Source organism: Nocardia sp. A7 (assembly GCF_046549215.1).
Taxonomy (GTDB): domain Bacteria; phylum Actinomycetota; class Actinomycetes; order Mycobacteriales; family Mycobacteriaceae; genus Nocardia.
Genome location: NZ_JAJPWE010000005.1, coordinates 512,296 through 567,637, shown reverse-complemented (window position 1 = coordinate 567,637; position 55,342 = coordinate 512,296). Strand labels below are relative to the sequence as shown.

General features: G+C 65.9%; 60 protein-coding genes and 2 pseudogenes (2 of these 62 running past the window's edge). 39 read left to right on the top strand and 23 right to left on the bottom strand.

All coding sequences use genetic code 11. The annotated features are described in order from the left end of the window. The 3 genes and pseudogenes from ACLJPD_RS28210 to msrB form a co-directional block, all read right to left on the bottom strand. Nucleotides 1-259, bottom strand: the 5' end (the start) of a protein-coding gene (locus ACLJPD_RS28210) for a TetR/AcrR family transcriptional regulator (protein ID WP_410876179.1). It extends 413 nt beyond the left edge of the window; the window shows 259 of its 672 coding nt (coding positions 1-259); the start codon lies at nt 257-259; the stop codon falls past the left edge of the window. A gap of 234 nt (nt 260-493) precedes the next feature. After that, nucleotides 494-869: pseudogene (locus tag ACLJPD_RS28205) on the bottom strand (peptide-methionine (S)-S-oxide reductase). Continuing rightward, nucleotides 850-1,383, bottom strand: a complete 534-nt coding sequence (msrB, locus tag ACLJPD_RS28200; RefSeq protein ID WP_410876178.1) for a peptide-methionine (R)-S-oxide reductase MsrB — start codon at nt 1,381-1,383, stop codon at nt 850-852. The pseudogene ACLJPD_RS28205 and the gene msrB overlap by 20 nt, the downstream one beginning before the upstream one ends. A gap of 618 nt (nt 1,384-2,001) precedes the next feature. Between msrB and ACLJPD_RS28195 the strand changes: the two genes are divergently transcribed. The 3 genes from ACLJPD_RS28195 to ACLJPD_RS28185 are packed head-to-tail and all read left to right on the top strand — an operon-like array spanning nt 2,002 to nt 3,580. Continuing rightward, nucleotides 2,002-2,595 carry a molybdopterin-dependent oxidoreductase gene (locus tag ACLJPD_RS28195; RefSeq protein WP_410876331.1) on the top strand — a complete coding sequence of 198 codons (594 nt, stop codon included), beginning with the start codon at nt 2,002-2,004 and terminating at the stop codon, nt 2,593-2,595. Beyond that, nucleotides 2,592-3,326 (top strand): FAD-binding oxidoreductase, encoded by a 735-nt coding sequence (locus tag ACLJPD_RS28190; RefSeq protein ID WP_410876177.1) that lies wholly within the window; start codon nt 2,592-2,594, stop codon nt 3,324-3,326. Before ACLJPD_RS28195 ends, ACLJPD_RS28190 begins: the two co-directional genes overlap by 4 nt. Then, nucleotides 3,323-3,580 carry a DUF6510 family protein gene (locus tag ACLJPD_RS28185; RefSeq protein ID WP_410876176.1) on the top strand — a complete coding sequence of 86 codons (258 nt, stop codon included), beginning with the start codon at nt 3,323-3,325 and terminating at the stop codon, nt 3,578-3,580. The genes ACLJPD_RS28190 and ACLJPD_RS28185 overlap by 4 nt, the downstream gene beginning before the upstream one ends. Nucleotides 3,581-3,902: 322 nt before the next feature. On the opposite strand, the gene ACLJPD_RS28180 is transcribed toward ACLJPD_RS28185, so the two are convergent. Together ACLJPD_RS28180 and ACLJPD_RS28175 are read right to left on the bottom strand one after the other, a co-directional pair. Then, nucleotides 3,903-4,238, bottom strand: coding sequence for a hypothetical protein (locus tag ACLJPD_RS28180; RefSeq protein WP_410876175.1), 336 nt, complete (start codon nt 4,236-4,238; stop codon nt 3,903-3,905). Then, nucleotides 4,239-6,002, bottom strand: a complete 1,764-nt coding sequence (locus tag ACLJPD_RS28175; RefSeq protein WP_410876174.1) for an N-acyl-D-amino-acid deacylase family protein — start codon at nt 6,000-6,002, stop codon at nt 4,239-4,241. Nucleotides 6,003-6,064: 62 nt separating this feature from the next. Here ACLJPD_RS28175 and ACLJPD_RS28170 point away from each other — a divergent pair, with 62 nt between their 5' ends. Together ACLJPD_RS28170 and ACLJPD_RS28165 are read left to right on the top strand one after the other, a co-directional pair. Further along, complete coding sequence (locus tag ACLJPD_RS28170) at nt 6,065-6,652, top strand: TetR/AcrR family transcriptional regulator (protein ID WP_410876173.1); 588 nt, start codon at nt 6,065-6,067, stop codon at nt 6,650-6,652. Continuing rightward, nucleotides 6,649-7,542, top strand: coding sequence for an alpha/beta fold hydrolase (locus ACLJPD_RS28165; protein ID WP_410876172.1), 894 nt, complete (start codon nt 6,649-6,651; stop codon nt 7,540-7,542). Before ACLJPD_RS28170 ends, ACLJPD_RS28165 begins: the two co-directional genes overlap by 4 nt. Nucleotides 7,543-7,647: 105 nt before the next feature. Here ACLJPD_RS28165 and ACLJPD_RS28160 read toward each other — a convergent pair whose 3' ends face one another. From ACLJPD_RS28160 to ACLJPD_RS28140, 5 genes are all read right to left on the bottom strand, one after another. Beyond that, entirely contained in the window at nt 7,648-7,968 is a 321-nt protein-coding gene (locus ACLJPD_RS28160; protein ID WP_410876330.1) for a DMT family transporter, read from the bottom strand. Further along, nucleotides 7,968-8,315, bottom strand: coding sequence for a DMT family transporter (locus ACLJPD_RS28155; protein ID WP_410876171.1), 348 nt, complete (start codon nt 8,313-8,315; stop codon nt 7,968-7,970). Before ACLJPD_RS28155 ends, ACLJPD_RS28160 begins: the two co-directional genes overlap by 1 nt. Next, the gene (locus ACLJPD_RS28150; protein WP_410876170.1) at nt 8,312-8,872 is read right to left on the bottom strand and encodes a TetR/AcrR family transcriptional regulator; all 561 of its coding nucleotides are present in this window, start codon (nt 8,870-8,872) and stop codon (nt 8,312-8,314) included. Before ACLJPD_RS28150 ends, ACLJPD_RS28155 begins: the two co-directional genes overlap by 4 nt. Nucleotides 8,873-8,952: 80 nt before the next feature. Then, entirely contained in the window at nt 8,953-9,336 is a 384-nt protein-coding gene (locus tag ACLJPD_RS28145) for a PPOX class F420-dependent oxidoreductase (RefSeq protein WP_410876169.1), read from the bottom strand. A 49-nt stretch (nt 9,337-9,385) separates the two neighbouring features. After that, entirely contained in the window at nt 9,386-10,048 is a 663-nt protein-coding gene (locus ACLJPD_RS28140; protein ID WP_410876168.1) for a GNAT family N-acetyltransferase, read from the bottom strand. A 51-nt stretch (nt 10,049-10,099) separates the two neighbouring features. Between ACLJPD_RS28140 and ACLJPD_RS28135 the strand changes: the two genes are divergently transcribed. Beyond that, on the top strand, nt 10,100-10,720 hold the full coding sequence (locus tag ACLJPD_RS28135; protein ID WP_410876167.1) for a helix-turn-helix domain-containing protein: 621 nt from the start codon (nt 10,100-10,102) through the stop codon (nt 10,718-10,720). Between the two features lie 299 nt (nt 10,721-11,019). Here the strand turns inward: ACLJPD_RS28135 and ACLJPD_RS28130 are convergent. Then, nucleotides 11,020-11,253 (bottom strand): annotated as a pseudogene (locus tag ACLJPD_RS28130) (IS481 family transposase); the annotation flags it as partial. A gap of 431 nt (nt 11,254-11,684) precedes the next feature. Then, nucleotides 11,685-13,097: an MFS transporter gene (locus tag ACLJPD_RS28125; protein WP_410876166.1), complete on the bottom strand. Its 1,413-nt coding sequence runs from the start codon at nt 13,095-13,097 to the stop codon at nt 11,685-11,687. A 187-nt stretch (nt 13,098-13,284) separates the two neighbouring features. On the opposite strand from ACLJPD_RS28125, the gene ACLJPD_RS28120 reads away from it, so the two are divergent. The 5 genes from ACLJPD_RS28120 to ACLJPD_RS28100 all read left to right on the top strand — a co-directional run bounded on the left by ACLJPD_RS28120 (nt 13,285) and on the right by ACLJPD_RS28100 (nt 17,011). Continuing rightward, on the top strand, nt 13,285-13,740 hold the full coding sequence (locus ACLJPD_RS28120) for a MarR family winged helix-turn-helix transcriptional regulator (RefSeq protein WP_410876165.1): 456 nt from the start codon (nt 13,285-13,287) through the stop codon (nt 13,738-13,740). Nucleotides 13,741-13,826: 86 nt separating this feature from the next. Next, nucleotides 13,827-14,252 (top strand): hypothetical protein, encoded by a 426-nt coding sequence (locus ACLJPD_RS28115; RefSeq protein WP_410876164.1) that lies wholly within the window; start codon nt 13,827-13,829, stop codon nt 14,250-14,252. A gap of 7 nt (nt 14,253-14,259) precedes the next feature. Then, nucleotides 14,260-15,477, top strand: coding sequence for an MFS transporter (locus ACLJPD_RS28110; RefSeq protein ID WP_410876163.1), 1,218 nt, complete (start codon nt 14,260-14,262; stop codon nt 15,475-15,477). Then, nucleotides 15,474-16,064, top strand: a complete 591-nt coding sequence (locus tag ACLJPD_RS28105; protein WP_410876162.1) for an NADPH-dependent FMN reductase — start codon at nt 15,474-15,476, stop codon at nt 16,062-16,064. Before ACLJPD_RS28110 ends, ACLJPD_RS28105 begins: the two co-directional genes overlap by 4 nt. A gap of 101 nt (nt 16,065-16,165) precedes the next feature. Continuing rightward, nucleotides 16,166-17,011 (top strand): TIGR03621 family F420-dependent LLM class oxidoreductase, encoded by an 846-nt coding sequence (locus ACLJPD_RS28100; RefSeq protein ID WP_410876161.1) that lies wholly within the window; start codon nt 16,166-16,168, stop codon nt 17,009-17,011. On the opposite strand, the gene ACLJPD_RS28095 is transcribed toward ACLJPD_RS28100, so the two are convergent. Continuing rightward, nucleotides 16,962-17,612, bottom strand: coding sequence for a DsbA family oxidoreductase (locus ACLJPD_RS28095; RefSeq protein ID WP_410876160.1), 651 nt, complete (start codon nt 17,610-17,612; stop codon nt 16,962-16,964). The genes ACLJPD_RS28100 and ACLJPD_RS28095 overlap by 50 nt on opposite strands. A gap of 62 nt (nt 17,613-17,674) precedes the next feature. On the opposite strand from ACLJPD_RS28095, the gene ACLJPD_RS28090 reads away from it, so the two are divergent. From ACLJPD_RS28090 to fabD, 17 genes are all read left to right on the top strand, one after another. Beyond that, nucleotides 17,675-18,118, top strand: coding sequence for a winged helix-turn-helix transcriptional regulator (locus tag ACLJPD_RS28090; protein ID WP_410876159.1), 444 nt, complete (start codon nt 17,675-17,677; stop codon nt 18,116-18,118). Nucleotides 18,119-18,518: 400 nt separating this feature from the next. Continuing rightward, entirely contained in the window at nt 18,519-21,308 is a 2,790-nt protein-coding gene (locus ACLJPD_RS28085; RefSeq protein WP_410876158.1) for an AAA family ATPase, read from the top strand. A 110-nt stretch (nt 21,309-21,418) separates the two neighbouring features. Next, nucleotides 21,419-22,180, top strand: a complete 762-nt coding sequence (locus tag ACLJPD_RS28080) for an AfsR/SARP family transcriptional regulator (RefSeq protein ID WP_410876157.1) — start codon at nt 21,419-21,421, stop codon at nt 22,178-22,180. 121 nt (nt 22,181-22,301) lie between these two features. Next, on the top strand, nt 22,302-24,062 hold the full coding sequence (locus ACLJPD_RS28075) for an acetyl/propionyl/methylcrotonyl-CoA carboxylase subunit alpha (RefSeq protein WP_410876156.1): 1,761 nt from the start codon (nt 22,302-22,304) through the stop codon (nt 24,060-24,062). Nucleotides 24,063-24,082: 20 nt separating this feature from the next. Further along, entirely contained in the window at nt 24,083-25,537 is a 1,455-nt protein-coding gene (locus ACLJPD_RS28070; protein WP_410876155.1) for an FAD-dependent monooxygenase, read from the top strand. Nucleotides 25,538-25,560: 23 nt separating this feature from the next. Continuing rightward, nucleotides 25,561-25,887 carry a TcmI family type II polyketide cyclase gene (locus ACLJPD_RS28065; RefSeq protein ID WP_067445797.1) on the top strand — a complete coding sequence of 109 codons (327 nt, stop codon included), beginning with the start codon at nt 25,561-25,563 and terminating at the stop codon, nt 25,885-25,887. Next, the gene (locus tag ACLJPD_RS28060) at nt 25,884-27,161 is read left to right on the top strand and encodes a beta-ketoacyl-[acyl-carrier-protein] synthase family protein (RefSeq protein WP_410876154.1); all 1,278 of its coding nucleotides are present in this window, start codon (nt 25,884-25,886) and stop codon (nt 27,159-27,161) included. Before ACLJPD_RS28065 ends, ACLJPD_RS28060 begins: the two co-directional genes overlap by 4 nt. Beyond that, the gene (locus ACLJPD_RS28055) at nt 27,158-28,381 is read left to right on the top strand and encodes a ketosynthase chain-length factor (protein ID WP_410876153.1); all 1,224 of its coding nucleotides are present in this window, start codon (nt 27,158-27,160) and stop codon (nt 28,379-28,381) included. Before ACLJPD_RS28060 ends, ACLJPD_RS28055 begins: the two co-directional genes overlap by 4 nt. A gap of 14 nt (nt 28,382-28,395) precedes the next feature. Next, entirely contained in the window at nt 28,396-28,659 is a 264-nt protein-coding gene (locus ACLJPD_RS28050) for an acyl carrier protein (protein ID WP_410876152.1), read from the top strand. Between the two features lie 33 nt (nt 28,660-28,692). Continuing rightward, on the top strand, nt 28,693-29,475 hold the full coding sequence (fabG, locus tag ACLJPD_RS28045; RefSeq protein WP_378629504.1) for a 3-oxoacyl-ACP reductase FabG: 783 nt from the start codon (nt 28,693-28,695) through the stop codon (nt 29,473-29,475). A 29-nt stretch (nt 29,476-29,504) separates the two neighbouring features. Beyond that, nucleotides 29,505-30,452 (top strand): aromatase/cyclase, encoded by a 948-nt coding sequence (locus ACLJPD_RS28040; protein ID WP_410876151.1) that lies wholly within the window; start codon nt 29,505-29,507, stop codon nt 30,450-30,452. Beyond that, the gene (locus ACLJPD_RS28035) at nt 30,433-32,388 is read left to right on the top strand and encodes an SDR family oxidoreductase (RefSeq protein WP_410876150.1); all 1,956 of its coding nucleotides are present in this window, start codon (nt 30,433-30,435) and stop codon (nt 32,386-32,388) included. Before ACLJPD_RS28040 ends, ACLJPD_RS28035 begins: the two co-directional genes overlap by 20 nt. A 39-nt stretch (nt 32,389-32,427) precedes the next feature. Continuing rightward, entirely contained in the window at nt 32,428-33,999 is a 1,572-nt protein-coding gene (locus ACLJPD_RS28030; RefSeq protein ID WP_410876149.1) for an acyl-CoA carboxylase subunit beta, read from the top strand. Further along, nucleotides 33,996-34,202: an acyl-CoA carboxylase epsilon subunit gene (locus tag ACLJPD_RS28025; RefSeq protein ID WP_410876148.1), complete on the top strand. Its 207-nt coding sequence runs from the start codon at nt 33,996-33,998 to the stop codon at nt 34,200-34,202. The genes ACLJPD_RS28030 and ACLJPD_RS28025 overlap by 4 nt, the downstream gene beginning before the upstream one ends. 14 nt (nt 34,203-34,216) lie before the next feature. Then, the gene (locus ACLJPD_RS28020) at nt 34,217-35,236 is read left to right on the top strand and encodes an LLM class flavin-dependent oxidoreductase (protein ID WP_410876147.1); all 1,020 of its coding nucleotides are present in this window, start codon (nt 34,217-34,219) and stop codon (nt 35,234-35,236) included. 167 nt (nt 35,237-35,403) lie between these two features. Then, nucleotides 35,404-35,676, top strand: coding sequence for a hypothetical protein (locus ACLJPD_RS28015; RefSeq protein ID WP_410876146.1), 273 nt, complete (start codon nt 35,404-35,406; stop codon nt 35,674-35,676). A gap of 120 nt (nt 35,677-35,796) precedes the next feature. Further along, nucleotides 35,797-36,741 carry an ACP S-malonyltransferase gene (fabD, locus tag ACLJPD_RS28010; RefSeq protein WP_410876145.1) on the top strand — a complete coding sequence of 315 codons (945 nt, stop codon included), beginning with the start codon at nt 35,797-35,799 and terminating at the stop codon, nt 36,739-36,741. 87 nt (nt 36,742-36,828) lie between these two features. Here the strand turns inward: fabD and ACLJPD_RS28005 are convergent, their stop codons facing one another. Next, on the bottom strand, nt 36,829-36,969 hold the full coding sequence (locus ACLJPD_RS28005; protein WP_410876144.1) for a hypothetical protein: 141 nt from the start codon (nt 36,967-36,969) through the stop codon (nt 36,829-36,831). A gap of 632 nt (nt 36,970-37,601) precedes the next feature. On the opposite strand from ACLJPD_RS28005, the gene ACLJPD_RS28000 reads away from it, so the two are divergent. The 6 genes from ACLJPD_RS28000 to ACLJPD_RS27975 all read left to right on the top strand — a co-directional run bounded on the left by ACLJPD_RS28000 (nt 37,602) and on the right by ACLJPD_RS27975 (nt 43,940). Continuing rightward, entirely contained in the window at nt 37,602-38,549 is a 948-nt protein-coding gene (locus tag ACLJPD_RS28000; RefSeq protein ID WP_410876143.1) for a hypothetical protein, read from the top strand. A gap of 150 nt (nt 38,550-38,699) precedes the next feature. Beyond that, complete coding sequence (locus ACLJPD_RS27995) at nt 38,700-39,167, top strand: aldolase/citrate lyase family protein (protein ID WP_410876329.1); 468 nt, start codon at nt 38,700-38,702, stop codon at nt 39,165-39,167. A 615-nt stretch (nt 39,168-39,782) separates the two neighbouring features. Continuing rightward, on the top strand, nt 39,783-41,879 hold the full coding sequence (locus ACLJPD_RS27990) for a nitrate- and nitrite sensing domain-containing protein (protein WP_410876142.1): 2,097 nt from the start codon (nt 39,783-39,785) through the stop codon (nt 41,877-41,879). Nucleotides 41,880-42,069: 190 nt separating this feature from the next. Then, on the top strand, nt 42,070-42,273 hold the full coding sequence (locus tag ACLJPD_RS27985; protein WP_410876141.1) for a hypothetical protein: 204 nt from the start codon (nt 42,070-42,072) through the stop codon (nt 42,271-42,273). After that, nucleotides 42,270-42,641 carry a DUF742 domain-containing protein gene (locus ACLJPD_RS27980; protein ID WP_410876140.1) on the top strand — a complete coding sequence of 124 codons (372 nt, stop codon included), beginning with the start codon at nt 42,270-42,272 and terminating at the stop codon, nt 42,639-42,641. Before ACLJPD_RS27985 ends, ACLJPD_RS27980 begins: the two co-directional genes overlap by 4 nt. Nucleotides 42,642-42,779: 138 nt before the next feature. Further along, nucleotides 42,780-43,940, top strand: a complete 1,161-nt coding sequence (locus tag ACLJPD_RS27975; protein ID WP_410876139.1) for a phosphotransferase family protein — start codon at nt 42,780-42,782, stop codon at nt 43,938-43,940. A gap of 88 nt (nt 43,941-44,028) precedes the next feature. Here the strand turns inward: ACLJPD_RS27975 and ACLJPD_RS27970 are convergent, their stop codons facing one another. After that, on the bottom strand, nt 44,029-44,277 hold the full coding sequence (locus tag ACLJPD_RS27970) for a hypothetical protein (protein WP_410876138.1): 249 nt from the start codon (nt 44,275-44,277) through the stop codon (nt 44,029-44,031). Between the two features lie 149 nt (nt 44,278-44,426). On the opposite strand from ACLJPD_RS27970, the gene ACLJPD_RS27965 reads away from it, so the two are divergent. From ACLJPD_RS27965 to ACLJPD_RS27955, 3 genes are read left to right on the top strand one after another with little or no spacing between them, the layout of a single operon-like run. After that, nucleotides 44,427-44,882 carry a helix-turn-helix domain-containing protein gene (locus tag ACLJPD_RS27965; protein WP_410876137.1) on the top strand — a complete coding sequence of 152 codons (456 nt, stop codon included), beginning with the start codon at nt 44,427-44,429 and terminating at the stop codon, nt 44,880-44,882. Continuing rightward, nucleotides 44,866-45,342 carry a DUF5753 domain-containing protein gene (locus ACLJPD_RS27960; protein WP_410876136.1) on the top strand — a complete coding sequence of 159 codons (477 nt, stop codon included), beginning with the start codon at nt 44,866-44,868 and terminating at the stop codon, nt 45,340-45,342. Before ACLJPD_RS27965 ends, ACLJPD_RS27960 begins: the two co-directional genes overlap by 17 nt. 26 nt (nt 45,343-45,368) lie before the next feature. After that, nucleotides 45,369-46,196 carry an SAM-dependent methyltransferase gene (locus tag ACLJPD_RS27955; RefSeq protein ID WP_410876135.1) on the top strand — a complete coding sequence of 276 codons (828 nt, stop codon included), beginning with the start codon at nt 45,369-45,371 and terminating at the stop codon, nt 46,194-46,196. 231 nt (nt 46,197-46,427) lie between these two features. On the opposite strand, the gene ACLJPD_RS27950 is transcribed toward ACLJPD_RS27955, so the two are convergent. Together ACLJPD_RS27950 and ACLJPD_RS27945 are read right to left on the bottom strand one after the other, a co-directional pair. Further along, nucleotides 46,428-47,042, bottom strand: a complete 615-nt coding sequence (locus ACLJPD_RS27950) for a hypothetical protein (RefSeq protein WP_410876134.1) — start codon at nt 47,040-47,042, stop codon at nt 46,428-46,430. 484 nt (nt 47,043-47,526) lie between these two features. Then, nucleotides 47,527-48,750 carry a hypothetical protein gene (locus ACLJPD_RS27945; RefSeq protein ID WP_410876133.1) on the bottom strand — a complete coding sequence of 408 codons (1,224 nt, stop codon included), beginning with the start codon at nt 48,748-48,750 and terminating at the stop codon, nt 47,527-47,529. Between the two features lie 286 nt (nt 48,751-49,036). On the opposite strand from ACLJPD_RS27945, the gene ACLJPD_RS27940 reads away from it, so the two are divergent. Beyond that, on the top strand, nt 49,037-49,246 hold the full coding sequence (locus ACLJPD_RS27940) for a bacterioferritin-associated ferredoxin (protein WP_410876132.1): 210 nt from the start codon (nt 49,037-49,039) through the stop codon (nt 49,244-49,246). Here the strand turns inward: ACLJPD_RS27940 and bfr are convergent. From bfr to ACLJPD_RS27925, 3 genes are all read right to left on the bottom strand, one after another. Beyond that, complete coding sequence (bfr, locus tag ACLJPD_RS27935) at nt 49,243-49,722, bottom strand: bacterioferritin (protein ID WP_410876131.1); 480 nt, start codon at nt 49,720-49,722, stop codon at nt 49,243-49,245. The genes ACLJPD_RS27940 and bfr overlap by 4 nt on opposite strands. Nucleotides 49,723-50,030: 308 nt before the next feature. Then, a complete protein-coding gene (locus ACLJPD_RS27930; RefSeq protein ID WP_410876130.1) occupies nt 50,031-50,396 on the bottom strand; it encodes a VOC family protein in 366 nt (121 codons plus the stop codon). 348 nt (nt 50,397-50,744) lie between these two features. Further along, the gene (locus ACLJPD_RS27925; protein WP_410876129.1) at nt 50,745-51,215 is read right to left on the bottom strand and encodes a VOC family protein; all 471 of its coding nucleotides are present in this window, start codon (nt 51,213-51,215) and stop codon (nt 50,745-50,747) included. A gap of 78 nt (nt 51,216-51,293) precedes the next feature. Between ACLJPD_RS27925 and ACLJPD_RS27920 the strand changes: the two genes are divergently transcribed. Then, the gene (locus ACLJPD_RS27920; RefSeq protein WP_410876128.1) at nt 51,294-52,310 is read left to right on the top strand and encodes a helix-turn-helix transcriptional regulator; all 1,017 of its coding nucleotides are present in this window, start codon (nt 51,294-51,296) and stop codon (nt 52,308-52,310) included. Nucleotides 52,311-52,325: 15 nt separating this feature from the next. Here ACLJPD_RS27920 and ACLJPD_RS27915 read toward each other — a convergent pair whose 3' ends face one another. The 3 genes from ACLJPD_RS27915 to ACLJPD_RS27905 all read right to left on the bottom strand — a co-directional run. Then, nucleotides 52,326-53,054, bottom strand: coding sequence for a dienelactone hydrolase family protein (locus ACLJPD_RS27915; RefSeq protein ID WP_410876127.1), 729 nt, complete (start codon nt 53,052-53,054; stop codon nt 52,326-52,328). Between the two features lie 299 nt (nt 53,055-53,353). Then, nucleotides 53,354-55,036, bottom strand: coding sequence for an alkaline phosphatase D family protein (locus ACLJPD_RS27910; protein ID WP_410876126.1), 1,683 nt, complete (start codon nt 55,034-55,036; stop codon nt 53,354-53,356). 232 nt (nt 55,037-55,268) lie between these two features. Next, on the bottom strand, nt 55,269-55,342 hold the end of the coding sequence (locus tag ACLJPD_RS27905) for a cytochrome P450 (protein ID WP_410876125.1). The gene runs 1,207 nt beyond the window's last position; only the last 74 of its 1,281 coding nucleotides appear in the window; its start codon lies off the right edge, out of view; the stop codon is at nt 55,269-55,271.

Sequence of the window (55,342 nt, the reverse complement as noted above, 5' to 3'; positions counted from 1 at the left end):
CAAGACGACGGCGCTGCTGTGACAGCAGCACTTCGGCGCGGGCCGCGATGACTTCTTTCACCAGTGCGTCCTTCTCAGCAAAGTGCTGATACAGCTGCGACTTCGACGTCGCACTCGCAGCACGGACGTCGGCCAGAGTCGTCGAGGCAACACCGCGCTCGTACATCAACTGATCGGCTGCCTCGATAATCCGTACCTTCGTTGCGGCACCGCGAGCCGTCAAGCGGCGCGGGCAGGGGCCGCTGGCGCTGTCAGTCATCCCCCCAGGTTAATGGCACCGGCTTGGATGGATTTTCTCATGGGCACCCGGCAACCAGCGATCACCCAGCGTGGGTCGCCCCTGGCAGGAGTCGACAAGCGGTTGATATCGCACCTCACGATCGGTGCCTCGCGGCTGGGCCGGGCTGCCAGCCGACATCTCGTCGCCCGATCCCTGGGGAGGGAGCGACAAGACGGATCTCGACTGCAGATGCCCACCCAACCGGAGGACCCGCTATGTTGCCGTGCCGGACGAGCGCCGCTCGGGCAACACCCAACTGTCGCGGGGGAAGTGGCAGGTGTAGCCGTTCGAGTCCTTTTCCAGATAATCCTGATGCTCGGGCTCCGCCTCCCAGAACGGGCCGGTCGGCTCGATCGTGGTGACCGCCTTACCCGGCCACAGACCCCGACGCGTCGACATCGGCGATCGTGTCGCGAGCGATCCGCTCCTGCTCCGGCGTGACACCGGTGTAACCGACCCGGGTTCCGAGTACGCCGGACCGACGACGGAGTGGATCCTGCATCCCCCAGAAGCACCCGCCGGCCAGGACAGCTGTCTCCGCTCCCGAGTCGCGCGTGATCTTCTCGGTGTTATTGATCTCGCTGGTCATGCGGTGTCTCCCTTGGAGGGAGATCCTGGTCGATGTCGAACAGTGCACTGAACTGGCCGTAACCCTCCTCGACGAGCTTGGAGGCGGGTACGAAGCGCATCGCGGCCGAGTTCATGCAGTACCTCTTGCCGCCGGCGGCGGGTCCGTCGTCGAACACGTGCCCGAGGTGGCTGTCGGCGCCCGTCGAGCGCACCTCTGTGCGGCTCATCCCGTGCGTCCGATCTGTTTCGGTCGTGACGGCGTCGGCGTCGACGGGGGCGGTGAAGCTGGGCCATCCTGTGCCGCTGTCGTACTTGTCGGCGGACGAGAACAGTGGCTGACCCGAGACGATGTCGACGTAGATGCCGGGCTCATGGTTGTCCCAGTCCTCGTTGCGGAACGGCGCCTCGGTACCGCGCTGCTGCGTCACTCGATGCTGCAGGTCGCTCAGGTGGCTGAGCGACTCGGGAGTCTTGCGGTAGTCGTTGGTGGTCACGTTGGCTCCTTCTTGCAGGCGACGCGGCGGCCGCGCCATCACATCCTATAGCGGACTCTATAGTCCAGTTATTCCATGACGCCTGCGGTAGGGTAGGGGTCTGACGAGACGTCAGCCACGAGAGGGACGCGGGTCCGCGCGATGACTGGGCGGCGATCAGAATATGCAGACTGCCACGCATTTTCACTCCCGAACGACACAAATCCGGTGACGAGCATGGAGAGGCAGGCGCATGACCCACCCTGACGGCCTGCAGCAGGTTACATCCCCCAAAGTGGACTCTACGGACCAATATGAAAGCAATCCGACCAGGGACTGCACCCGACAACTCGAGGCCGGGCCAGATCGACGGAACTCGAGAATGGGCCGTCGATCTCGATCGCGGTGGATACTCGAGCCAATGCCTTCGTCGCCACCGAGGACGGTGTCGAGTTCGGTCGCGTCACGTTCGCGGAGAAGAACGGCAGGGTGACGCTTAAGGCGACCTCGACCCTGCCGGACCGCCATGGACAGGGTTTGGCAACTGAGCTCACGCCGTTCCACATGGACCGTTTCCGTTATCGTCAGCAAGAAGGTTCGGACCCGCCTGAGACTCGCTCGGGGTGCGGTTTCGTCCGCGCAGGCCGCGGCGGCGAGTACCAAGAGAAAGGTGCAGTCGTGGAAGTGATCAACAGCAGTTTCGGAGGCCGGCGCGGTTCCAGCGACCCCCGACTGCCTCCTGGGCAGACCCTCGTCCACGACTGGCCGGTGCTCTCGACTGGACCCACTCCCAATGTCGACGAGAGCCGATGGAGCTTTACGATCACGACGGAGGACAAGGTCGCGCACCGGTGGAACTGGAATGAGCTTCAAAAGGTGGGCGTCGAGGACATCGTCACCGACATTCACTGCGTGACCCACTGGTCGAAGCTGGACATGGCCTGGCGTGGGGTGTCCTTGGACCGGCTGTTCGAGGATGTCGAGACCAGTTTCGACTACGTGATGGTCCGTAGCTCCGGCGGATACACCACCAACCTTCCTCTCGAAGATCTCCTCGATGGGCGGGCTTGGATAGCCACCGAGGCGGAGGGTGAACCCCTCACACCGGAGCACGGGGGTCCGGCCCGACTTCTCGTGCCCCACCTCTACTTCTGGAAGAGCGCGAAGTGGGTTCTCGGAATGGAGATGATGCCCTCGGACGACCCAGGGTTCTGGGAACAGAACGGCTACCACCTCCGTGGCGACCCGTGGCAAGAGGAGCGTTACTGGTGATAACCCCGAGCCGTGGCCGGTGGCACCTCGGGCGGGTGATCAGTCGGCGTTTCGAGACCGAGGCGGCCGTGCGCCTTGAACTGGATGTGCCGACGTGGCCTGGAAACGACGCCGGAGCTCATCTCGACATCCGGCTCACGGCACCGGATGGATACCAGGCGTCCCGGTCCTACTCGCTGGCGTCCTCGGGACAGGCGACTCGAGTCGTGCTGGTGGTCCAGGAGCAGCCCGCGGGCGAGGTGTCACCGTTTCTCGTACGTCAGCTCGCGGAGGGTGAAGAAGTCGAGGTGCAAGGACCTCTCGGACGCTTTTTCGTCTGGATCCGCACTGATCCCGACCGGTCACCGGTACAGCTCATCGCGGGCGGATCAGGAGTCGTGCCCTTGTTCTCGATGGCCTCTGCACGTGAACACGAGTCGGAAGGCGCCGACTTCCGGCTGCTGTACTCGGTCCGCAGTCCGCGCGACGAGTTCTTCGCTGACGAGCTTGCGGAACTCTCACGAACGACCGTCAACATCGTGCACACCCGCGAGTCGGTGCCCGGAGCGGGTCGACCACCGGGCCGACTGACACGGGAGGCAATCGCCGGGTCGACCTTCCCCGCATCACTGTCGCCACGCATCTTCGTCTGCGGACCGACACCGTTCGTGGAGGCCGTCGCCGGGTGGCTTGTCGAACTCGGCCACAACCCCGCACGGATTCGTACGGAACGATTCGGAGGCAGTTCATGACTCACGTTGACGGAAACGCGCTCGCCGGTGCGTTCGCGACGACTCTCGGTATCGACATCACAGCGACGATCGGCAGGTGCCGCGGCTGCGGCAACTCCTTCGACCTCGCCCGCACGCATGCCTTCATCACAGCCATGGGTGCAGTCATGCGGTGCAGCGATTGCCAGGCCGTGCTGGCCGTCATCGTCCAGAATCCCCGAGAGGCACTCGTGAACCTCTCGGGGCTGGCCTACATCACGGTGCCCAGCCTATGACCGCGCGCTTGCCGTGACGGAATTCTTCAAGCTGAATGAGACCATTGGGTGTGTTATGCCGCTTGCGTATCGGTCTCCTGGGGGTGGGTCGGGGTCGGCGGCTGCCGCGACGATGCGCCTCCGGGGCTGGACCGCGCCTCCCTGAACATGCTGAGCTGGTGCCCGCAGTGCGGACATGCGGACATCTCGCGGCCCTCGAAGTCGCCGGAGTGCCCGGCCGTCTCGAGCTCGGACCTGTCTCGGAAAGCGCGGCCGGAACCAGCGTCACTTCCGGTGCCGACGCCTGGTGATGCTTCTGTCTGCTCGTCGGGGCGCAGATCGCTCATCGCTCTCGCTTTCCCCGGGTGCTCTCCCCGGCACTGGAACGTTCTTGTGAGATTTGCTCGCGGAAGTCCGCGTCCTCCTGTTTCACTGCTGTCGCGCCGCGAAGGACCTCGTCGATCTCGGCACCGGGGATGATCACCGCCCCGGACTCGTCGGCGAAGACGTAGTCACCCGGCATGATGCCGACGCCTTGCAGGACCATTGGCACGTTTGCTCGGTGGGGAGTGATCAGGGCACCGCCGGCCTCCACCGCCTCGCCTGTGCAGTACGCCGTGAACCCATACGTTCGAAGCTCGGCAAAGTCCCGGATTCGCCACGGTCGAAACCAGCTCATTCAGAACAGAATTCGTAGTCGATCTTCTCGTACCCGCGATTGGTCAGCGGGCAGAAACTTTCCGGCATGCACGGTCGTGCCGAAGCCCTCGGCGAAAGCGCCGTTTTCGTAGAGGACGTGTCCGGCGACGACGGTGGCCGCGACAACACGGTCGTTGCGATTGACCATCCTGTCGATCCCGTCCAGACCCGGCATGGGTGCCTCAGCGTAGGCGCCGCTCGAGCCGTCGAAGCCTGTTGGATCGATGACGGCGAGGTCGGCGCGCGATCCGAGGGTGAGGTGTCCGGCGTCGATGCCGTACCAGTCGGCGAGCTCGCCGGTCAGGCGATGCACCGCGGTCTCGACAGGCATGAACTTGCGGGCGTGGACTCGCTCGAGCATCCGCACACCGAAGTTGTAGAAGGCCATATTGCGCAGGTGCGCACCAGAATCGGCGAATCCGACCTGCACGACCTCCGACTGCTGGAGCTCGTCGAGAACGTCGTCGCGGTCGTTGGCGATGGTGGTGCGCCAACGCAGGTCGGTGCCGTGGGCAACCGCCAGATCAAGCAGCGCGTCGACGGGTTCGATACCGCGTTCATCGGCGATCGCGCCGAAGGACCGCCCGACGACCGTGGTGTCGGGGCAGGAGACGATCTCGGCGTCGTGCAGGTCGCGATGCCACACCTTGAAGCCGAACTTCTTGGTCATGTCCTTACGGAAGCGGCGCCGAAAGGATTCATCGGCCAGCAGGTCACCGCGGGCGATGACATCGCGGATGTTCAAGGCGGCGGCACCGGAACCGAATTCTTCGAACACGACGACGTCGATGCCGTCGGCGTAGACCTCGAACGGGACCGGCAGATGCTGCCAGCGGAACCCGTCGCCACCGAGCTTGTTGACGATTCTCGCGGCAGCGATCGCGATGCGGACCACGCTGCGGTCGGCTTTGACGTCAGCGGCGCTGATGACGGTGGTCTTGAGCGGCTTTCGCTTGCGGCCCATGCTCTGCACGAAATAGCGCGCCATCTCTGAGCGTTTCGCGAGATTGGGTGTGCTCTGGTGGATGCGGCCCCGTGTGCGCAGCACCTCGTTGAGTGTGGCGTATTCGCGCCAGCTCGCGTAGGTCGAGGGCAGTAGTCGGGCCGGCCAGCGCGAGCCCTCCAGCTTGGAGAACGAGCTGCGGATCGTGGACAGTCCGAGGAAACCGGCATCGAGTGCCTCGGTGAGCATGCCTGTCATGCGGGCGAGCTCAGCGGTCGAGGGCTTCTGCTCGGCATCGGTCGCGCGACCCAGTCCCATCACCGCGGCACGGATGTCGGAGTGGCCGAGGAACGCCGCGACGTTGGCGCCGAGCGGTCGTGCGTTGATGGCGTCGACGTAGGACTGCGGCCCAGACCAGCTCTTGTGTTCCTTCACCGCGGAATGCACCGCGTCCCACGGCAGCGCTTCCACCCGGGCGAACAGGTCCGCGCAGTCCTCGGCGTCGGCGTAGACCGTCGACAGTGAGCAGTTGCCCAGAACCACCGAGGTGACGCCGTGGCGAACGCTCTCGCCCAGGCCCGGTGAGCCGAGGACCTCGGCGTCGTAGTGGGTGTGCACGTCGATCATGCCGGGGATCACCCACTTGCCGGTCGCGTCGATCTCGCGTTCTCCGCTGCCGGGCTCGATGCGTCCGATCGTGATGACTGCGCCCTCCCGGACGCCGACATCGGCCTGGACCGGTGAGGATCCGGTGCCGTCGAACACGGTTCCGTTGCGGATAACCAGTGAGTAGTGCGACATGAACATCCTTCGATACTGACGAGTATTGAAAAATTTCGATACCAGCGAGTATCCTGACTGGTGTGACCACAGTCAACCCCCGCATCCGCACCCCGCGCCGAGAAGTGCGCAAGGCAGTCCTGGCCGCGGCCATGTCGGAATTCGCGGGCAAAGGATTCGCGGGCACCACGATCGACGCGATCGCCGACGCGGCCGGATTCACCAAAGGCGCCGTCTATTCCAACTTCGGCTCCAAAGACGACCTGTTCTTCGCGCTGCTCGACCAGCAGATCGCTCACAGGATCGACGCGGTCACCGCGCTCGCCCGAGCAGCGGGCACACAGCCCACGATGAAAGCCCTCGGCGAGCTGCTGACGCGTGGACTCCTGGACAACCGCGATTGGCAGACCCTGTTCACCGAATATTGGCTGCGCGCCATGCGTGACGAGACGGTCCGAGAGCGGTTCGTCGAGCACCGCCGTGCGGTGCGAGTCGCGATCGAGGACGCGATCCGACACCTCGAGATCGAGTCCGACCTCGATCCCGCCGCGATGACGGTCCTGGTCCTTGCCCTCAACAGTGGTATGTCCATCGAGGAATTCACCGACCCCGGAATCGTCCCACCAGACCTGTTCGGCACCGTCCTTCAAGCGATCACCAGGCAACCATGACGCGCCGACCACACGCGCGCACCCCGGCACGCACGGCGATCGGTGAGTTGGTGGCTGTCGGCGAACACGAGCTCCACATTCGCCAGGACGGGCCCGCGGACGCCAAACCGCTGCTGCTCGTGCACGGCTTCATCGAATCCCTGCACTGGTGGGATCAGCTCACCCCGCTACTGAGCCAGACCTACCGGATCATCCGAGTAGACCTCGCCGGCTACGGGTGCACGCGCGCCGACACCGGTTTCGACGCGAATTCACAAGCGGCGATACTGGAATCGGTCTTGGATCACCTCGACCTCACCGGGGTCACCGCGGTCGGGCACTCCTGGGGCGCCGACCACGTCGTGGCCCTCGCCGAGCGATCCGACCGGGTCACCGAAATCGTCGTCATCGACCAGGCACCCGACTACAGCGACTACCCGATCCCCGCGATCGCCCGCCTGCTGGGCATCGAACGGCTCGACCCCGTCATCGCCCTGATCCATCGAATAGTTCCGGAAGCGGTGTTCCGCCGGATCATCGCGCAGGGGTTCGCCCGCGGTTTCGACCTCACGACCCTGGACAACCCGGCCCAGTTCTACGCCGACTACCGGGCCATGTCGCCGCGCATGTTTCGCGCGGTCGCCCTGGATCGGCCGAAGGCGCTCTCGCAGCGCCCCCTTGACGTGCAGGTGCGTGAGCTCGCGTTGCCTACGCTGGTGATTCACGGCGACGGTGACCGAATGTTCGACTGTGCGACCACCCTTGCTCGCTACGCCGCTGTCGGTGCACGCACCGAGGTGATACCAGGCGCCGGGCATTCCCCCCAGATCGAGCGGCCACACCAGGTGGCGGCACTCATTCGAGACTTCTCCCGCGAATGTGACCAACGCGCGGGTTCAAATTCTGCCTGAGGCACGCCGGCATCCGCGACTGTCGGTACCGGCGACAGGCACGGCGCCGAGGCGGAGCCTGTCCGATTGATGCTGACCGCTAGACGGTGATCGCAGTTGGTGATCTCAATGGCCGCCGCCGAGTTCGAGGAGCAGAACGCCGACGACGATCAGAGTGATGCCGCCGAGCATTCGACGTGTCAGCGGCTCGTTGAAAATATACTTCGAGGCGATAGCTGTGATGGCAACGCCGGAGGCCGCCCAAATGCCGTAGGCGATGCCCAGCGGCAGTCCTTGACGCAGGCCGGCGAGCAGGAACAGGAACGCGGCGATGTAGCCGATGGCGACCGCGGCGTAGAACTTCGTGCGCCCCATGGCGGCAACGCGCAGTGACAGGGTCGCGACGACTTCGAAGACGATCGCGCAGATCAAGAACAGGTACTGCATCATCGGCCCTTCTCGGTAGTGGCGGCCTGTGCGGGGCGTGATCCGGTTTCGACGAGCAGGACACCAGCGATGACCAGCACGAGCCCCGCACCCATCGCGAGGGTGAATGCTTCACCGAAGATGAACGAGGACAGGACCGCGGTCAACGCGACACCGCTCGCGCCCCAGATGCCGTAGGCGACTCCCAGTGCTAGACCGCGTTTGAGGACGGCGGCGAGGAACACGAACGCCGCCGCATAACCCACGACCACGACTGCGTACAGAGCAGGATTCGTCTCCGAGCCTTTCAACGACAGCGATGCCGCCACCTCGCTGAGAATGGCCGCGGCCAGCAGAAACCAGGTCACGAGGTAGGTCCTTCCAGAAGTTCGAGCGCGAATCGCAGCAAGTCGGGTCGATCATCGGCGGGCACCGGGAAGGTGTCGATCGCGCCGACGAACCACGCTCCGTCGGCAAGCAGTCGTGCGGTATACAACCGGGTCCGCTCCGGCGCCGGGAGCTCGGCGGGCACCTGCACCCACTTGTCGAACCTTTCGGTCCACCGGGCGGTCATCCGGTCGGCCAGTTTGGGATCGCTCAGCATCACCAGATCCGATCGCCGGTGGGCATATTCCAGGGACCACCGCAGGTACGCGCCGATCCGTTGTGCCGCTGACGCCTCGTCGATGGGTACCGATAAACGGGTGAGCAGGTCGTGTTCGAGCGTGTCGACGACATGGTCGACCAAGGCCTCCATCAGCGCGGCCTTGGTCGGAAAGTGATACATCAGACCAGGTTTGGTGAGCCCGGCCGCGTGGGCGACCGATTCCAACGAGACCGAGGCACCCTCGTCGAGCAAACGCAGCGCGGTATCGAGAATGGCGGCCGCCGAAGAGGGTCGGCCTTTGGTGGCACGGGTCACCATGGTATTTGCTACACCTTCCGAACGGTGAACTAATTGATGTCTGCGACCCCGCCGGTGGGTGGGCGTGGCGGTCCGGTCGATCACTCGCTCAGGGTGATCTCGATGTCGATCATGCCGTCCTTACCCAGGCGTCGATCGCTGTCCACGATGATCAAGCGCCCGACCACCGGATACTTCTTCTTCACCAGCGTGCGCACCCATTCGGTCTGATCGGCGTCGAGGAGTCGACCGGTTCCGCGAACGACTGCTCCGTGCGGCTTGCCCCGCAGGCTGCAGGGCTGCAGCGTAACCGCGGGATCACGGCGCAGCCGCTTCACTTTCCAGCTACCGAGGAAGGTCACGGTGTAGAGCTTGTCGCCCTCGGCGACCGCCCATACCGGCGTGCCCACCGGCGTCCCGTCCTTCCGGAAGGTGCTCAGCAGAACATTCCGGGCGTTCCTGACCGCTGCGAGAGCGTTCGTCACGTAGAGCCTCCTGCTCGATGGGGCGCAGTCCACCGCGGACCACCCCTTATTACTTTACCTTCCGGTCGGTAAAGAAATGCAAGCCGAAGTGAGCGGCATCACTGCCAGGGCCGCCGGGGAGGGCGTTGTCGATATCGGGCAGTTTTGACCTCTGTCGTTGCCGGAGTGGAGGGTGCGTTTCGGATCCCGAAACTAATCGATCGCCGAGCGCGCGTTGCAAGATGACGGTGTCGAGTACGGCACCGTGTTTGTGTCCGACGCGCTTGAGCCGTCCGACGAATTCGAACTTTCGGCTGGAGTGCAGATGAAACGAATCCGATTCCACCTCAACCGATTCCGATGTCAGCACGGCCATTACTTCCCGAATTCCCATCCGGCCGCAGTCGCCCAGAATCTGATCAAGCAGTTCGCCGCCGACACCTCGCCCGGCCGCCCATGGTGCGAGATAGATCGACTCTTCGACGCAGTATCGATACGCCGATCGCGTCTTCCAGGGCGCGCAGTACGCGTATCCGCCGATCCGACCGTCGACTTCAGTGGCAAGGAAGGGTAGGCCGCGCTCGGCCAGCTCCCAGTAGCGGCGCCCCCAGGCGGCGCGATCGGGCGATGTTTCCTCGAGGGTGAGCACAGTCTGCTCGACGTAGTGGCTGTAGATCGACGCGACATCGACCAGATCGGAAGGCCAAGCCGGCCGCACGATGCACTCGGGCATGGTCGCCTCACATTCTACTATAGTAACCATACATCTAGTACTATAGTACGCATGAACTTGAAGATGCTCGGCAGCCGCGTCCAGCAAGCCCGACATGCGGCGCAACTGACCCTCGCGGAGGCGGCCGCGCGCTCGGATGTGAGCGTGAGCATGATCTCGGCGATAGAGCACGGAACCAAGGCGCCGACGATTGTCGTTCTGGATCGGGTTGCGCGCGGTCTCGGAGCCGATCTCACGACATGGATAGCCGACACAGCGCCCGACCACCCGGTCGTTGCCCGTCGCAGCACCGAACACGATGTCGCACAGGAAGCGGGAGGGTGGACGCGTTCGGTGATCACGCCGGTCGTCCCAGGCGTCAATTTCGAGTGGATGGACATCACCCTGCCCGGAGGGTGCGATGCCGGCCACTTCCCTGCTTACGCTCCCAGCTCCCATGAATTCGTTCATGTCATCGAAGGAACTTTGACCGTCGGTGTCGGCGAGCGGGAATGGATCCTGAATGCGGGCGACACACTGTATTTCGAAGCGGACATCGAGCACGAGTTCGCGAATCCGGCAACCGCGCCGTGTCGCTATTTCGTTGCAGCATTGATCATGCGCGCCCGCACGCCCGGATCACGCGGGCGAGCCGCCGCTGCTGCGCAAGCGGCGCGACGGTCTTCAGAATGACTTTCGATCGCATGTGCTTCCACCGTCACTCCGTGCGTGTGTCGGGTTGGGGTACACCCGTCCAGACACTCGCGGCAGGCGAACAGCGTCAATGAAGTCGCTCGGCAGCCATCCTGACGTCGTCCGGATGGACTCCCTCTTCTTCCGATCTGGCGGCTCCGCTGTCGGAACCGAAGCGGCCTGATTCGCTGCTAGCCCTGGTAGCCGGCGGCGCGGTCCCTTTCGCACACGCGATCGACGGCGGGTCTATCAGAAGTGCCGGACCGTCATACGCTGCGGCGCAACACTTTCCCGGGTGCGCGGGTGCGGTTGCGGGCTCCGGCACGGCGGCCGAGGACGCGGTGTCCGCCGCCGTCGGGGATGTTGCTGAGTTTCTTGGTGTCGACGTGGACCAGGTCGGCGGGAGCGTCGTATTCGTAGCGGCGGACGGGTGCGGCGGTGGCGCGGTCGAACCATCGGAGCCGGGCCATCCGGTAGCGGGCCAGAATGCGGTTCACGGTAGAGTGATGTAAGCCGAGCAGGTGGACGATGCGGGCCGACTCGCAGAGCGAGCGCGTGACGCGGCAGGCCGTCGCTGTCTCCCCAGCCGCGGTAGTCGCAGACCACCGCCACGTCGCCGGCGCTGGAGAATGCCTCGGCATAGGCATAGGGCCGATGCGCCCGCGGTGCCCCGAACCCGTGGGCAGGGTCCGAATATGGTCGGCCGCCAGTCGCCTTCGGCGCGACCGTCCGGGGGTCGCGGAAGGGACTGCCGCACGATCCGGTGACCGTCACCTGTCCGTGCAGCAGTGCTCCGATCCATTAGGCAGCAACTCGAAACTGCGGCAAGTAGTGGAGTTCCGTGACGATCGTGGGGAACTGGCACAGAACTCCGCGTTGGGCTGCCCTGTTTCAAATTCTTCGACCTGAGCCACCGCTTGCACGCTAAGCGCAGTAGGTTGCCAGCTGAAATTGGGGGCCGTTTTCAGGAGTTCTCGCTGGTCGGCTCCGGAGTCAGATCGGTCGACCTAAGGAATGTGGCAAGCAGCCCTGCGCCGATCAATACGACCGCGGCGTCGACGAAGATCGCGAATCGGACGCCACCGAGAATGGTTTCGACCGAGGTTACGTCGCCCAGGTGGGCCATCCATGCGACGGCGACTGCGCTGAGTACCGGTACGCCGAGGGTGAAGCCGATCTGCTGTGTCATCGAGGTCAGGGCAGTGGCCAAGCCCTGCTCGCTGTCGGGCAGTGCGGACGTCGCAGTGATCGTGTACGCCACGACCGCCCAGACGTGGCCGACGCCGCCGATGGCAGAACCGACAAGGAGGACAGTCATGCCGACGCTGACCTGTTCTCCGATCGCGAGTAGGGCGCCGGTCGCGACCGCCTGAACGACCAGCCCGAGCAGCAACGCTGCCCGGGTGCCGATTCTGCCGATGATCTTCGGTGCGATGACCCCACCCAGGAACACGCCGATGCCGAGCAAGGTGAACGCGAGACCGGTCGCGAGGACCGAAAGGCCCAGTACCTGCTGCATGTAGATGGTCAGCAGGAACGAGAGTCCGCTTTCCATCGACAAGGTGAGCAACCCGGCCAGATTGCCCCATTTCACCGTCTTGCGGGAGAGGACGCGCAGAGGAGCCAGCGGTTCGGGTGCTCGGAGCTCGATGAGAATGAACCCGGCCAGCAGGACGACCGCCAGTGCCAGCGAGACCAGTGTGGGAACGCTGGTCCAGCCGTTGTGCTGAGCTCCGGTGAGACCATAGATGAGCGCGAGCAGGCCCGCGGTCACGGTCACCGCTCCGGGCAGATCGAGTCGCTTGGCATGCTCGGCTCGGCTCTGCCGGAGCACCATCGGCGCACAGATCAGGATCAGCAGGCCGAACGGCACATTGACGAAGAAGTTCCACCGCCAGCTCAGCAGGTCGGCGAGCACGCCGCCCATTAGTGCGCCTGCGGCGAACCCGAGCGACAGAAGCGCGCCGTTGAAGCTGATGGCCTTGTTCCGCAAAGGGCCTTCTGGAAACGACGTGGTGAGCAAGGCCAGCGCCGCGGGCATCACCGCCGCAGTGGCGAGGCCCTGAGCGACGCGTGCCGCCAGGAGCACAGCGGGGCTGTCGGCGAGGCCGCCGACGAGCGAGCCCACGGTGAGGAGTGCCATGCCGGCGAGGAAGATTCGTCGGCGGCCGATCCGGTCGCCGATCCGGGAGAACAGCAGCATGAACCCGGCTGAGGCCAGTGCGAACGCTGTGGTGATCCATTGCAGATCGGCAAGAGAGAACCCAAGGCTGTCGCCGATGATCGGCAGCGCGACGGTCAGGATCGAAAAGTCGACGGCGACCATGAACTGCGCCCCGAGCAGGACGGTCAGGGTGAGTCGTTGCCCGCCTGTCATCCGTCCGACGCTCGGTGGTTCAGGCGTTGGTGACTTCGTGAGTCCCACTGCGGTGTCAGTGATTTCGCTCATCGGGCGCTACCTCTCGAAACGTGAACGACAGTCGTGCGAACCACTGAAGCTTAAAGCAGAAACAATTCAAGCTGCAAGCATAAAGACTTGATGTATTGGGCGCTACACTGGACTCGTGGAAGCCGACTCGCCTGACATGGGACTACTGCCTGCGGCCGACCTGTGTGCTCTCGTCAATCAGCTCGCCCGGCAGATTCAGGATCATGTCCACGAGTGCGCCGCCACCGTCGGTCTCACCGCGACGCAGGCGATCGCGCTGTATGAACTGAGTGAACCGCTGACCATGCGACAGCTGGCCGTTCGGATGGCGTGCGAGCCGTCGAACGTCACGTTCGTCATCGACAAACTGGAGAACCGAGGTCTGGTCAGCAGGCAGCCGCACCCGAGTGATCGGCGTGCCAAACAGCTGGTACTCGGTCCCCGTGGCGCCGAGCTGCGCGAGGAGCTGAAGCGGGTGATGTCGTTGGAATCGCCCCTCGGCGAGCTGACCGACCACGACCGGACCCATCTGCGCGACCTACTGCAGCGGGCCGTACGCCTGCCCGGCGCCGGAGTTCGAGCCCCCGCCTAGGCGTCGACGCTGCGACTTCAGTGATTCTTTGGCGGTGTCGCGGATCATCTAGTCATCGAACTCGATGACTGAAGGTGAGATCCGTTATGCTCCAACAGAATACGACCAAACGCCTCGGATACTGGCTGCTCCTTCTGCATCAGACGTTCGAGGAGGACATGGCAGCCGCGCTGGCCGACCAGGATCTGGATCGCAGGCGGTGGCAAGTGCTGCACGCGCTGGCGATCGGCCTCGGCACAACGCAGGAGATCGATGCGGCGTTCGCCCCGTTTCTAGCGGTCGACCGCTTGTCTACCTACGCCCACATCATCGATGACTTCCACGGGCGAGGCTGGGTGCAGGTCAGCGACAGCTCCGTCGTTCTCACCCCGACCGGCGTCGCGGCGCACGAGCACGCCGAGGCTGTGGTTAATTCTCAGGCAGAGGGCATCCTCGACGGAATCACCGAGCTGGAGTTCCTCGGTGCGAACGATGTGCTGGAACGGATCCACCTGAACACGCGGCGCGGGTGAGCGCACCATGGACGTTGATTCCTCGACCGCGGCGACGCCGAACAGGGTCGGCCGTGGAGCGTGGCCGTTGCTGTTCGTGCTGTCCGGGAACATGCTGCTCGACTCGATCGAAGGCTCCGTCGTACTGCTGGCGGTGCCCGAGATAGGCCGCTCCCTCGGGACGACCGTGTCGACGACGCAATGGCTGCTGAGCGGATTCGCCCTCGGTTTCGCGGCACTTGTTGTGCTGGGCCCGACGATCACCGCCCGGTGGGGAACGCGCGGTGTCTATCTGGGCGCCATGCTGGTGTTCACCGTGGCGTCGCTGATCGGTGGGTTCACCGATGACATCGGCCTGCTGATCGCGACCCGGGTGATCAAGGGCGGTTGCGTCGCGTTGACCGCGCCGCTAGGCCTGACACTCATCGGTGCCGCGTTTCCTGATGCCGCGCGCCAGCGGCGTGCTGTGCTCACCTATGCACTGTTCGGTGCGGCGGGTTTCACCATCGGATTGTTGTTGTCCGGGGTGCTGACCGGCGTCGACTGGCGCTGGACCTTCCTCGCCCCGGCTCCGGTGGCTCTTGCCCTGCTACTCATCGGACCGAAGCTCATTCAACGGGCACCGGTGCAGGCCCGTACCCGGCTGTCAGGGCGCATCCGGGACCACGGCGTTCTCCTTAGATCGACTTTCGGTGCGGCGGCGCTCAACGGAACTTACATCGGTCTTCTGCTGCTGATTTCGCTCCGTCTCGACGAGCGTCGATGGGCGCCGTGGCAGATCGCGATCGCCCTGCTTCCCGCATGCCTCCCACTGGTGATCTCGGTGCCGCTCACCGGGCGACTGATCGCGCGGTTCGGAACGGCGCGTCTGATCGCCGCAGGCGCCGGGGTCGCACTCCTCTCGGGTCTGCTCTATCTGTGGCGGGCTGGGAGAGATTCCTACGGGACGACGGCGTTTCCCGCGCTGCTCCTGGTGGGGATCGCGTTGGTGCTGTCATTCGCGGCACTCAATACACAGGCGACGGCGGGTGTGGCACCCGAGGACCGACCGGCCGCCGTGGCTTTCTTCCAAACCGGCGTGCAGCTCGGCGCGGCCGCGCTACTCGTTCCAGTGGGCGTTCTCATCGCCGAAACCGACAGCTACCGGCTGGCTCTGATCGTCGTCGTCGTGGCGGCTGTGCTGTGCTGCGCGGTGGCAGTGGCTGGGCTGCGGGCCGACCATTCCGATCGAGAGGTTCGACCATGACCGACAGTTCTTTGCAGGTAGCCATCATCATCGGCAGCGTCAGAGGTGGCCGGTTCGGGCCGACGGCAGCTCATTGGATGGCCGCGCGCGCGGTCGCCCATACCGGCTTGGCCGTCGATGTCATCGACCTGCTCGATCACCAACTACCCCTTGCTATGCCGGCCCAAGGCCAGCCTCTGCCCGAGGACATCGCCGCGGTCCACGCGGCGCTGGGTAAACGTCTGACCGCTGCCGAAGCGTTCATTGTGGTCACCCCCGAGTACAACCACACTCCACCTGCGGCGTTGAAGAACTTCATCGACTGGTTTGTCGGGGAATGGGCGGCCAAGCCTGTTGCTTTCGTGTCCTACGGCGGCATGAGCGGCGGGCTGCGTGCCGTGGAGCACCTGCGGCAAACATTTTCTGCCCTGCAGACCGTTCCAGTTCGGGAGTCGCTGAGTTTCCGTTACCCGTGGGACACCTTCGACGGCGCCGAACCCGTGGATGCCGACGCCGCGGAGAGCGCGGCCAAAACCATGTTGGACCGACTCGTCTGGTGGGCCGAGGCACTGCAGGCAGCACGCGCGCTGCGCCCGTTCGAGGCCTGAACTCCGACACCGTGAGCAGGGAGGCTCCCATGACCACCGTATTCGACCGTGAATTCCGTTTCACAGTGTGCGTTTTCAGCCCGGCACGCCGCTCGGAGTGGGTGCGCGCCGCGCGCCGCGCCGAGGATTTGGGCTACGACGTACTCGCTGTTTCCGACCACCTCGGCGGCTTCTCGCCGGTGCCCACAGTAGCGACCATCGCCGCGGCCACCTCACGCTTGCGGACCGCGATCTATGTGTCCAGCACTACCCTGTATCGCCCTCGAGTGCTGGCACGCGACTATGCCACGCTTGACCAGTACTCGGACGGACGCGTGGAGATCGGACTCGGCGCAGGCTACAGTCGCGCGGAGTTCGAGGCTGCCGGACTGCCATGGCGTCCTGCATCGGAGCGGGTCGATGCCCTGGAACGGGCGACGCTCGAGTTTCGAAAGATCCTGGCCGAATCCAACTTCCAGCCGGCTTTCGCCCAACCCTCGGGCCCTCCGATTGCGATCGCGGGTCGGGGTGATCGTGTGCTGCGGCTGGCCGCAGCACACGCCGATATCATCGGATTCTCCGGCAGCATGCCGGTCCCGGACGGTGACCCGTTACGGTTGGCTGACCTAGCCGAGATCCGGGATCGGGTCGAGTATGTGCACAGCCTGATCGGAGAGAGAACCCACGACGTGGAGTTCGCCATTCCGGTGCATCGTGTCCTTTCCCGTGGTGTGACCGGGCCGATCACCGATGTGTGGCAGAACGAGGTCCGGTTATCTGCGGAGGAGCTGATGGACCATCCGTCGATCCTGATCGGCACGCCGCGGGAGAATGCCGACAAACTTCGTGCCCTGCGTGCGCGATTCGGTTTCAGCTACTTCAACGTCATGGAGAGCGAGATGGAAGCCTTCGCGGAGGTTATCGCGGAGCTGCGCCCTGTGCCAACTGCAACGCATCGAGGTAGCTAGCGATCGGTTGTGCTCCGACCACTGTGGGGCCGTCCCCGACGACGACGGTCGGTACGCCGGAAACGCCGCGCAAACGGGCTTCCCGGTGGTCGGAGCGCACCTGATCGGCGAAGTCGTCGCCAGCCAGGACAGCGCCCACCGCCGCCTCGTCGAGGCCGACATCTGTGCCGAGCCGAGTCAGGATCGCGTGATCGGCGATGTTGGCACCCTCGCCGGTGTAGGCCCGCATGATCCGTTCACGGATCTCGTCGGCGAGACCCTGGGTGGCGCCATAGCGGGCGAGGCGATGGGCATCGAACGAGTTGACCAGCAACGCGTCCCGCATGTGGTACTCGAGACCGAGCTCGGCGGCGACGAGACCGACTCGATCCACCGCGTGCTCGGCTTCGGCGCGCGGCAGGCCGAGGTCGCGCTCCAACCGTTGCGGGATCGTCAACTCCGCCGTGTGCGGTTCCCCGGGGTGCAGGTCGAAGCTGCGCCAGCGTACGCGAACCTTCTCGGCTCGATCGAAAGCGGCCAATGCGGACTCGAACCGCCGCTTTCCGATATAGCACCAGGGGCACAGGAAGTCGAACCAAATATCTACCGCGATCTCGGTCATGTCGCCACAGTAGGCAGTCCGCGACTGTGGGTAAAGTACTTACATTTTAGTAAGCTCATTACATGAAGGTAGGTTTCGAGAACGCGGATACGTCGTCATTGGATACCGTCTTTCGCAAGGACTGTCCCGGTAGGCCGGTATTCGAGCAGGTAACGAGTCGATGGGGGTTGCTCATCCTCGTAGCGCTGGAATCCGGTCCGCTGAGGTTTGCACAGTTACGCGACCGGATCGGGGGTATCAGTGAGAAGATGCTGTCGCAGAACCTTCGGTCGATGGTTCGCAACGGGTTGATCGAGCGGAGCGTCGAGCCCGCTTCGCCACCCAGAGTGACCTACGCCCTCACGGTTCTCGGCGACGATCTTGTCGGCAAGCTGCGGGTTCTGGTCGACTGGAGCGTAGACCACAGCGAGGAGATCGCTGCAGCGCAGCGCTATCACGACGCCACGACCATGGTGGTTGGGCCTGCGCAGGAGACTCCGGCCGGTTCCCGGTTTCGATCCAGCTGAGGGAATCTGTGAACGGAATTGCCTGCGACCGTGAATAGTCCTGTGGCTAACAAAAAGCAATCAATTACCGAGTTCTGCAAAATGATTCCCGCAAATGTGAGCCGTCTCACATGGGCTGTTGCTGATCGGCGTCACCCGATCGTTCGCAATAGAATAACGATTGTTGAAGATCAATTCGTCAAATCTGCTGCCAAGGGCGTCGGCGTGTACAGCTTCTGAGCGTGCAGTCAACGACGGTTGCTCGCGGGTGAGGTTTGTGGAATTCTGCCTGTCAACCTGCAGCCTTCTCGTCCATTCGATCCGGGGCAGAAAATGCTCGCGTGACGGTCGTTCGGCTGAAGGGGTTCCACTGTGCGCGCCGTCCGTCTCGGCGCAGGTGCGATACAGGGGGCGAACTGTCATGAATACCCAGCACCTCAACACCGGTCACCAACGTTCGATTCGGATCATCAGGCAGGCCGAATTCCGTCGGCTGATCGGCTACCTCGAGGCCTCACCTGGCGATCCTGCCACGATCGATCTGATCGGAGATCCGGGCTCGGGCAAGACCTTCCTGCTCAGTGCACTCGCCCGCGCCGCCGATGATTCCGGGTTCGTAGTCTTGGACGGCCGGTGCTCGGGGGCGGTCGCCGGAATCGCGTACGCACCACTGATCGGGTCCTTGGCCGCCCTACCCGATCCGGCGGCGGCCGTCGAAGAGGTGCTCGCCCAACTGACGAAGCCGGGAGTCGGCGACAGAGCGCTGTCGGGCAGCACGCTCGTCGCCGCGTTCAGGCGACTGTTCCACCATTGGCAGCACACGAAAGTACTGATCCTGCTGGATGATTTCAATCAGATCGATCCCGGTTCGCTCGAGCTGATCGAACTACTCCAACGGTGTGCACCCGGTGCCTTCACCCTGGTCTGTGCGCACCGACCCCGTCCCGCCCCGCAGTTCGTTCGCGAGTTCCTGCACGATCTTCTCGACTCCGACACTGCGGTGCGGATCGAACTCGCGCCGTTCTGCGCGTTGCAATCGGCCGACCTGCTTGACATGCCGCCCGAAGGACCCGGGCTCGCCGAACTGCACAGGCGCGCACAAGGCAATCCCCTCTATCTACGGACGCTGGCCGAACTGCACGGCGCCCCGACGTCCTCTCTGACCGAAACCACGTTCGGCACACGACTGATCGGTGAAATCGCCGGGCTCGACGCCGAACAACTGTCGGTCATCGAGACTGCGGCTGTGTTCGGGGGCTCGGTCGATATCGATACCCTTGCCGTGATCGCCGAACTGGACCCGGCACGGGTATGCGCGGTGGCCACCACCCTGATCGAGGCCGACTTGCTCAGACGGGCGAAGCACAACAGGGAGATCGCCGTTCGGCACCCGCTCGTCGCGGAATTGGTCGCGGCTCGCATCGACCCGTGCCGGCGGTCCGGGTTGTATCGACGCACAACCGACCTTCTCCGGCAGCGAGGCGCCTCGGCGACGGTGCTCGCGGGCTACTTGGAGAACGTCGATGTGGCGGCTACCCGCGCCGCCGATCTTGCCGTATTCGTCGCCGCAGCCCGCGACGCCATGCCCGCAGATCCTCGCTCGGCGAGCTGGTGGCTCGAGATCGTCATGCGGCGAGCCCCAGGTGGTGCAGATCCCGACATCGTTGCCAGGGCAGGGGTCCACGTCGCGTTGATCCGCGCTCGGCTGGCCGCGGGGGAGATAGATCGAGCATCCGCTCTCCTGCTCGCCGACCCCGCTCGGACCGAGGACGCGCCGGTGACCACTATCGCCTTCCGCGCGGTGATGGCCGCCGCGGCCGGTGCCGCATACCTGGCGGACGAGCTGATCGAAGCCCGACAGCTCGCCGCGCCGTGCTCTCGCGAGGATCGCTTGATCCTGCTGATGGCTTGCGGCGCAGTGGATTTTCTCCGCGGTGCGCTGCCGTCCCTCGATCAGATGTGCGAAATCAGGCAACTCGTCGAGGACAACGACGATCCCATATACCACGCGATGTCGAGCGCGCTGCTGGGCTTTCGCGAGGTGTGGGACGGTGATGGGGGAGTCGCGACGCGGACCCTCGAGCTCAGCGCGGCGATCGTCGACGAGATGCCCGACGCCGCGTTCGCCGACCAACCCGCCTGTCTGGCACTGCTCGGCTGGGGGGAGGCGCTGACCGGGCGTCTCGCAGGGGCCGAGCGACATCTGAGCCGCGCCCTCACCCTGGCCGAGCTGTACGGCGACACCTACCTGCGGCCCATCCTGCAAGCCGGATTGTGCTACACGTACCAGGATTTGGGCCGATTCGTCGAAGCCGAACACGTAATCGCCCAAGTGGCGACGCCCGATGGTGAGGACGGCGGCCGCCGTGGGCTGATCGTCGCACTGCGGGCGCGCAACCACGCGATCACCGGCCCCGGCATCTGCGCGATCGATGATGATGCCTCGGCGAGTTCGCTGTGGCCCAGAGAGTCGAGGTGGACCCGAATCGCCACGCTGATCCTGGCCGACGCCGCGATGCTGACCGGGGACGCCGAGCTGTGCGCCTCGCTGATACTGCGGGCCGGCGGCAGCGTCACGATGAGTGACATCCCGCCAGCGTTGCGACCGTGCTGCTACCAAGCCTTGGCCGCTGCGGCTGCCAATGCCGCGGCAGCCGTGGAGCGATGGGCGGCCTACGCCGAGACCTCCGCTGAGCAAGTGCCCCAGCAGCACGCGTTCGCGGTCACCGCCCTGGGGCATCTCGACCGCAGCCACGGCGACCACGAGGCTGCCACCATGCGCTACCAGCAGGCCGCGGAATTATTCGCCGAAGCCAAAATGCCCGGTGCACAGGCTCGGTTGCTCCTTGCGGCGGCCGATGCCGCGATCTCGGTCGGCGATCCCGGCCTGGCCACTTCGCTTCTCAGCCTCACCAAGCAGCTCGCCCGCGAGAGCGGAGCGACCCAGGTCTATCGCACCGCATCCGAAGCCTTGGGGTCGCTCCTGGTTCGGCACGAAACATCCACGACCACAGTGGAACTGGCAGGCCTCACCAGCCGCGAACGTGAGGTCGCGCATCTGATCGCAGCAACCGGGATGCGCACCCGCGACGCCGCGCTGCGCCTCGGCCTCAGTCCGCGCACCGTCGATACCCACCTCACCAGCATCTATCGCAAGCTCAACATCAGCTCACGCACCGCACTCGCGGCCCTCGTCGCGGGACAGGTCTGAGCGCGCCGGTGTGACCAACGCGACTACCGATACGTAATTTCTCCGATGTGCAGCGCAGGCGTGGGTGCAAAACTGATAAGGAGTTGAAGGAAAGAAACACTGGAGGGCCGATGCAATATCAGTTACTCGGCGAATTGCGGGTCGTGGGATCCGATGGTGGCACCATTCCTGAGCTACCCAGAAAAATTCGACTCCTGCTCGCTGTCCTGCTCATGGGGTCCAACAGGTCGATTTCCAGTGCGCAGCTCATAGACCAGGTCTGGGATGGCGATCCACCCCGGCGAGCGAGTGCCGCGCTGCACGTCTATGTATCGCAGCTACGAAAAAACTTGAGTGTTGAGGGGAGCACACCACTGCTTACCTCAAAATCGGGCTATCAGATCACCACACACGCTGGAGAATTCGACCTGGATATTTTCCGTAAGTCGATGCTGAAGTCGCAGTCGCTCGTCGATGGCGGGCGGCACGAGCAGGCCGCGACGGAGCTCGGCAGGGCGTTGCGTCTGTGGCGTGGCCCGGCCCTCGCGGACCTGCAAGACAACGCTGCGATCAGCGGATTCACGGCCTGGATCGATGAGTTGCGGGCAGAGTGCGCGGCCATGTACGTCGAGAGTCAGTTGGTGCTCGGTTCGGCACCGAAGACGGTGGGGCTGCTGCGGGACCTATCGCGGCAGTATCCGCTACAGGAGATCTACTACCGGGAACTGATGCGAGTTCTCCACCAATCGGGGCGTCACGCGGAAGCTCTGCACACCTACGCAACCGCGCGGCGAGTACTCGCTACCGAACTCGGCGTCGAACCCGCCCCTGTGTTACACGATCTCTATTGTCGAATATTGGACGATGATATGCGGCCGGTCGCTACCGGATAGTACTCCGAGACAACGCAGGTCAATACTCCACGCACACGAATAATCGAATTCACAATTCGCTTATTCGCGGGTGAGTGGTTCCAAAAACAGCCAGTAGATCACCATCTACGGGAGAAGAGCTATGTCCTCGGTATTTCGAAAAGTGCTTGTCGCCAACCGTGGTGAAATCGCCGTTCGTGTTATCCGCGCGTGCCGCGACGACGGATTGGCCAGTGTCGCGGTGTATGCCGACCCGGACCGTGACGCACCCCATGTTCGGCTGGCCGATGAAGCCTATGTCCTCGGTGGATCCGTACCGGAAACCACCTACCTCGATGTCGGCGAGCTGCTTCGTGCGGCCGCCCGATCCGGGGCCGACGCGGTGCATCCCGGCTATGGCTTCCTCGCCGAGAACGCTGATTTCGCGCAGGCCGTCATTGACGCGGGAATCACCTGGATCGGACCACCACCGGCCGCGATCCGAGCTCTGGGAGACAAGGTTTCGGCCCGGCGGATCGCGCGAGCCGTCGGCGCCCCACTGGTCGCCGGGACCGCGGAACCCATCGCTGACGCCGACGACGCGCTGGCCTTCGCCGACCGCCACGGTCTGCCGATCGCGATCAAGGCCGCGTTCGGCGGCGGTGGGCGCGGACTGAAAGTTGCCACGACTAGGGAAGAGATCCCGGAACTGTTCGCCTCGGCCGTGCGGGAGGCAGTAGCGGCATTCGGTCGAGGAGAATGTTTCGTCGAGCGCTACCTGGATCGGCCGCGGCACGTAGAAACCCAATGTCTCGCCGATCAATTCGGGCACGTCGTCGTTGTGTCGACTCGCGACTGCTCTCTGCAACGCCGGCACCAGAAGCTCGTCGAAGAGGCACCCGCGCCGTGGCTCACCGACGCCCAACGTGACGAACTGTACCGGGCATCGAAGGCGATCCTGGCGGACGTCGACTACGTCGGTGCCGGAACGTGTGAGTTCCTTGTCGGCACCGATGGGTCTGTGTCGTTTCTGGAGGTCAACACCCGGTTGCAGGTCGAGCACCCTGTCAGCGAAGAAGTCACCGGCATCGACCTGGTGCGGGAGATGTTCCGGATCGCGCGAGGCGAACCACTCGGATACGGCGACCCGCTGCCACGCGGGCACTCGATGGAGTTCCGCATCAATGCAGAAGACCCAGGGCGGGGCTTCTTACCCACGCCCGGCGCGGTGACGACGTTTGCCGTGCCGTCGGGGCCCGGAATCCGCATCGACACCGGCGTCGAGGCGGGCACTGTGGTCGGCCCGGAATGGGATTCGCTGCTGGCGAAGCTGATCGTCACCGGCGCCACCCGTGATGAGGCGCTCGCACGCGCGCGGCGCGCGCTGGCCGAGTTCGAGATCGGCGGTGTGGCGACCACATTGCCGTTTCACCGCGCCGTCACCAACGAGCCCGCGTTCACCGGATCGGTGTTCGGTGTGCACACCAGGTGGATCGAGACCGAATTCGACAACCGGATTCCTCCACAGATCACCGAGGCAAGCGAGACAGGAGCGCCGGAGCGGGAAACAGTGGTGGTGGAAGTGGAGGGGCGACGACTGGTGGTTTCCCTGCCCGCCGCGACGCCCGCAGGTGCGGCGCGACCGACGCCACGCCGGACCACGCCAGCCGCGCAACGCGGTTCGACCGCTGGCAACACACTGATCGCGCCGATGCAGGGCACTGTCGTGAAAATTGCTGTGGCAGAGGGTCAATGGGTTGACTCCGGCGATCTCATCGCGGTGATCGAGGCCATGAAGATGGAACAGCCGCTCACCGCGCACCGGGCGGGCATCGTGCGCGAACTGACCGCCACCGTCGGCACGACGGTGAGCTCCGGCACCACGCTGTGCCGACTCGACGACTCCGGAAGTCATGCGGCATGAACGGAATTCAGGAGGTAACCATGGACGCTGCCGTCATCGTGGCAGGCGCGGGACCGACCGGGCTGACACTGGCCGGGGAACTGCGGCTGGCGGGCATCGACGTGATCGTGGTCGACCGGCTGCCCGCCCGCACCGGGGAATCGCGCGGCATCGGGTTGACCCTGCGCACCACCGAAGTGCTCGACCAGCGCGGACTGCTCGGCCGTTTCGGCGCGCTGGAGACCGGTTCGGCGGGGCATTTCGGCGGGATTCCGCTCGACCTCACGGTCCTGGGCGCACCGCTGCAAGCGCCACGCGTCGTGCCCCAGTCGACGACCGAAGCGGTGCTGGAGGGCTGGGCGCGGGAGTTGGGCGCCGATATCCGGCGCGGACACGAAGTCGTCGGGCTCGACAGCGACGCCGATGGCGTCACCGTGCATTTCGGGGAGCACGCGCCGTTGCGTGCCGGCTACCTCGTCGGCGCCGACGGTGGTCGCAGCGTGGTGCGCAAGTCCGCCGGGTTCGATTTTCCCGGCACCCCGGCCACCACCGAACTGCTGCTCGCCGATGTCCGCGGGGTGGAGATCGCGCCGCGGATGATCGGTCAGCAGGTGACCGGCGGCATGGTGATGAGTGCCCGGCTGCCCGACGGGGCCTACCGGATCATCGTCGGCGAACGCGGCGCCGCACCCCGGCGTCGCACCGGCCCACCGGATTTCGCCGAGGTCGCCGATGTCTGGAAGCGGCTGACCGATGTCGACATCTCGCACGCGGAACCGGTCTGGGTGAGCGCCTTCGGTGACGCCGCGCGTCTGGTCACCGAGTACCGTCGGGGGCGGGTGCTGCTCGCGGGCGACGCGGCGCACGTACACCTGCCCGCGGGTGGGCAGGGCATGAACACCGGCATCCAGGACGCGGTGAATCTCGGCTGGAAACTCGCCGCGGTGGTCCGTGGCAGGGCACCGGCCACCCTGCTCGACTCCTACCACGGGGAACGTCACCCGGTCGGGCAGCGGCTGCTGGCCAATACCAAGGCGCAGAGCCTGTTCATCCTCGGCGGCGAGGAGGTCGGGCCACTGCGTGAGGTGCTGCGCGAACTCGTCGCCTATCCGGAGGTGCAACGGCACCTCGCGGCCCGGGTCACCGGTCTCGACATCCGCTACGAGGTGGGCGGCGGGTCCCATCCGCTGCTGGGTGCGCGGCTGCCGCGGCGCGGGCTCGTGCGCGGCGCGCACGCCACCGACACCGCCGCACTGTTGCGGCCGGGCCGGGGCGTTCTGCTCGACCTCACCGACAACCCGGCGCTGCGCCGCCGGGCCGAGCCGTGGACCGACCGCATCGACGTGGTCACCGCGACCGCCACCGAACCCATCGACGCCGACGCGCGCACCACCGCGCTGCTGGTCCGGCCCGACGGCCATGTGGCCTGGGTCGCCCCCGGCACTCACGACGACCTGCCGACCGTCCTGGACCGCTGGTTCGGGCCGGCCCGATGAACATCCGAGAGAAGGGGAAGTCAATGTTCAGCACACTGATCGTGGCCCGCATGGACCTCGCGTCCGCGGGCGATGTCGCCGGACTGTTCCGGGAATTCGACACCACCGAGCTGCCGCACCGGATGGGCACGCGCCGCCGCCAGCTCTTCCACTACCGCGGCCTGTACTTCCACCTGCAGGACTTCGACGAGGACAACGGCGGCGAACGGATCGAGGACGCCAAGACCGACGACCGCTTCGTGCGGATCAGCCAGGATCTCAAGCCGTTCATCGAGGCCTACGACCCGAAGACCTGGCGCTCACCGGCGGACGCGATGGCGCACCGGTTCTACGACTGGAACGCGCGATGAGCGCGCCGCAACGCCGCGTGGTGATCACCGGCGTCGGTGTCTGCGCCCCCGGCGGGGTGGGCACCAAGAGCTTCTGGGATCTGATCTCCAACGGCCGCACCGCGACCGGACGGATCTCGCTGTTCGATCCGGCGCCGTTCCGGTCCCAGGTGGCCGCCGAGATCGACTTCGACCCCGAATTACACGGACTGACCCCGCAGGAGATCCGGCGGATGGACCGGGCGGCGCAGCTGGCGGTGGTCAGTGCCCGCGAGGCGGTCGCCGACAGCGGGCTCGAGTTCGATGACATCGACCCGTTCCGGACCGGTGTCACCATCGGCAGCGCGGTCGGCGCCACGATGGGCCTCGATGAGGAGTACCGCACCGTCAGTGATGGTGGGCGGCTGGAACTGGTCGATCACAACTACGCGGTGCCGCACCTCTACAACTACTTCGTCCCGAGTTCGTTCGCGACCGAAGTAGCCTGGGCCGTCGGCGCGCAGGGACCGTCGACCGTGGTGTCGACCGGGTGCACCTCCGGTCTGGACGCGGTCGGCTACGCCGCGGAAGTACTGCGCGAAGGCGGCGCGGACGTGATGATCGCCGGCGCCACCGACGCGCCGATCAGCCCGATCACTGTGGCCTGCTTCGACGCGATCAAGGCGACCACGCCACGCAACGACGACCCCGCACACGCCTCGCGGCCTTTCGACGCCAGTCGCAACGGCTTCGTTCTCGGCGAAGGTGCGGCGGTGTTCGTGCTCGAGGAACTGGAGAGCGCGCGCAAACGTGGCGCGACGATCTACGCCGAAGTGGCCGGGCACGCCACCCGTTCCAATGCCTTCCACATGACCGGCCTGCGCCCGGACGGCAAGGAGATGGCCGAGGCGATCCGCACCGCACTCGGCCAGGCGCGGATCGACGGCACCGAGATCGACTACATCAACGCGCACGGTTCCGGTACCAAACAGAACGACCGGCACGAGACCGCCGCGGTCAAGCGCGTTCTGGGCGATCACGCCTACCGCACGCCGATGAGCTCGATCAAGTCGATGGTCGGGCATTCGCTCGGCGCGATCGGATCGATCGAGATCGCGGCGTCGGTGCTGGCGTTGGTCAACAACGTGGTGCCACCCACGGCGAACCTGCACAATCCCGACCCCGAATGCGATCTGGACTACGTGCCGTTGACCGCGCGTGACCACAAGGTCGACGTGGTGCTGTCGGTGGGCAGCGGGTTCGGCGGGTTCCAGAGCGCGGTTGTGCTCGCCGATCCCTTCCGGAGCCGACGATGACCGCCGCGGTGGTGACCGGGCTCGGCGTCACCGCGCCGACCGGGCTCGGGCTGGAAGAGTACTGGCGCACCACATTGGCCGGGCGCACCGGGATCCGCCGGGTCACCCGGTTCGATCCCGACTCCTATCCCGCGCAATTAGCCGGGGAGATCACCGGATTCGAGGCCGAGGAGCACCTGCCGGGCAGGCTTTTGCCGCAAACCGACCGGATGACGCGGCTGGCGCTGGTGAGCGCCGACTGGGCCTTCGCCGACGCCGGCGTGCGACCCGAGGAGCTACCCGACTACGCCGGCGGTGTGATCACCGCCAGCAGCTCGGGCGGCTTCGAGTTCGGGCAGAACGAACTGCGCGCACTGTGGAGCAAGGGCGGCGAGTACGTGAGCGCCTACCAGTCCTTCGCCTGGTTCTACGCGGTCAACAGTGGACAGATCTCCATCCGCAACGGTCTGCGCGGGCCGAGCAGCGTGGTGGTCAGCGACCAGGCTGGTGGGCTTGACGCAGTTGCCCAGGCGCGCAGGCAGATTCGGCGCGGAACCGCATTGGTCGTGACCGGTGCGGTCGACGCCTCGATCTGCCCGTGGGGTTGGGTAGCACAGTTGGCGGGCGGCGGACTGAGTACCGTGACCGACCCGGACCGGGCCTACCTGCCGTTCGACGCGCAGGCGGGCGGCTACGTCCCCGGTGAGGGCGGCGCGCTGCTTGTCCTCGAGGACGCCGAGCACGCCAGACAACGTGATGCGCCCCAGATCTACGGCGAGATCGCCGGGCACGCGGCGACCGTCGACCCACGTCCCGACGGTCCGGGCGAGCCCGGACTGCGCAGGGCGATCGAACTCGCGCTGGGCGACGCCAGGGTCACGCCCGCGGAGATCGATGTCGTCTTCGCCGACGCCGCGGGCATCGCCGAGCTCGACCGGATCGAGGCCGATGCCCTGGTCGCGGTGTTCGGTGCGCGTGGCGTGCCGGTGACCGCACCGAAAACCATGACGGGACGGCTCTATTCGGGGGCGGCACCGCTGGACCTGGCCGCCGCCTTCCTGTCCTTCCGCGACGGGGTGATCCCGCCGACCATCGGCACCGATCTCGCCGCCGAATACCAGCTCGACCTGGTCACCGAGGCCAGGCCCGCACCCGTGCGGACCGCGCTCGTGCTCGCCCGCGGTGCGGGTGGGTTCAACTCCGCCATGGTCGTTCGCGGCCCCGAACACCTTCGCCCCTGAGGAAAGGAAAGCCCGTGTCGACACCGTTCACACTCGACGATCTACGCCGCATCCTGCGAGAAGGCAGCGGCGACAGCCCCGGCCTCGACGGCGAATTCGCCGACATCGAGTTCGAAGACCTCGGTTACGAGTCGCTGGCGCTGCTCGAGACCACCGGCCGGATCAAGCGCGAATTCGGCGTCACCCTCGACGACGACGCCATCGTCGCCGTGACCACGCCACGCGCGCTGGTCGATCTGGTCAACGAACAGCTGCTCGAAGCGCCACAGCCCAGCTGAGCGCGAAACCGATTGCCCGACAGGAGTACAGACATGACCAACGACGACAAGGTGGCTCTGGTCACCGGCGCCACCAGCGGTATCGGCCTCGCCTCGGCCCGGCAACTGGCCGGGCAGGGACACCGGGTGTTCCTGTGCGCGCGTAACAAGGAAGCCGTCGCCGACACCGTCGCGCAACTACGCGGCGAGGGCTTCGACGTGGACGGCACCACCGCCGATGTCCGCGCGGCCGAGGACATCTCGGCGTTCGTCCGGGCGGCGGTCGACCGGTACGGCCCGGTGGACGTACTGGTCAACAACGCCGGCCGCTCCGGCGGCGGCGTCACCGCCGACCTCACCGAGGAACTGTGGTCCGACGTGATCGCGACCAACCTCAACAGCGTATTCCTGGCGAGTCGCGAGGTCCTGACCACCGGCGGCATGCGCGACAAGCAGCGCGGCCGCATCATCAACATCGCCTCGACGGCGGGCAAGCAGGGCGTGGTGCTCGGGGCACCGTACTCGGCGTCCAAACACGGCGTCGTCGGATTCACCAAGGCACTCGGCAACGAGCTGGCCCCGACCGGGATCACGGTCAACGCCGTGTGCCCCGGCTACGTGGAAACCCCGATGGCACAGCGGGTTCGCTCCGGCTACGCCGCGGCCTACGACACCACCGAGGACGCGATTCTCACCAAGTTCCAGGCCAAGATCCCGCTCGGCCGTTACTCCACCCCCGAAGAGGTAGCCGGCCTGGTCGGCTACCTGGCGTCCGATCTGGCCGCCTCCATCACCGCGCAGGCGCTCAACGTCTGCGGCGGACTCGGCAACTTCTGATTCCGGCCGACGAGCACCAGGAGACTTCCATGACGACGCAGACCACCCGCGAGGTCGAACACACGATCACCGTGGCGGCCCCGCCGACCGAGGTGTACCGCCTGCTGGCCGAGGTGGAGAACTGGCCCCAGCTGTTCCCACCCTCGGTGTATGTGACCCGACTAGAACACGAGGGCAACGAGGAACGCATCCAGATCTGGGCCACCGCCAACGGTGAACCCAAGACCTGGATCTCGCGCCGCGTGCTCGATCCCGAGCAACTGCGGATCACCTTCTGGCAGGAGGTGTCCGCGCCGCCGGTGGCCCAGATGAGCGGCACCTGGATCATCGAACCGCGCGATGACGGGGGGACCGAGCTGCGGCTGCTGCACTCCTATCGGGCCATCGACGACGATCCCGACGGGCTGGCGTGGATCGAGAAGGCGGTCGACGACAACAGCCGTGCGGAACTGCCCGGCCTCAAGGCGGCGGTGGAGTCGGTGGTGCGCACCGCCGACCTGACCCTGTCCTTCGTCGACGAGGTCGAGATCGCCGGTGCGGCAAGCGATGTCTACGACTTCGTCAACGAAGCGAACCTGTGGACCGAGCGCCTGCCGCACGTGGCCTCGGTGCAGCTGACCGAGAACACCCCCGGTGTGCAGGTGCTACGCATGGACACCCTGACCAAGGACGGATCGAGCCACACCACCGAATCGGTCCGGATCTGCTTCCCGCAGCACCGGATCGCCTACAAGCAGACCACCCTGCCCGCTCTGATGGCCCTGCACACCGGCCATTGGGAGTTTCGGACCAACCCCGACGGCACGACCACCGCGTCCTCGCAGCACACGGTGATCATCGAGGCGGCCCGGATCACCGAGATCCTCGGCCCCGACGCCGGGGTGCCCGAGGCGCGGACCTTCCTGCGCGAGGCGCTCGGGGGCAACAGCCGGGCCACGCTGAACCACGCCAAGAACTATGCCGAAGCCCGTCGATGACACCGACGTCCTGATCGTCGGCGCGGGGCCGGTCGGGTTGCTGCTCGCGGGCGATCTGGCCGGCGCGGGCGTCCACGTGACGGTGGTGGAACAGCGGCGCACTCCCACCACCGAATCGCGGGCCTCCACCCTGCACGCCCGCACCATGGAGGTGCTCGCCGAGCGGGGTGTGCTCGATCGGCTCGGGCCGCTGCCCGACGGCGGACCGGGACACTTCGGCGGACTGCGTTTGGATCTGACCGAAGCTGATCCGGCCCAACGGTTCTCGGGCCAGTGGAAGTGCCCGCAGGTCCGGCTGGAAGCGGTGCTGCAGGAACGAGCACTCGAGGCGGGCGCGGTGCTCCGGCGTGGGCACCGCACCACCACCCTGACCGCGCGAACGGGTGCCGTGCTGATCGACACCGTCACCCCGGACGGCGAACGGCACACACACCGGGGCGCCTATCTCGTCGGCTGCGATGGGGAACGCAGCACCGTGCGCGAACTGGCTGGATTCGAGCTGGCGGGCACCGAGGCCGCGCGGGAGATGCTGCGAGCCGACGTGGCGGGAATAGATATCCCGGCCCGTCGTTTCGAACGACTCCCGAACGGGCTGGCGGTGTCCTCGCGCTGGCCCGACGCCAGCACCAGGGTGATGGTGCACGTCTTCGGCGCCGCACCCCGCGCCGCGGGCGGAGAACCGGAGTTCGCTGAGATCGCCGACGCCTGGGAAAAGGTGACCGGCGAGTCGATCGAACACGGAAAACCGCTGTGGCGCAACGCGTTCGACGACACCAGTCGGCAGGTCACCCGGTACAGGCGCGGCCGGGTCCTGCTCGCCGGTGACGCGGCCCATCGGCAGATGCCGGTGGGTGGCCAAGCCCTCAACCTCGGCTTGCAGGACGCGGCCGACCTGTCCGGCCGGGTGATCGCCGCCATCAATGGCTCTGCCGGCGAAACCGAACTCGACGGCTATCACCGCACCCGCCACGCCGTCGGCGCCCGCACCCTGACCAACATCCGTGCCCAAACCCTGCTGTTGCTGGGCGGACCGGAGGTCGAACCCGCCCGGCAGCTGTTCGCCGAGCTCCTGCAACTCGGCGATGTCCGATCCCATCTCGCCCGCATGATCAGCGGCCTGCCCGGTCCCGGCGACCCGGCGCCCGCACCACCCGATTCCAAGGAGACACCGATGAGCCTGACGAACAAGACCGCCCTGGTCACCGGATCCAGCCGCGGCATCGGCCGCGCGACCGCCCGCCAGCTCGCCGCCAAGGGCGCGCTCGTGGCCGTGCACTACGCGGACAACGAGGCCGCCGCCCGCGAGACCGTCGAGGTCATCGAGAACGACGGCGGCCGTGCGTTTCCCGTGCGTGCCGAGCTCGGCACGACAGGCGGCGTGCACGAGTTGTTCCTCGGTCTCGAACAGGGACTGAAGGAACGGACGGGGGAGACCACGCTCGACATCCTGGTCAACAACGCCGGTGTCACCACACCGGCAGGCGTGGCTCCCGAGGACGTGACACTTGAGGATTTCGACCGGCTCTTCGCGGTCAATGTCCGCGCGCCGTTCTTCATCGTGCAGCGCGCTCTCGGCCTGCTGCCCGAGGGTGGACGCATCATCAACATCTCCTCCGGACTCACCCGATTCGCCAGCCCGGACCAGGTGGCCTACTCGATGACCAAGGGTGCGGTGGAACAGATCACGCTGCACTTCGCCCGGCACCTGGCACCGCGCGGGATCACCGTCAACAGCGTCGCGCCCGGCATCACCAACAACGGCAGCGCCGTATTCGACATCCCGGAGGCGGTCGAGCAGATGGCGCAGTTCTCGGCGTTCAAACGCGTCGGTGAGGCGGTCGACGTCGCCGACGTCGTCACCTTCCTCGCCACCGACGAAGCCCGCTGGATCACCGGCGCGTTCATCGACGCCACCGGCGGGACGCTACTCGGCTGACGAGCACGGCCGCCGCCGACGACGACTCCAGGAGATCCGATGACGACAGTGCAAGAACCGACCGGGTACACCCAACGGCTCGACGAACTCGATGCGCTCAAACGTGCCGCACGTCTGGGCCCCGACCCGGCGGCCACCGAACGCCAGCACGCCAAGGGCAAACTCACCGCCCACGAACGCATCGACCTGCTGCTCGACCCCGGTTCGTTCGTCGAGGTGGAGCCGCTGCGTCGACACCGGGCCACCGGGTTCGGGCTGGAGGCGCGCAGACCCCATACCGACGGCGTGATCACCGGGTGGGGAACCGTCGACGCGCGCACGGTCTTCGTCTACGCCAGCGACTTCCGGATCTTCGGCGGTGCGCTCGGCGAGGCGCATGCCCAGAAGATCCACAAGATCATGGACATGGCCGTCACGGCGGGCGCGCCGCTGGTCTCGCTCAATGACGGTGCGGGAGCGCGCATCCAGGAGGGTGTGACCGCGCTGGCAGGCTACGGCGGGATCTTCCGCCGCAACACCAGGGCCTCGGGAGTCATCCCGCAGATCAGCGTCATGCTCGGGCCGTGCGCCGGCGGTGCGGCGTACTCGCCCGCGCTCACCGACTTCGTCTTCGTTGTGCGCGAGATCGCGCAGATGTTCATCACGGGCCCCGATGTGGTGCGCACCGTGACCGGCGAGCAGGTGACCCACGACGAACTCGGTGGCGCCGACATCCACGCCTCCGTCTCGGGGGTAGCGCATTTCGTCTACGACGACGAGCAGTCGTGCCTGTCCGATGTTCGCGCGCTGCTGTCGATGCTGCCCGCCAACAATCGGGAGCTGCCACCGGTGGCCTTCACCGCTGATCCCGCCGACCGCCAGACCACCGCGCTGACCGATCTGGTGCCGCTGGACGGCAACCGCCCCTACGACATTCGCGAGGTACTGGCCGAAATCGTTGACAACGGCGACTATTTCGAAGTGCAGGCCACCTGGGCGGCGAACCTGGTGTGCGCGCTGGCCCGGCTCGACGGACACGTGGTCGGGGTGGTGGCCAGCCAGCCGATGAGCCTGGCCGGGGTGCTCGACATCGACGCGAGTGAGAAGGGCGCGCGGTTCGTCCAGTTCTGCGACGCCTTCAACATTCCGTTGCTGACCCTGGTCGACGTGCCGGGGTTCCTGCCCGGCGTCGGCCAGGAACACGCGGGCATCATCCGCCGCGGCGCGAAACTGCTCTACGCCTACTGCAACGCGACGGTCCCGCGAATCTCGTTGGTACTGCGCAAGTCCTACGGCGGCGCCTACATCGTGATGGACTCGCTGTCGATCGGCACCGATCTCGCACTGGCCTGGCCGACCAACGAGATCGCCGTCATGGGCGCCGAGGCCGCGGCCGATGTGGTGTTCCGGCGCGAGATCGCCGCGTCGGAGGATCCCGTGGCCACCAGGGACCGCAAGATCGCCGAATACCGCGAGGAGCTCGTGCATCCCTACTACGCAGCCGAGCGCGGACTCATCGACGACGTGATCGACCCGCGCGACACCCGCGGCGTGCTGATCCGCGCCTTCGCCATGCTGGCGGGCAAGGACACCGATCTGCCCCGCCGCAAGCACGGGAATCCACCGCAATGACCGCCGAGGACCCGCTGCCCTTCCTTCGTGTCGAGAAGGGCAGCGCTGACCCGGACGAACTCGGCGCGCTGCTCCTGCTGCTACTCGCCCGGCGACGGGCCGCCGCACCGCCGACCCCGGCCAGACCCGTCGCCCGCTGGCGGCGCCTGGAACGCCGACCCGCCTTCACCGACCCCCGCGCGTGGACCGGATCCACCCGCTGACGAACGGAGCCACCATGGACGTCGGACTGCTCTTCGACCTGCGCAACCCCGCACAGTGGCAGCGCCCGTGGGCCGACCACTACGCCCGCACCCTCGAGTTCTGTGAGGAGGCCGACCTGCGCGGCGCGGGCGGAGTCTGGTTCACCGAGCACCACCTGTTCGAGGACGGCTACCTCCCGCAGCCGCTGACCTTCGCCGCCGCGGCGGCAGCCAGAACCAAGCGGGTGCGCATCGGCACGGCTGTCGTACTGCCCGCCCTGCGCAAGCCCGCCCAGCTCGCCGAGGAGGCCGCACTGGTCGATCTGATCAGCGGCGGCCGTCTCGAACTCGGTCTCGGCGCCGGCTACCGACTGCCCGAATACCAGCTCTTCGACACCGATTTCGGCCGCCGATTCACCCGTACCGGCGACAACATCGCCGAAATCCAGCGGCTGTGGTCCACCGGCGGAATCACGCCGGGGCCGATCCAGGACCCCGTGCCGCTGTGGGGCGGGTTCTACGGTCCGCGCGGCGCGCGACTCGCCGGGCGCCTGGGCATCGGGTTCCTGCACATCTCGCACCAGCTGTTCCCGCTGTACCGCGAGGGACTCATCGAGGGCGGACACGACCCCGAATCCGCGCGCGTCTCCGATCTGCTGCCGATCCTGCTGGCCGACGATCCCGAGGCCGCGTGGGCCCGGGTGGCCCCACACCTCGCGCACCAGATGAACTCCTACCGGCAGCTGTCGGTGGAGGGCACCGACGCGCCGGTGCCACCCGCTCTCGAACTCGATCAGCTGCGGCAGCGCCCTGAGGACGGATCCTTCGGCCTGCTCGAGATCCTCACCCCCGAACAGGCCGCCGTGCGGATCCACGAACGGGTGGCCGGGCTGCCGGTGCGGCACCTGATCTTCTGGGCCAGCATCGCCGGCATGCCCGACGACCTGGTCACCCGCCACATCGAGTTGGTGAGTGAACAGCTGCCACCGTTGCTGGACAAGCAGTTCCAGGTGACTACCGGCGGCCCGATTTCGGCGCGCAACGGCCATGGCTGACGTGCGACCAGCGGCGCCGACCTGGAATCGGCGCCGCTGGGTACTGCTGCTGGTGCTGTCGGGCAACATGATCCTCGACCCCATCGAGGGCTCCATCCTGATGCGCGCTCGGCGCGCTCACCACGGAACTGAACCGGTCGATAGGGCAAACCCAGTGGCTGCTCAGTGTGGCGACACTGGCCGGGCACCTGCTGTTGTTCGCCCGACCCGAGATTCACGACTACGCCACCGACGTCCTGCCAGTGCTGTTGATCGAAGCCGGGTTCAACCTGTCGTCCGCAGCGCTGAACATGCAGTCGACCGCGACTGGGCCCGCCGAACTCCGCCCGATCGCCGTGCCGCTGTATCAAACCGGCGTCCAGTTCGGGGCGGCATTCGTGCTGCCCATCACCGTCGGGTGGCGGTCGCGTTCGATGTCTACCGTCCCGCGGCGGACGTGAGCGCGCTCGCCGGTCTGGTAGTGGTCCTCGCCGCGAGCAGTGAACTGCGTGCATCCGCAGCGTCCGCACCGGCGAAATCCGTTCCCTGACAACCATAGTGACTACAAGGAGGTTCCGGTCATGACCGTCGATGTCTTCATCGGAGAACAGCCCGTCCAGCTGGCGACGGGCCCGAGGACCCTGGCACTGTTCCCGGGCCAAGGCTCCCAGCGGCCTGGCATGGCCGCGTGGATCACCGACTACCCGGTCGCCGAGGAGGTCTTCCGGCGCGCCGACGACATCCTCGGCATCCCGCTGACCCAACTGTGCGTCGACGGCACCGCCGAGCAGTTGCGGGCCACCGACGTGGCCCAGCCCGCCATCGTCGCCACCAGCCTGGCTCTCAGCGCGGTCCGCGCACAGCAGGGACTTCCGCCCTCGGCGGTCGCCGGTCACAGCCTGGGTGAGTTCACCGCCCTCGCGGTCGCCGGCGTGCTCGACGAGGAGACCGTTCTGCGCCTGGTACGTCGGCGCGGCGAGCTCATGGCCGAGGTCTCGCGCCGCTACGACGGCGCGATGAGCGCGGTCATCGGCCTGCCCGCCGAACAGGTCGACGCCCTGTGCGCCCGCGTCACCTCGGGCGTCATCGGCGTGGCCAACTACAACCAGCCGACCCAAACCGTCGTCTCCGGCGCCACCACAGCCGTAGCCGACCTCGAGGACCTGGCTCGGTCCGCCGGCGCGACAAAAGTGGTGCGGCTCAAAGTCGCCGGAGCCTTCCATTCACCCCTGATGGCCGACATCGCCGCCGAGTTCGGCGCCGAACTCGACCGCTACACCCTCCGGCCGCCATGCGTTGCGGTGCTCAGCGCGGTCACGGCAGACTACGTCGCCGACCCCATCGAAATCCGCACGCTCCTGTGCGGGCAACTGCTGGCCCCGGTCCGATGGGTGGAGACCGTTCAACGGGCCGCTACGGACGGCTACGACGAACTGGTCGAACTGGGACCGGGACAGGTACTGACCGGGTTCTCCCGCCGCATAGTCCCCGACATCACCTCGACAGCGATATCCACCCCGGCCTGACGCCACCAGCCGATCTCATTCGCGGAAGTTATTGTCTATGAGAGAGATCAGCTGGGTCTGTCGTGAGAGGCTCCGCAGAGTTCGGCTTCAGCGATCCACTTCGAGGACGAGGGAGTGGGCCCATGAGGTACAGGTGGTGAACAAGCCATCCGCGTGATCGCCGTCGGTGAGGACCGGGTCGCGCTCCCGCCTCCTGAGTTCCTCCCAGCTCACCGTCTGTTTGCTCATCTCCTCCACCTGTGATGCGGTCGAATCCTTTGCTTAGACCGTGTTTACGTGGATGTGATTCCTTTGCGGTGTGTCGGGATCGGTTGTGCGGCATTGTTCGACTCTGGACCGACGAGTTGTCGAAACGCCTTGTGCCGGAAGAGTTGTGGGCTCTTGCCGAGCCGTTACTGCGAAGGTTCACCCCGCGGCCGCTGTCTGTCACGTCGATGCTCGGCCTTATCGCCGCCATCAACCACTGGCTCCGCGACCAATGACAGACGACTTCGCAACACTGCCTACGGCGATCACCAGAACGCCGACCGCAAGATGTCCTGGACGCCATGCCCGCTCTGGTCGCGGGGGAGAAGCTCACGCCGTTCCAGCACGCGGCCATGGTCGCCGACACCGCGAACCACATCTGCCACTGGGGTTCGCAGGGCGCGGGGTTACATCAACGCCGATGTGACGCTGACCCTCTCCCTCCCGCCGATCGGGTACGAGCTACACCGCGCCGCGGCGGTGATCCGGGCGTTCCCCGATCGTTCTCCGCGCTCCGGTTAACACCGGGCGCGCGCCGGGATATCTTCGGGCAGAACCCGCCGTGCGCCGAACCCGGGAATCCGCCGGACGGGGTCGAATCACTGGAGGCAGTCGTGCCCACTCCACTCGTCCGGAAAACCGCTGTGGCGGCCGCGCTGGCCGTCGCCCTGCTCTCCCTCACCGCCTGCAACGACGAGGTCGGCACCGCGACACCGGCCAGCACGCCGGTGGACACCTCCGCGGGCACGCCGGCCGGCGCCCCCGCCGCGGGCCGCGCGGGGCAGTCCACCGTGCGCACCGTCGGCAAGACCGGCTGGTACGACGATTTCGCCATCACCGTGGACAAGGCCACCGTGGTGCCGGACGAGTACGGCGGCGCCGAGGTGACCATCGACATCACCTACGCCAATACCGGCCTCGCCGATCGGATGCTGGGGCTGACCCCGACGCTGCTGGTCAACGGCGAGCTGGAGGGCGGCGCGACCTTCGACAGCCCGACCGTCGCCGCGGGCGGCAAGGGCAGGGGCAGGGCCGAGGTCCCGGTGCGCTCGCTGGACGACGCCGAGCACCTGATCGACACGATGACGATCGTCTACGGCACGGCCACCGACAACCAGACCATCATCGCGCTGAAGAAGGACGCGAAGGTGCAGAGCGTCCAGCCGCGCAGCTTCCCGACCTCCGCGAAGCTCACCCAGGGCGAGACGACGGTGACCGTCACCGGCGCGACCCTGCACCCGAGCTACAGCACCGGCGAGCGTGGGAAATCCGATGTGGCGCTGCACATCACGCTCACCGGCGGCTCCGGCATCCCGGCCGGCGGCGCCAACATCTACTACCAGTACTTCAGCGTGCGCACCCCGGACGGCCGCACCGTGCCCGCCGACTTCAAGGGCCCGATCAACGAGCTGCTCGGTGCGCGCCAGACCATCGACAAGCCGGACAACTTCGTGGTCTTCGTGGTCGATTCCCCCGGCACCGGCGCCTACACGCTGGTCTACAACGCGCTCGGCGCCGAGGGCGAAGCCTCCGCGCCGACCGCCGCCTTCACCCTGAACTGACCCGGGGAAAGGCGAACGGCGGTACCGCACCTCGGCGTGCGGTACCGCCGTTCTCGTTCCTGACCACCGTCACTTGGCGGCGGAACCGGTGCCGATCAGGTTGCCGAAACCTACGACTTCCTCGGCGCCACCACCCTCGTACTCGCCCTCATCGAATCCGCCCTCGGCATCGAGCAAGTCGGCGATATTGCGCGGGCCGGCGGCTTATTCCGCCTCGCATTCGGCAGCGGCGACTACCGCCGTGACAGCGGCACCAACGCCGAGGACCTCGCGATGGCCCACCCACGCACCCGGCTGGTCACCGCGAGCCGCATCGGCAACCTCCCCGGCCCCAATCGACGGACCACCGTCGGCGAGGACCCCGCCGTGCTGCACGAGAAGACTCGGCACGCGGTCTCTCTGGGTCTCACCGGAAAACTCTGCCTACCCCACAACCACATTGCCATCGTCAACAACGCCCTGAGCCCCACTCACGACGAAGTCGCCTGGGCTCGCGGCTTTCTCACCGACTTCGAAGCCCGCGGCCGTCTCATCCGCGACGGCAGCGACCTTCCACGCCTCGGCCGCGCCCAGCGAATCGCCGACCTAGCCACCGCCTACAGCGTCCCCAGCGCGTAAGGCCGCTGCGTGGGCTTGTCGTTGCATCGCTGGTTGTCCGTGTTCCGCGGCACCGCACGCATACCCTCGATCGACGGCCGCTGTCTTCGGATCTGTTCACGACCGGTGCTCCGAAGTCGGATTGTGCAGGCAGTCAAGCAGATTCGAAAGGTCAGTGGCCGGAACGACGTGGTCCTGCGGGGAAATCTGCTCTCCTACTCGAGAGTAACGTTCTCCATATTCGAGCGGAGAGGCCAGGGGTCGTACATCATCGTGTCGCTGCACATGCGCGACCGCACCCAGAAGTACGCCCGCTGCAATCGAAACATCACTTGTGGAAACAGAGAATGCGATTATCATAGTCCAAGCGCCGAGGCGCAGATCGCTCGAAGCGTCCCACGGGCCAACCTCACAGGGTGCGCCTCTGGTCCACTTCTGCCTCTACTGAAATGGCCCGGCCACAACCCTTCGATTGAACCGGGCGACATCGGAATGCCCTGCGGCAGCAACGTATCGCGTGCAAGCTCCCGCGCATTGACGTGCCGAGGTGTGCCACGAAGTCCGGCGCGCCTAACTCACGATTACCGAAACCCTTATTGCGACAGTGATGTCACTGGACACGATGCGGAAAACACGATGCAGAAGCTGACCACCACCGCCTACTACACGAAATTCTTCGGAATCCGGACCAAGGTTCTCGCTATCGCGCTCGTACCCAGCCTGGTTCTGCTGATCATCGGTGTCGGTGCGGCGGCATACCTGGTGGATGTAGGGCAACACGCCAAAGACTATGCGCAGAGCCAGGAAACGAACCTCGGCCCGACCCGGGAAATGGTCGCCGCGATCCAGCAGGAGCGGATGCTCTCGCTGCGGCGGCTGGCAGGCGAGGATGTGGATCCACCCGAGCTCGCGGCCGCGAGAACGCGATTCGACAACGTGCTCGCGGCCCTCGTACCCGACGTCAAGGCATTTCAGGACCTCGGCGGCGCCACCCTGGACAGCACTGCCGACGCCTACAACCAGGTCAAAACCGCACTACCGTTGCTGCGGGCCGGAATAGACGCCGGCGCGGTGTCCATCGTCGACGTCTACGATTTCTACGGCAAAATGCTCGACGGGTTCTCCACCCTGGGTATGGCGATGGTGCAACGAAACGCACCGGATGCGGGTTCGGCCATCGGACTGACCCGCAATATCGAACTACTCCATGTGGTCGAGTCGATGTCGAGGGCTAGTTCGTTGACCGCAGCGGCCGTGAAACCCGAGGGCTTGCCGCCCGCGTTGTCGACCGAATATCACAACCTCGTCGGCTACTACCACTCTCAAATCATCTTCCTGCAAGCCGAACTCGAAGGCGCGAGCGCACAGCGCGCCAAAGACATCACCGCGACACCGGCCTGGCAGCAGGTGACCGCGATGGAAGACGCGATCATCCATCCAGTATTCACCAAACCCGCTACGACGCTGGTACTTCCGATGAGCATCGAACAGTGGCGAGATGCCGCGACCGAGGTCTCCGCTCAACTGATGTCGTTCTGGGTCGACCAGAACCTGAGCGCGCAGCGGCAGGCCGCCGAATCCGGCGACAGCACCGCAAAAAGATCGTTGCTGGCCGGCAGCGCGGTCGTCATTCTCGTTGTCCTCACTTTCGCGCTGTCATTGCTGCTGGCCGGACGGTTGATCGGCCGGTTGAAACGATTGCGCACCGAAACCATCGCGCTGGCCGAGGTTCAATTGCCCGAGACCATGCGCCGACTCAGCGCCGGTGAACCCATCGACCCGGAAGACGAGGCCGCGCACTTGGATTTCGGCGACGACGAGATCGGCTCGGTGGCCAAGGCATTCAACGGCGCGCACACCGCTGCCGTCTCGGCCGCGATCACCGAGGCCCGCACCCGCGAGGGTGTACGCGCGGTGTTCCTCAACATCGCCCACCGCAGCCAGGTCGTCGCGCATCGGCAACTCGAAATCCTCGACGAAGCCGAGTCGAAACAGGAGAACCCGGAGATGCTCGAGATCCTGTTCCGACTCGATCATCTAGCCACCCGTGAGCGCCGCAATGCCGAGAATCTGGTCATCCTCGGCGGCGGCCAGCCAGGACGGCGGTGGCGGCGGCCTGTCCCGTTGATGGATCTCGTGCGCAGCGCTGTCGCGGAGACCCTCGACTATGCCCGGGTGCACACCGGCAGTTTGCCGCAGATATTCGTCGTCAGTGCCGCGGTCGCCGACCTCATCCACCTACTCGCCGAACTCGTCGACAACGCCACGGCCTTCTCACCACCACAGGCACGCGTCGAAATCACCGGCAACATGGTGGGTAGGGGGGTGGTGGTCGAGATCACTGATCAGGGCATAGGTATGGCGCTGGAAGAGCTGGCACGGGCCAATGAAATGCTCGCCGAACCACCGCACTTCGGCGTCGCGGCGCTGTCGGCGGACTCCAGACTCGGGCTCTTCGTCGTCGCGCAACTCGGTATCCGGCACGGTATTTCGGTGCGGCTCGGCGAATCCGACTATGGCGGCATCCGGGCGGTTGTACTGATCCCGTCGGCGGTCATCACGTCCGAAGCCGTGGTCGTCGACTACGCACCGCAATATCTCTCGAATGCGCCCGACCCCGCCGGTGCGCGCACCGAAATTCGAGGTACAGGCGTAAGCGACACTGCCGCGAACACCGAAAACAGATCCACGGCACCCGCACCGGACACCCACCGACCGCCCACGCGACGATGAGACCTCGAGCCGACCACCTACGACATCGCGACCTCGCCCGCTACCGGGGACTCCCGGTCAGCGGTCCAGGCGCGGGACCTGTTCCGGCGATCGAAACGGAACGCGACAAGGCCGACGAGGCCCTCCCGATCCGTCCCCACCTCGTCGCGGCTGCCCACCACCCCACATCCGGACCAACAGGACGGCAACGGTGACCTCTTCTACCGCAGGTGAACTCGATTGGTTCCTCGGCGACCTCGTCGAACGCATGGTCGGTGTCCGGCAGCCAGTCATCGAACTCGACCGTGCCGTCCTGTTCGCCACCACGGTCGGCAGCAATTCCTGCCTCGCCCTACAAGCCGAGGACAGCGCCAACCTCGGCAGTGTCGGGACGGGCCCGTTCCCACTGCCATGAGCCGCGACGGTGACATCTGGTTCGTGGACGATTCGCCGCTGGTTCGTCCATACGCGGTTACCCGGGGCCGCACCTCCGGGGCCGACCACGACCTGGACATGCTGACTACTGTCGTGGTCGCCCGGCCCACACAGCGACTGCGTCGTACCGAACCCGAATACCTCGCGATCGTCGCGCTCTGCAACACACCGGTCACCGTCGCGGAGGTTTCCGCCACTTTGAAGCTGCCACTGGCGGTGACGAAAATACTTGTCGGTGACCTCATCGCCGAGGGGAACTTGGTCTTCCGGGCCCCCGCCGTCACCGGCAACGCACCCAACGAACTCAACCTATTGCAAGCGATACTCGATGGAATCCGGGACCTCTGACGTGAACGCCGTGCAACTGGCCGCGTCGGCAAAACCACCATGGTCTCCACCATCAGCGAGTGCCGAACCCCACTTCGAAATAGACAGCGCCCAAGTTTCGGGCTGATGCCCGTCCTGAACACAGAACAGGAGTCATTGGTGACGTCACGATCGTTGGCTACCACGCTCGGCATAGGTATGGTCGCCAAGGAGGCGATTCGCGTCGGCCTCGACCGAACAATCCCTACTCGCACAGGGATTCCGCTGCGTGCCGACCAGGTGACCGAGCAGTGGCTGGGCGACGCGCTCGGGCTCACGCCGGGGGCCATCGAATCGATCCATGTCGTACAACAGGATTCCGGAACAGCGGCTCGCGCCCGTATCGCGGTGCAGTCCGATGCCGATATCCCTGATCACCTGTTCTTGAAGTTGGCGCCGCACAACTACTTACAGCATGTGCTGATGAACGTCTTCGCGCTCGGCACCCACGAATGTCTCGCCTATCAGGCCTTGGGCAGCAACCCGCCGGTTCGCATACCGCGATGCTATGTCGTCCGGGTCGACCGGACCCGGCGACGCACCTTCCTCGCACTGGAAGACCTATCCGAAACAGCCGAATTCCGCACGGTCATCGACTCGGTGACTCGAACCGAAGCCAACGCGGTCGTCGATGCCTTGGCCGACCTCCATGCGGCATTCTGGCGCACCGACCGATTCGCCCACGACTTGGCACCACTCGCCGTGCGTTCGGCTGCCGAGATCCGCATCGGCGACATGATCCGCCGCCGGTTCCTCGGCGAGATCACCGGTCACACGGCTGACCTGATACCCGAACCGACAAAGAGACAGTGCCGCATGCTGTTCGAACACAGCACCGCTATCGACGCGTTCTGGGACAGTCAGCCACAAACTCTGGTCCACGGCGACCCGCATCTCGGTAACCTGTTCTTCGAGGGTGCGGCCCCCGGCTTCCTGGACTGGCAGGTCGCGAAAGCGGGCGCCGGCATCCGCGATGTCGCCTACTTCGCGAGCGCGTCGGTCGAACCCGATCTGCTCCGCACGATCGAACGAGATCTGGTCGAGCGTTACGCCAGAAGGCTCGATACGGCGGGCATCGCAGTAGACGGTGATGACCTGTGGTCGCTGTATCGCGCGGCCATTACGGAGTTCTTCCTGGCAGCGGTGTGCACGGCGGAGGCCGGTGCGCGGATGCAGCCGCTCGACGTCTCACGGGTCGGGGTCGAGCGAGCCGTCGCTGGAGTCTTGGCGCACGACAGTTTCACCGTGCTCGCCGCCTTCGCCGACGGCAAGCGCGTCTGATGTGAGGGCCTCCTACGGGGGGTGTGGCATACACCGAAATGCTCACCGCCGAGCCGTACTTCGGTGTCGATGATCGGTCGGCGACGGATCACCGGTGGATGAGCACGGCTTGTTGCCGTTGGCACCGGGTGCGAACGGACGGTTCCGGTGCTTCGATCAGCCGAGCGTCCAGGAGTTCGCGTTCGATTGCCGCTGCCGCGTAGTGCATCCCGGCGCCGCGCAGTTGCTCGATCCTGGTACGCACCTTGTCGATCCCGTACGACCGGACGACCTCGGCGATCCCGACCCGGCCGCACGAATCGGCGGCGAATCCCGCCGCCGTGCCACTGATCTCCATTGCAAGCCCCCCAACGGGAATCCCTACTGATCCCAAAGGACAGCCTAACCTCTTGCACGTGCATCTGCACGTGCATGTCGTCAGGTATCGAGGTGTAATAGGTTGTGGCACACTCAGGTTCGCGACGTTGAAGGCCGACAGGAGTGCCCGTGAGCGAGGATTTGACCGCCGTCGTCGGCACCTGTGCAGGGCAGGATTCGCAGGAGGACCCTGCCCTGCTCCGTCGGGTACTCGGGGTGCGCTTGCGGCGCTTGCGCGAGACGTCCGGTATCAGCGGGGATGCCGCCGGGCGGGTGATCCGTGCTTCCCATTCGAAGATCAGTCGACTCGAAGCAGGCCGAGTCACCTTCCGCGCCGCCGATGTCGACGATCTACTGACCGCGTACGGGGTGCGCGATGCCGATCTGCGCGAGGAATGCCGGCAGCTGGTGGAGCGCGCCAACGGGACCGGACGGTGGCAAGCCGGCACGGATCTGACGGCCGCGCGACCCGACACCTATCTGGCACTCGAGGAAGCCGCCGCCCTGATCCGCTGCTACGCGCCGAGCTTGCTGCCTGATCTGATGGACGCCCTCCTACGCCCACACCGTGTTTGCGATCGCTGACCGGCAACCGGCTGCCGACATCCAGCGCCGCATCGAATTGCTGGCACGGCGGCAGCGACTGCTCACCCGCGCGGATCCGCCCCGGGCGTGGTTTGTCATCGAGGAAGCCGCGCTGCGCCGCCCGCTCGGCGGGGCCGAGATCTGGCAGGGGCAGATGGACCATCTCGCCGAGTTGGCGCAGCGTCCCAACATCACCGTGCAGGTGCTACCCGATCACATCGGCGGACCGGCCATCAGCGGTACCCCCTTCACCATGCTGCGGTTCGCGGCGCCCGAGTTGAGCGATATCGCGCACTATCTCCATCTCGCCGGACCCCAGTTCCTCGACAAGCCCGCCGAGCTGGACCGATTCAACGCGGCCTGGGATCGACTGTGCGTCTGTGCCTATCCGCCCGAGCGGACCACGCAGCTGCTTGACACGCTGCGAACCACCCGTTCCACCGTCGACCTCTCCCTGTAGCGAACACCGATCAGAACAGAGATCCAATGCCCGACAACGCCTTCGGTGCCCTGTCCACCGACGTCGACACCACTATCGCCCACGAAGCACGCGTCTACGACTACTGGCTCGGGGGCAAGGACAACTACCCCGCCGACCGGGCGCTCGGCGATGCGATCGCTGAGCATGTCCCTGCCATCAAGACGATGGCGCGCGCCAACCGCGCCTTCCTCGGCCGAGCGGTCCGGCACCTGGTCAGCGAAGCGGGCATCACCCAGTTCCTCGATATCGGTACCGGAATCCCCACGGCAGGCAACACTTACGAGGTCGCACAGCAGCTCGATCCCAATGCGCGGGTCGTCTACGTCGACAAAGATCCGATCGTGCTCGCCCACGCTCGCGCGCTGATGAGCAGCACTCCGCAGGGGCGCACCCGATTCATTCACGCGGACCTGCACGACCCGCGGTCCATCCTCGACCACCCCGACCTCGCCGACACCCTCGACCGCGGCGAACCCGTTGCCATCATGCTCGTCGCGATCATGATGTATTTCTCGGACGCGAACCGTCCCAAGGAAGTCATCGCCGACCTCCTCGACGCCGTCCCCTCCGGCAGCTACCTCGTGATCACACATCCCACCGCTGATTTCGCACCCGAGGCGATGGCCGGAGTGCAGGCGGCCGCGCAAGCCTCGGGCATCTCCTTTCACCCCCGCAGCCACGCCGCCACCAGCGAGCTGTTCGCCGGAACCACCCTCATCGATCCGGGTCTGGTCCCCGTCGCCGCCTGGCGACCCGAACTCATCGACCGCCCCGCCGCCGTCGCCGAGGCCGACAGCGCCTGGTACTGGGCAGGTATCGGCCGAAAGCCCTGAGCGTCGCGCAGACCGACCTGGCACGAGGGGGCCAGATCTGAGAAATCCGGCGCTCAGCGATGCCCAGCCGGGTCGGTCTGGCTGAATTCTGTTCTGAACCAGCCGGTTTCGACGTTTCGACTGGCAGGACTGGCCGTGTGGTGATGCATGACGGGCTGTGCGCGATGAGGGAATGGCCGTTCCGCAGCGTCAGAACGACCGCTGCGGAACGCACCTCTGCGAGCCGTGTCTTCAGCAGCCTTCGCCGCCGGCACCACCCGCGCTACCTTGGGCAGGCTGGCCGGGATTGAGGCCATTGCAGCCGGAACCGCCATTGCCACCGGCACCATTGCCCGCGAGTCCGGAGCCTCCCGCGCCTCCAGGGCCGCCCGCACCATTCCCGTTGGCATTTCCGCCGGTGCCACCATCCCCACCACGACCGACTGCGGCGCCGCCACCTGCGCCGCCCGCACCGCCGGCGCCCACTCCTGCCCCCGCACCACCGTTTCCGCCGTCACCCGCGCCACCGGTGTCACCCGAGTCCGCGGAAGCACCGCCTGCGCCACCTGGGCCACCGGCGCCGGTGCCTGCCCCGTCACCGCCGTGACCGCCTGCCCCGCCGGTCCCGCCGACCAAGGGAACACCGCCTTTGCCACCCGCACCGCCCGCGCCGTCGGGGGTTGCGTTCTGGCCGTCTCCGCCGGGGAAGCCGTCGATGTGCTCACTGGTGCCGGTCGCGCCGTCGGCACCGGGAACGCCCGCCTCGGCATAGACAGAAGGTGTAGCGCAGAGGAGCATCGCCGCGGCAAAGGCGGGTACGCACAAAGACGTGGCAGAGAGCCGTGAACGTGCTTTCTTGATTTTCATGTCGAGCCCCTAACTCTCTTCTCGAGATACGGGGGGAGATAGCCACGACACCCAGACAGGTGCCCGGCCAGGGATCAGACCACCGTCATACGATCTGCAACGGCAGAAGGACTCCGCCACGAACCCTAACACTCATTGCGATTGATATCTCGCGACCGCAAACGCCTGACCTGCGATGACGTGATCATCAGCCCGAACTCGACACCCACAGAGCAGTGCACTCGAGGATTGACCTGTCGCTCTCGGGACTCCACAACCTCGCTGAGCCCTCGTCGCCTCCGGAGGCAAGGACAGTCCGCCCATCAGGCGGTTGCGACACCGCAGCGCGGACCTTCTTGATACACATACCCCCGATTGGGAGGAGGCGGTGTATGGCGACCTTCTCGGACCGGCCGGGACTGCGTGACGGCCGATGCAGGTCGAGAACTGCTCCTGCACTCTGACTTTCGCGAGGACAATCGACACTGTCGCGACGCCGCCGAATCTAGACCGCGCACATCGACTGCATCACACCGCGCATGATCGGCGCGCCGTAATCGGTCGGCGCGAACACCAAGTCCTGGACGATCGACAACGGTGTGGTGACCACCGCACCGACTCCGGTGAAACCGGCGACGGTGGTACCCGCCGAGAACAGCAGGCTGGTGATGTCGAGGGTCAGCGTCGCCAGATCGAAAGCATTCTCCACCTTCACCTGTGCCAGCGGCACGGTCTGCAGTGCCTGGCCCTCGGCCAGGTCGGTGCCGAGGTTGGCCAGGAAGGTCACCGGACCCAGATCGAGGGCCTCGACCAGTGGTCCGAGATCATCAGCGCGGCGCATCAGCATCACCTTGGCCACCCGGTTGCTCGCCAGGAAGCTCTGCAACGCGTCGGCGGTCTCGTGCATCGCGACCCGGTCCATCTGCACGGCGCCGGAGTCGAGATAGGCGCGAGCACGTTCGACGACCGTGGCCAGGGTCAGTTCGGCGACCGGTGTGCAGCTGCCGTTCGCGGCCATGACCATCGCGGCCAATGCTTCGGCCGCCGGCGGAACCTGGACCGGTTCGATCACGGCTTCGTCGAGCACCAGCGGCGGATACACATTCGGTGCGACGCATCCCGCGTCTATCGAATTCTGTACCGCGCGTGCCAGTGCTTTCGTTCCGCTGAACATCGCGCTGACCACCGGCTTGAGGAAGATTCCTACTGTGGGCACCATGCCTGCGGCGAGCTTGGCTGGGATCTTCACGATGCCCGTCGCGAGCACGAACACCTCGATCGCGTCGTTGACCGTGAGGTGCGAGACCGACATCGTCTCGTCGATCCGCCCGGTTCGCACCGCATCGAGGCCGTTCACGAGGTATGTGACGATCGGATCGTCGATCTCGGCGGTTCGGGTCCCGACCAGTTCGGGACGCATCGGTAATCCGTCTCGATGCACTCGTACTGCGGCGATCGAGGCGCGGAAGTCGGCGACCTGCTGGTCGTAGTCGGCGAGCTGGGCGGGCCCGACCGTGCCGCGCAGGACCGACGCCGCAGCGGTCACCACATCGTCGAATGTCGGTGCGCCACTGGTGCACATCTGGTCGGCCTCGGCGATCGGGGTGGCCGCGAGTGTTTCGACGGTGTCGGCTCGAGCGATTCCGGGCGCGTACAGCGCGCCCGTGATCAGCGTGAGCGCGGTGAGCGAGCCGATGGTGGCGGCCAGACGGGGCAGTGGCAAAAGCATGCGGCGGTCTCCGGCTAGAACGGGTGGCGATGAGTCGTTCGATCCGAACCTAGGGTGGCGCGGTTTCCCGAACGGTGCCCGTTGAATGAACAGTTGACCAACTTGGTCAGATGTTCAGTTCGTCGAGATCTGGAACCCGGAGCAAGGCAAGTAACCGTGTTGCTGTCCGACGGCTTCCGGCGGATCTGTACAAACCTGGCATCTGTGCCCTAATATTAGGCAAGCCTCACCGAACATCGGGACGGCTTGATACTTCCATCCCGAGCTCTGTCCGGAGAGGCCGCCCGTGTACGTCTGCAACTGTTTCGCGGTGACCGAGGAGGACGTCCGCCGACACATCGCCGACGGCGCGTGCACACCTCGAAGGATCGCCTCCGCGTGCAAAGCCGGCACTGATTGCGGATCGTGCGTGCGCCGTATCCAAGCGCTGCTCGCCCGCACCGCCTTGCACCGCGAGTACGAATCCGGTACCGAGAACCTCGACGAGGTCGCCTAGGTGGTGGGCTGCTCGATCAGCTGCGCGATGTAGAGCGGTTCGCCGAGCTTCTCGACCAGCTCCAATTGCGTATCCAAGTAGTCGATGTGGTGCTCCTCGTCAGCGAGGATCGACTCGAAGATATTGGCGGAGGTGATATCTCCCTTGGCGCGCATCACCTCTATCCCACGCCGCAGCCGGTCGATGGCCTCCACTTCGACCTCTCGGTCGGCCTGGAACATCTCGGTCACGGTCTGCCCCACACGAACATGGAACAGCCGCTGATAGTTGGGCAGACCGTCCAGGAACAGGATCCGGTCGGTCAGGAGTTCCGCGTGCTTCATCTCGTCGATGGACTCGGAGCGGGTGTACTTGGCGAGCTTGGTCCAGCCGAAATTTTCTTGCATCTTCGCGTGCAGGAAGTACTGGTTGATCGCGGTCAGCTCCGCGGTCAACTGTTCGTTCAGAAACTCGATCACTTCAGGATCGCCTTGCATGGGCCGAACTCCTTCCAGAAACGAATCGGGGCGATGCGCATCATTGCAGCGCGGCCCCGGCGCAGTCCAGTAAGTCCACACTTGGTCGCGGCCGCGCGTCCTCCCTGGCACACGCTGCAATCACGCGATTCGCAAGCCCTTTCGATGCTCACCGCCCACCACGATCTCGAGATCCGAAGTGGGCGTGACGAGTCCGGACCGGCATGGGACAAACCGACCTCTCGAGAAGTACGCGAAGGTGCTGGCGCAGCAGCGATTCCCAGATCAACGTGCTCACCGCCGCGGGGTGCGGTGGCAAGACTCTCCTGCTATCCGCCGACGACCAGGCAGAACGGGTGACCAGCCGGATCCAGCAGCACCCGCCACCGGTCACCGCCCGGCTGGTGGTCCGGCCTGACCGCGCCGAACCCCAGCGCCAACTTCTCCGCCGCGTCAAGATCCTCGACCCCAAGGTCCAGGTGTAACTGCTGCGGCACGTCGTGACCGGGCCACCGCGGGGCCCGGTATCGGTCGACCCGTTGGAAGCCCAGGTCGCAACCCGAACCATCGGTCAGGGCGACGAACTCGTCAGCGTCATAGCCGAGCTGCATGCCTGTCAGCTCTCGGTAGAACCGGGCCAGCGCCCGGGGATCGGCGCAGTCCAGAGTCACGCCTCGCAGTGTGGCGATCGGCATCGTCCACTCCTTGGTCATCCACGTTCGCGGGCCGCGCGGCGGCCGCCGCAGGTAGTCATCCAACCGCACTGTCGTGGCCCGGCTCCACTCCTTTTAAGGCGGCGGACAGCTCCAAGTCCTCGTCCGCGAACACCTGCGTCCGCCACGAACCACACCCTCCGTTCGAGTAGTGCGGCTGTTCGGTGCGGAACTTGGTCCGGGGCCCATCGCACCGTCGAACTCGGTGGCGAGAACGACGTCGTCACGACGGCCGCGCAGTGGGGATTCCGCATGCGGTGTCTCCCGTGTGATTGTTCGCGACTTGAACTTGCGGGGTGCGACCGGGCTGGTCGCACCCCGAACAGAGCCTTAGGCCCCGACGTATTCGGCTGCGACGTCGAGGATCCAGGTGACACCGAAGCGATCACTGAGCATCCCGAAAGCGGGTGCCCATGGAGCTGGGCCGAATGCCTCGATCACCGTCGCGGCTTCGGCGAGGCGTTCCCACAGTGCACCGACCTCCTCGACGGTCTCGCCGCGCACCGAAAGGAAGAACCGCTCCTCGGTGATGGTGGTGCCGTTTTCGCGGCGGGTGGTTGGCGCGGCCGGGGTGGCGACAGGGGTGTCATGGCCGGGCACGTCGTAGGCCATGACCCGGAATCCGTTGTCGGCGACGACCTGGCCGAACACCACCTTGGTGGCATCGGGTAGGTCGGCGGGCATCCCGAAGTCTGCGTAGGTGGCGAGGGTGAGCTGTCCCCCGAACACCGACTGGTAGAACTCCAGGGCCGCACGGGCCTGACCGTGGAAGTTCAGGTGGGCAACAGCGTTGACCGTCATGGTGATCGGTGTCCCTTCGAGTAGTTTTCGCCGCCGATGGGCGACGAAAACCACACTGGCACCGGTGGAGGACAGGTAATGTCCTCTACTCGTGGCAATCTGGAAACCATGCCGACATCGACATCGACGGCGACCTCCCGTCGACTGCTCTCGCTGCTGTCTCTGCTGCAGGTCCGCAGGGACTGGCCAGGGGGTTTGCTCGCCCAGCGGCTCGATGTCAGCGGCCGCACAGTGCGCCGCGACATGGATCGCCTGCGCGAACTCGGCTATCCCATCCAGGCGATCAAGGGCCCCGAGGGCGGCTACCGGTTGGAAGCAGGCAGCGAGCTCCCTCCCCTGTTGTTCGACGACGAGCAGGCCGTCGCGCTCGCCGTGGCATTGCGGATTGCCGTCGGGACCGGGGCGGGAATCGAAGAGAACGCCGCGCGAGCCCTCGCGACCGTGCGGCAGGTCCTGCCTTCCCGATTACGGCAGCGAGTCGATGCGCTCGAGATCGCCGCGGCCGTGGCCGACGTCCAAGTCGATACTCAGATCCTGGTGGATCTGAGTATCGCGATTCGTTCCGCCGAGGAAGTGCGGTTCGACTACCAGGGGGCGACCCCCGCTGACAGGGGCGATCCGCGCTCGCCCCGCCGGATACAACCCCACCACCTCGTAGCCCGGAACGGGCGCTGGTACCTGATCGGCTGGGACCCCGAGCGTGCCGACTGGCGAACCTACCGCGCGGATCAGATGACCCTCCGCATCCCCAACGGCCCACGCTTCTCACCCCGACAACTACCAGGCGACGATGTCACGGCCTTCCTCTCCGCCCGCTTCAAAGGGTCTGACGGCGCCGACGTCTGGCCGTGCAACGGCGAGGTGATCCTGCATCTGCCTGCCGCCCGGGTTGCGCCGTTCGCCGGCGATGGAATCGTCGAGGCGCTCGACCACGACCGATCCAGGCTGCTGATCGGTTCGTGGTCATGGGCGGCGCTCGCAGCGACGCTGGCGCGCTTCGATACCGAGATCGAGGTCGTGGCCCCGCAATCGCTACGCGACGCCTTCGCTGATCTGTCTCGTCGCGCACACAGGGCCGCGCAGGTGAGCGCATAACTCGGTCGAACAGATTCAGCGAAGTACGCGCGTGAACAGGGCGGTCAGTTCGGTCCAGTGCCGAGCATCGGCCTCGGCGTTGTAGACGTCGGTGTCGGATTGAGTGAAGCCGTGGCCTGCGCCGGGGTACACCTCGGTGCGGAAAGTGGTGCCCGCGGTGATGAAGGCGGCATCGAGTTTGTCGATCTGTTCGGGCGGGAGACCGGGGTCGGCGTCGGCGTGCGCAAGGTAGACCTCGGCGGTGATTCGATCGACCACGGTGTGCGGACTGGTGGGGTCCTCGGTGGCCAGTCTGCCGCCGTGGAACCCTGCTACCGCGGCCACTCGATCGGGGTAGGCGGCGGCGGTGTGCAGTGCGTTGCGTACGCCCATGCAGTACCCGGAAAGGCCCACCGGGTTGCCAGTGGTCAGGGGGGAATCGGCCAGCCAAGACAGGTACGCCCCAGCGTCCGCGACGACGAGTTCGGGTGTCAACGCGGTCAGCAGCGGGAGCAGTGCGCCGAAGATCTCGCCGCGTTGTTCGGCCCCCATGAAATCGGGAAGCTCGACCACCGGCGCGGAACTGTTGCGGTACAACAGATTCGGAACGAGCACCGTGAAGCCATGGGCCGCGAGGCGTTCGGCGTCACGGCGTACCACCGGCCGCAGCCCGAACGCGTCGGAGAACACCAGAACCGCGGGGTGGGGTGCGTTGTCGTCTGGGTAGGCGAGGAAGGAATCGGCTTTGCCGTCGGCCGTAGCCACGGAGAGGATAGACGTGTGTACCGCCACGGCGGAACCTCCTGAGCGCATCGAGTTGGGCACACCTTACTGATCGCGCGGCAGTGATCCGGCGCTCGAGCAGGTCGGGACCGGCATCCGCGCACGCAGTGAATTCGGTGCAACGCAAGCGCATTGCGGCGGTGACCGTGCCGCAGGGGCATCTCCGTTGCTGGGGTCCCACGGACCGTGCGGTCGCGTGAAGCGATCGCAATTCGGTGATGAGGTCCGGTTCGCCCGGCTCGCCGCGGTCTGGTCATTCATGGATCTCGGCGTATGCCGCTTTAAGGCGAGTCGTCCGTTTCGGTCGACAGCACCACGTCCGCGACCGTCGTCAAATGTGGACGGCCGCCGTCGGTGCTCACCTGCTCCAGCACGAGCCGGCTGCTCCGACCGCGCAGATGCAGCGTCGCTATCTGGTTGCCGAAGAAGGGGCCGGTGACCCGAGTCCACTCGACCGACACCGGGGGAACGGTGGACACCCGGTTCAGGAGGAAACGCGTCACCCGTTCGGCGGCCCGACTCCACGAGACCCGAAAGACCACCTTCATGGCGGTCGGAACGTAGTTGTGCATCGGCGAACAGGTCAGCTGGTAGACCCGGGACTTCACGGCGTCCGGGAACTGCGCTTGCGCGGCATAGGCGTGGTGAACGTCGCCGGACAGCACGCAGATCGTGGCGGGCGCCTGTCCTTGCGGGCCGCTGCACTGTCCACGCCCGACGCGGGCGATGAGCCGGGCGAGCCGGTCGAACGAATCTCGGAAGGCGGCCCAATGTTCCAGATCCGCTGAGCGCCGCAATTTTTCGGCCCATCCGGTCACACGTCGGCCCCGCACCCCTGAGGCCAGGCGCTCATTCCACGACTCCAGGTCGTGGACGGCGCGCGGCAGCAGCCACGGGAGCGAACTCCCCAACAGCAGGTGGTCGTAGTCGCCCTCGGTCTGTCGTTCGATCCACGAGAACTCCGGCTCGGAGACCATCGACCGCGTGCTGTCGCCCAGGATGCGTCCGCACCGTGAATCGATGACGAGCAGCCGGGTGGTGCCGAGATCGCGGCGATACGACCATTGCGCTCCCTTGGCGCCGTCGGCTTCTTCGTCCGCTGCGGATGCGAAATCGCGGAGCAACTCCGCGCAGTCGCCACCCTCGGATCTGATCCGCTGGTAGAGCTCGTCGTCGGCCAGGGCCGCGGGCGAAAGGTTGCCCAGGTGCTGGTAGATCCAGTAGGACGACAACGCGCCCACGATGCGTTCCTCCCACCAATCGGTGGCCTCGATCTCGTCACGCCACGATCTCGAGGTGTTCCAGTCGTCGATGACGTCGTGGTCGTCGAAGATCATCGACGACGGAACCGTGGACAGCAGCCAGCGCACCTGCGGGTCGGACCATGACTCGGAATAGAGCCACGTGTACTCCTCGAAGTTGCGGATCTGGGCGCCCGGCGGTTGGTCGAGGTCGTGCAACTCGTCGATGCGACGGAAAATCTCCGGGGACAGCAGCTCATCGGCGTAAACCTGGTCGCCGAGCAGTAACAATGCGTCGGGCAGATCTTCGGGTGGGCGTTCCATGACTCGCCGCGCATAGGCGTCGAGCGCGTCGGCGTCGAAGTGGTCGTTGTCCTGCATCGCCGTCGGTGTGGAGAATCGGCACGAGCCGAAGGCGAGAACCAGATCGGCGTTGCCGCTGAGCGTGCGAATGACGGACGGGTACGGGGCGTCGGGCAGCGGCCAGACGCGCTTCCCATCGAGACTGACCTCGTACGGCGTGACGGTGCCGGCCGCCAGTCCCGCGATCAGGACGAGAGCGTAGTGGTGCCCGGCGATGGTCCAGGTGTGTTCGTGGTGGCCGAGGACCTCGACAGTGCACGGTGCGGACGTCTCGACCCAGACGGTGGCGTCGTATTCGCCGACGTGGCGCAGCAACGGACCCAGAACCAGCTCGGTCTTACTTTCCGGCAGCCGTGCCATCAGTCCAGACTATGTCGTGGACCGGCTGTCGAGGGGCATTCTGCCCCTGACAGAACTGAATCCGGTTCGTGATCGAGATACAGTCACCTCATACCAGGGCGGGACCAGCGGACCGTCGGATTCCGATGAACGCTACGACGACACACTCGATCGCGTGATCGGCATGGCAGGGGAGTCGCTGAGCAGTTGAGCGGACTGGGTGCCCGATTTTCAAAGAGCACCAGCGGCCTGTTCAGCTGACCAGAATCGGTGCACCGTCGGACGGCACATGCGTGATATTGCGGACCCGGCCCCGCGTCGTCGCGG

Excerpts from the sequence above, each read along its gene's own strand:
- ACLJPD_RS28180 (WP_410876175.1), bottom strand. The coding sequence starts at position 4,238 with ATGAGCTGGTTTCGACCGTGGCGAATCCGGGACTTTGCCGAGCTTCGA.
- ACLJPD_RS27945 (WP_410876133.1), bottom strand. The coding sequence starts at position 48,750 with ATGCTTTTGCCACTGCCCCGTCTGGCCGCCACCATCGGCTCGCTCACC.
- ACLJPD_RS28040 (WP_410876151.1), top strand. The coding sequence starts at position 29,505 with ATGACGACGCAGACCACCCGCGAGGTCGAACACACGATCACCGTGGCG.
- ACLJPD_RS28060 (WP_410876154.1), top strand. The coding sequence starts at position 25,884 with ATGAGCGCGCCGCAACGCCGCGTGGTGATCACCGGCGTCGGTGTCTGC.
- ACLJPD_RS28135 (WP_410876167.1), top strand. The coding sequence starts at position 10,100 with ATGAACTTGAAGATGCTCGGCAGCCGCGTCCAGCAAGCCCGACATGCG.
- ACLJPD_RS27950 (WP_410876134.1), bottom strand. The coding sequence starts at position 47,042 with ATGAAAATCAAGAAAGCACGTTCACGGCTCTCTGCCACGTCTTTGTGC.
- ACLJPD_RS28160 (WP_410876330.1), bottom strand. The coding sequence starts at position 7,968 with ATGCAGTACCTGTTCTTGATCTGCGCGATCGTCTTCGAAGTCGTCGCG.
- ACLJPD_RS28005 (WP_410876144.1), bottom strand. The coding sequence starts at position 36,969 with ATGAGCAAACAGACGGTGAGCTGGGAGGAACTCAGGAGGCGGGAGCGC.
- ACLJPD_RS28090 (WP_410876159.1), top strand. The coding sequence starts at position 17,675 with ATGAAGGTAGGTTTCGAGAACGCGGATACGTCGTCATTGGATACCGTC.
- ACLJPD_RS28075 (WP_410876156.1), top strand. The coding sequence starts at position 22,302 with ATGTCCTCGGTATTTCGAAAAGTGCTTGTCGCCAACCGTGGTGAAATC.
- ACLJPD_RS28115 (WP_410876164.1), top strand. The coding sequence starts at position 13,827 with ATGCTCCAACAGAATACGACCAAACGCCTCGGATACTGGCTGCTCCTT.
- ACLJPD_RS28080 (WP_410876157.1), top strand. The coding sequence starts at position 21,419 with ATGCAATATCAGTTACTCGGCGAATTGCGGGTCGTGGGATCCGATGGT.
- ACLJPD_RS27990 (WP_410876142.1), top strand. The coding sequence starts at position 39,783 with ATGCAGAAGCTGACCACCACCGCCTACTACACGAAATTCTTCGGAATC.
- bfr (WP_410876131.1), bottom strand. The coding sequence starts at position 49,722 with ATGCAAGGCGATCCTGAAGTGATCGAGTTTCTGAACGAACAGTTGACC.
- ACLJPD_RS27980 (WP_410876140.1), top strand. The coding sequence starts at position 42,270 with ATGAGCCGCGACGGTGACATCTGGTTCGTGGACGATTCGCCGCTGGTT.
- ACLJPD_RS27925 (WP_410876129.1), bottom strand. The coding sequence starts at position 51,215 with ATGACGGTCAACGCTGTTGCCCACCTGAACTTCCACGGTCAGGCCCGT.
- ACLJPD_RS28025 (WP_410876148.1), top strand. The coding sequence starts at position 33,996 with ATGACCGCCGAGGACCCGCTGCCCTTCCTTCGTGTCGAGAAGGGCAGC.
- ACLJPD_RS28065 (WP_067445797.1), top strand. The coding sequence starts at position 25,561 with ATGTTCAGCACACTGATCGTGGCCCGCATGGACCTCGCGTCCGCGGGC.
- ACLJPD_RS27955 (WP_410876135.1), top strand. The coding sequence starts at position 45,369 with ATGCCCGACAACGCCTTCGGTGCCCTGTCCACCGACGTCGACACCACT.
- fabD (WP_410876145.1), top strand. The coding sequence starts at position 35,797 with ATGACCGTCGATGTCTTCATCGGAGAACAGCCCGTCCAGCTGGCGACG.
- ACLJPD_RS28150 (WP_410876170.1), bottom strand. The coding sequence starts at position 8,872 with ATGGTGACCCGTGCCACCAAAGGCCGACCCTCTTCGGCGGCCGCCATT.
- ACLJPD_RS28105 (WP_410876162.1), top strand. The coding sequence starts at position 15,474 with ATGACCGACAGTTCTTTGCAGGTAGCCATCATCATCGGCAGCGTCAGA.
- msrB (WP_410876178.1), bottom strand. The coding sequence starts at position 1,383 with ATGGCGCGGCCGCCGCGTCGCCTGCAAGAAGGAGCCAACGTGACCACC.
- ACLJPD_RS27910 (WP_410876126.1), bottom strand. The coding sequence starts at position 55,036 with ATGGCACGGCTGCCGGAAAGTAAGACCGAGCTGGTTCTGGGTCCGTTG.
- ACLJPD_RS28140 (WP_410876168.1), bottom strand. The coding sequence starts at position 10,048 with ATGCCCGAGTGCATCGTGCGGCCGGCTTGGCCTTCCGATCTGGTCGAT.
- ACLJPD_RS28175 (WP_410876174.1), bottom strand. The coding sequence starts at position 6,002 with ATGTCGCACTACTCACTGGTTATCCGCAACGGAACCGTGTTCGACGGC.
- ACLJPD_RS28070 (WP_410876155.1), top strand. The coding sequence starts at position 24,083 with ATGGACGCTGCCGTCATCGTGGCAGGCGCGGGACCGACCGGGCTGACA.
- ACLJPD_RS27970 (WP_410876138.1), bottom strand. The coding sequence starts at position 44,277 with ATGGAGATCAGTGGCACGGCGGCGGGATTCGCCGCCGATTCGTGCGGC.
- ACLJPD_RS28165 (WP_410876172.1), top strand. The coding sequence starts at position 6,649 with ATGACGCGCCGACCACACGCGCGCACCCCGGCACGCACGGCGATCGGT.
- ACLJPD_RS27930 (WP_410876130.1), bottom strand. The coding sequence starts at position 50,396 with ATGCCGATCGCCACACTGCGAGGCGTGACTCTGGACTGCGCCGATCCC.
- ACLJPD_RS28185 (WP_410876176.1), top strand. The coding sequence starts at position 3,323 with ATGACTCACGTTGACGGAAACGCGCTCGCCGGTGCGTTCGCGACGACT.
- ACLJPD_RS28030 (WP_410876149.1), top strand. The coding sequence starts at position 32,428 with ATGACGACAGTGCAAGAACCGACCGGGTACACCCAACGGCTCGACGAA.
- ACLJPD_RS28110 (WP_410876163.1), top strand. The coding sequence starts at position 14,260 with ATGGACGTTGATTCCTCGACCGCGGCGACGCCGAACAGGGTCGGCCGT.
- ACLJPD_RS27920 (WP_410876128.1), top strand. The coding sequence starts at position 51,294 with ATGTCCTCTACTCGTGGCAATCTGGAAACCATGCCGACATCGACATCG.
- ACLJPD_RS28125 (WP_410876166.1), bottom strand. The coding sequence starts at position 13,097 with ATGACAGGCGGGCAACGACTCACCCTGACCGTCCTGCTCGGGGCGCAG.
- ACLJPD_RS28055 (WP_410876153.1), top strand. The coding sequence starts at position 27,158 with ATGACCGCCGCGGTGGTGACCGGGCTCGGCGTCACCGCGCCGACCGGG.
- ACLJPD_RS28095 (WP_410876160.1), bottom strand. The coding sequence starts at position 17,612 with ATGACCGAGATCGCGGTAGATATTTGGTTCGACTTCCTGTGCCCCTGG.
- ACLJPD_RS28085 (WP_410876158.1), top strand. The coding sequence starts at position 18,519 with ATGAATACCCAGCACCTCAACACCGGTCACCAACGTTCGATTCGGATC.
- fabG (WP_378629504.1), top strand. The coding sequence starts at position 28,693 with ATGACCAACGACGACAAGGTGGCTCTGGTCACCGGCGCCACCAGCGGT.
- ACLJPD_RS28035 (WP_410876150.1), top strand. The coding sequence starts at position 30,433 with ATGCCGAAGCCCGTCGATGACACCGACGTCCTGATCGTCGGCGCGGGG.
- ACLJPD_RS28020 (WP_410876147.1), top strand. The coding sequence starts at position 34,217 with ATGGACGTCGGACTGCTCTTCGACCTGCGCAACCCCGCACAGTGGCAG.